At 33.6% G+C, this 57671-nt stretch carries 44 protein-coding genes and 1 riboswitch (1 of these 45 running past the window's edge); of the genes, 28 read left to right on the top strand and 16 right to left on the bottom strand.

The genetic code is table 11. The features are described 5' to 3' along the window. Positions 1-522: the 5' portion of a zinc dependent phospholipase C family protein gene (locus tag IWX83_RS07265; RefSeq protein ID WP_073351267.1), read on the bottom strand. Its footprint begins 477 nt before the window's first position; the window shows 522 of its 999 coding nt (coding positions 1-522); its start codon is at positions 520-522; its stop codon lies off the left edge, out of view. Positions 523-620: 98 nt separating this feature from the next. Between IWX83_RS07265 and IWX83_RS07260 the strand changes: the two genes are divergently transcribed. Then, positions 621-1370: a YoaK family protein gene (locus tag IWX83_RS07260; RefSeq protein ID WP_196828703.1), complete on the top strand. Its 750-nt coding sequence runs from the start codon at positions 621-623 to the stop codon at positions 1368-1370. On the opposite strand, the gene IWX83_RS07255 is transcribed toward IWX83_RS07260, so the two are convergent. The 15 genes from IWX83_RS07255 to IWX83_RS07185 all read right to left on the bottom strand — a co-directional run bounded on the left by IWX83_RS07255 (position 1354) and on the right by IWX83_RS07185 (position 17217). After that, on the bottom strand, positions 1354-2331 hold the full coding sequence (locus IWX83_RS07255) for a YeiH family protein (protein ID WP_196828700.1): 978 nt from the start codon (positions 2329-2331) through the stop codon (positions 1354-1356). The two genes, IWX83_RS07260 and IWX83_RS07255, sit on opposite strands and share 17 nt — an antisense overlap. Positions 2332-2406: 75 nt before the next feature. Beyond that, positions 2407-3303 (bottom strand): LysR family transcriptional regulator, encoded by an 897-nt coding sequence (locus tag IWX83_RS07250; RefSeq protein WP_196828698.1) that lies wholly within the window; start codon positions 3301-3303, stop codon positions 2407-2409. A 19-nt stretch (positions 3304-3322) separates the two neighbouring features. Beyond that, on the bottom strand, positions 3323-5350 hold the full coding sequence (locus IWX83_RS07245) for a hypothetical protein (RefSeq protein ID WP_196828696.1): 2028 nt from the start codon (positions 5348-5350) through the stop codon (positions 3323-3325). Between the two features lie 72 nt (positions 5351-5422). Then, on the bottom strand, positions 5423-6169 hold the full coding sequence (gene fabG / locus IWX83_RS07240; protein WP_196828684.1) for a 3-oxoacyl-[acyl-carrier-protein] reductase: 747 nt from the start codon (positions 6167-6169) through the stop codon (positions 5423-5425). Positions 6170-6355: 186 nt separating this feature from the next. After that, on the bottom strand, positions 6356-7678 hold the full coding sequence (locus IWX83_RS07235; protein ID WP_196828682.1) for a Na+/H+ antiporter NhaC family protein: 1323 nt from the start codon (positions 7676-7678) through the stop codon (positions 6356-6358). Between the two features lie 54 nt (positions 7679-7732). Then, positions 7733-7829, bottom strand: a riboswitch (SAM-I-IV-variant riboswitch). Between the two features lie 124 nt (positions 7830-7953). Beyond that, entirely contained in the window at positions 7954-8376 is a 423-nt protein-coding gene (locus tag IWX83_RS07230) for a hypothetical protein (protein ID WP_066077472.1), read from the bottom strand. A gap of 219 nt (positions 8377-8595) precedes the next feature. Then, a complete protein-coding gene (gene sucD / locus IWX83_RS07225; protein WP_035672307.1) occupies positions 8596-9468 on the bottom strand; it encodes a succinate--CoA ligase subunit alpha in 873 nt (290 codons plus the stop codon). A gap of 94 nt (positions 9469-9562) precedes the next feature. Next, positions 9563-9925 (bottom strand): hypothetical protein, encoded by a 363-nt coding sequence (locus tag IWX83_RS07220; RefSeq protein ID WP_073351280.1) that lies wholly within the window; start codon positions 9923-9925, stop codon positions 9563-9565. 1 nt (position 9926) lies between these two features. Further along, the gene (locus tag IWX83_RS07215; RefSeq protein ID WP_196828680.1) at positions 9927-10856 is read right to left on the bottom strand and encodes a UDP-3-O-(3-hydroxymyristoyl)glucosamine N-acyltransferase; all 930 of its coding nucleotides are present in this window, start codon (positions 10854-10856) and stop codon (positions 9927-9929) included. Between the two features lie 69 nt (positions 10857-10925). Beyond that, positions 10926-11492, bottom strand: coding sequence for an elongation factor P (efp, locus tag IWX83_RS07210; RefSeq protein ID WP_113665730.1), 567 nt, complete (start codon positions 11490-11492; stop codon positions 10926-10928). Positions 11493-11662: 170 nt separating this feature from the next. Continuing rightward, a complete protein-coding gene (gene lpxA, locus IWX83_RS07205; RefSeq protein WP_073351284.1) occupies positions 11663-12448 on the bottom strand; it encodes an acyl-ACP--UDP-N-acetylglucosamine O-acyltransferase in 786 nt (261 codons plus the stop codon). A 68-nt stretch (positions 12449-12516) separates the two neighbouring features. Next, positions 12517-13905: a bifunctional UDP-3-O-[3-hydroxymyristoyl] N-acetylglucosamine deacetylase/3-hydroxyacyl-ACP dehydratase gene (locus IWX83_RS07200; RefSeq protein WP_073351340.1), complete on the bottom strand. Its 1389-nt coding sequence runs from the start codon at positions 13903-13905 to the stop codon at positions 12517-12519. Further along, positions 13898-14941, bottom strand: coding sequence for a UDP-3-O-(3-hydroxymyristoyl)glucosamine N-acyltransferase (lpxD, locus tag IWX83_RS07195; RefSeq protein WP_196828679.1), 1044 nt, complete (start codon positions 14939-14941; stop codon positions 13898-13900). The genes IWX83_RS07200 and lpxD overlap by 8 nt, the downstream gene beginning before the upstream one ends. A gap of 131 nt (positions 14942-15072) precedes the next feature. Continuing rightward, a complete protein-coding gene (locus tag IWX83_RS07190) occupies positions 15073-16302 on the bottom strand; it encodes an HD domain-containing protein (protein ID WP_196828677.1) in 1230 nt (409 codons plus the stop codon). 120 nt (positions 16303-16422) lie between these two features. Further along, the gene (locus IWX83_RS07185; RefSeq protein WP_196828675.1) at positions 16423-17217 is read right to left on the bottom strand and encodes a DUF1080 domain-containing protein; all 795 of its coding nucleotides are present in this window, start codon (positions 17215-17217) and stop codon (positions 16423-16425) included. Between the two features lie 241 nt (positions 17218-17458). Here IWX83_RS07185 and IWX83_RS07180 point away from each other — a divergent pair, with 241 nt between their 5' ends. The 27 genes from IWX83_RS07180 to IWX83_RS17425 all read left to right on the top strand — a co-directional run bounded on the left by IWX83_RS07180 (position 17459) and on the right by IWX83_RS17425 (position 57340). Continuing rightward, entirely contained in the window at positions 17459-17956 is a 498-nt protein-coding gene (locus IWX83_RS07180; RefSeq protein ID WP_196828673.1) for a GbsR/MarR family transcriptional regulator, read from the top strand. Positions 17957-17978: 22 nt separating this feature from the next. Continuing rightward, a complete protein-coding gene (locus IWX83_RS07175) occupies positions 17979-19085 on the top strand; it encodes an efflux RND transporter periplasmic adaptor subunit (protein ID WP_196828671.1) in 1107 nt (368 codons plus the stop codon). 33 nt (positions 19086-19118) lie between these two features. Beyond that, the gene (locus IWX83_RS07170) at positions 19119-22289 is read left to right on the top strand and encodes an efflux RND transporter permease subunit (protein ID WP_196828669.1); all 3171 of its coding nucleotides are present in this window, start codon (positions 19119-19121) and stop codon (positions 22287-22289) included. Beyond that, a complete protein-coding gene (locus IWX83_RS07165; RefSeq protein WP_196828667.1) occupies positions 22279-23679 on the top strand; it encodes an efflux transporter outer membrane subunit in 1401 nt (466 codons plus the stop codon). The genes IWX83_RS07170 and IWX83_RS07165 overlap by 11 nt, the downstream gene beginning before the upstream one ends. Before the next feature lie 623 nt (positions 23680-24302). Continuing rightward, complete coding sequence (locus IWX83_RS07160; RefSeq protein WP_196828665.1) at positions 24303-25031, top strand: TIGR00730 family Rossman fold protein; 729 nt, start codon at positions 24303-24305, stop codon at positions 25029-25031. 396 nt (positions 25032-25427) lie between these two features. Then, positions 25428-28175, top strand: coding sequence for an aminopeptidase (locus tag IWX83_RS07155; protein WP_196828799.1), 2748 nt, complete (start codon positions 25428-25430; stop codon positions 28173-28175). 186 nt (positions 28176-28361) lie between these two features. Next, entirely contained in the window at positions 28362-30770 is a 2409-nt protein-coding gene (locus tag IWX83_RS07150; RefSeq protein ID WP_196828663.1) for a thiamine pyrophosphate-dependent enzyme, read from the top strand. Between the two features lie 163 nt (positions 30771-30933). Further along, positions 30934-31227, top strand: a complete 294-nt coding sequence (locus tag IWX83_RS07145; RefSeq protein WP_196828661.1) for a putative quinol monooxygenase — start codon at positions 30934-30936, stop codon at positions 31225-31227. Positions 31228-31399: 172 nt separating this feature from the next. Beyond that, positions 31400-32077 carry a peptidoglycan DD-metalloendopeptidase family protein gene (locus IWX83_RS07140; protein ID WP_196828659.1) on the top strand — a complete coding sequence of 226 codons (678 nt, stop codon included), beginning with the start codon at positions 31400-31402 and terminating at the stop codon, positions 32075-32077. A 3-nt stretch (positions 32078-32080) separates the two neighbouring features. After that, positions 32081-32557 (top strand): hypothetical protein, encoded by a 477-nt coding sequence (locus IWX83_RS07135; RefSeq protein WP_066077449.1) that lies wholly within the window; start codon positions 32081-32083, stop codon positions 32555-32557. A gap of 850 nt (positions 32558-33407) precedes the next feature. Further along, complete coding sequence (locus tag IWX83_RS07130) at positions 33408-33962, top strand: AraC family transcriptional regulator (protein WP_084129470.1); 555 nt, start codon at positions 33408-33410, stop codon at positions 33960-33962. A gap of 15 nt (positions 33963-33977) precedes the next feature. Then, positions 33978-37220, top strand: coding sequence for a PAS domain-containing hybrid sensor histidine kinase/response regulator (locus IWX83_RS07125; protein WP_231379853.1), 3243 nt, complete (start codon positions 33978-33980; stop codon positions 37218-37220). Then, positions 37217-37651 (top strand): response regulator, encoded by a 435-nt coding sequence (locus IWX83_RS07120; protein ID WP_196828655.1) that lies wholly within the window; start codon positions 37217-37219, stop codon positions 37649-37651. The genes IWX83_RS07125 and IWX83_RS07120 overlap by 4 nt, the downstream gene beginning before the upstream one ends. 93 nt (positions 37652-37744) lie before the next feature. Continuing rightward, complete coding sequence (locus tag IWX83_RS07115) at positions 37745-38569, top strand: protein-glutamate O-methyltransferase CheR (protein WP_196828653.1); 825 nt, start codon at positions 37745-37747, stop codon at positions 38567-38569. A gap of 2 nt (positions 38570-38571) precedes the next feature. Next, positions 38572-39144 carry a chemotaxis protein CheB gene (locus IWX83_RS07110; protein WP_196828651.1) on the top strand — a complete coding sequence of 191 codons (573 nt, stop codon included), beginning with the start codon at positions 38572-38574 and terminating at the stop codon, positions 39142-39144. Between the two features lie 26 nt (positions 39145-39170). Beyond that, complete coding sequence (locus IWX83_RS07105; protein ID WP_196828649.1) at positions 39171-42695, top strand: response regulator; 3525 nt, start codon at positions 39171-39173, stop codon at positions 42693-42695. 113 nt (positions 42696-42808) lie between these two features. Continuing rightward, the gene (locus tag IWX83_RS07100) at positions 42809-45256 is read left to right on the top strand and encodes a response regulator (RefSeq protein WP_196828647.1); all 2448 of its coding nucleotides are present in this window, start codon (positions 42809-42811) and stop codon (positions 45254-45256) included. A gap of 205 nt (positions 45257-45461) precedes the next feature. Beyond that, positions 45462-49640 (top strand): CheR family methyltransferase, encoded by a 4179-nt coding sequence (locus tag IWX83_RS07095; RefSeq protein ID WP_196828645.1) that lies wholly within the window; start codon positions 45462-45464, stop codon positions 49638-49640. A 277-nt stretch (positions 49641-49917) separates the two neighbouring features. Further along, positions 49918-50112, top strand: a complete 195-nt coding sequence (locus IWX83_RS07090; RefSeq protein WP_196828643.1) for a hypothetical protein — start codon at positions 49918-49920, stop codon at positions 50110-50112. A 740-nt stretch (positions 50113-50852) separates the two neighbouring features. Further along, the gene (locus IWX83_RS07085) at positions 50853-51206 is read left to right on the top strand and encodes a DUF892 family protein (RefSeq protein ID WP_196828641.1); all 354 of its coding nucleotides are present in this window, start codon (positions 50853-50855) and stop codon (positions 51204-51206) included. Positions 51207-51225: 19 nt separating this feature from the next. Beyond that, positions 51226-52608: an NAD-dependent succinate-semialdehyde dehydrogenase gene (locus IWX83_RS07080; RefSeq protein WP_073355673.1), complete on the top strand. Its 1383-nt coding sequence runs from the start codon at positions 51226-51228 to the stop codon at positions 52606-52608. Positions 52609-53063: 455 nt separating this feature from the next. After that, the gene (locus tag IWX83_RS07075; RefSeq protein ID WP_196828639.1) at positions 53064-54152 is read left to right on the top strand and encodes an alkene reductase; all 1089 of its coding nucleotides are present in this window, start codon (positions 53064-53066) and stop codon (positions 54150-54152) included. Positions 54153-54215: 63 nt separating this feature from the next. After that, positions 54216-54449 carry a hypothetical protein gene (locus IWX83_RS17175; protein ID WP_231379851.1) on the top strand — a complete coding sequence of 78 codons (234 nt, stop codon included), beginning with the start codon at positions 54216-54218 and terminating at the stop codon, positions 54447-54449. 3 nt (positions 54450-54452) lie between these two features. Then, entirely contained in the window at positions 54453-54647 is a 195-nt protein-coding gene (locus IWX83_RS17170; protein WP_370568395.1) for a hypothetical protein, read from the top strand. 366 nt (positions 54648-55013) lie between these two features. Beyond that, positions 55014-55487 (top strand): Dps family protein, encoded by a 474-nt coding sequence (locus IWX83_RS07065; protein WP_073355678.1) that lies wholly within the window; start codon positions 55014-55016, stop codon positions 55485-55487. 26 nt (positions 55488-55513) lie between these two features. Beyond that, positions 55514-55636, top strand: coding sequence for a hypothetical protein (locus IWX83_RS17385; RefSeq protein WP_255546324.1), 123 nt, complete (start codon positions 55514-55516; stop codon positions 55634-55636). A gap of 318 nt (positions 55637-55954) precedes the next feature. Next, complete coding sequence (locus tag IWX83_RS17425) at positions 55955-57340, top strand: OmpA family protein (RefSeq protein WP_196828637.1); 1386 nt, start codon at positions 55955-55957, stop codon at positions 57338-57340. Positions 57341-57671 lie beyond the last annotated feature (331 nt).

The following is a 57671-nucleotide window of genomic DNA, read 5'->3' as shown; positions in this document are numbered from 1 at the left end:
TAAAGAATGAATTCCTTTTTGGTTGGTATTTTGTCCATCATGATTGTCTGAAGTATGCAATGGCATGTGTGCATCTGCAATATAGTGACCTAAATCACCCGCGATGAAAAGGATTTCATTTTTTCTTTTATCTTTAAAAGCTTTAGTTAATTTGGCCATCATATCTTGAATGTGCCAAGGTAAGATTCCATTTTTAGTCAAAAACTTTTCATCATATTTAGACTTTGCTTCTTCCATAGTTTTAGGAAAAGTCTCTACTGCACCAAAATTCTCCATATCAAAATAATGACGTGGCGGCTCCATTTTGTCGTTTAAGACGTTCCTTCTTAAATCTGGAACAGTAGATGCTTGTGTGATGTAATCAATGTGATTGTAAAAAAAAGTTTGCAATGGTTTTGGCAATGCCATTACAGCTGCTCTGTTAATTCGTTCATGACCGATAACTCCCCATGACAAAAGAAGAAAGGCAACGCCAAGTGCAGATAAAGCAATAAACGTAGGTCTAATTTTAAAATTTTTCATTAAATTTATTTTTTTTGAAAGACAAATGTATTTCTTTAATTCGTTATTAGAAAAAAAAGGATTTAAGATTGTGTTAATTAAAAAAGAAAACTACAACTATGTTTCGACATCAAGGAAAAAATAGAACTTTTGTTCACAATCTTCGTTTGGCTACTCTATTATCATTTGTAGCTGGAATTGTAAATATTACGGGAGTTTTATCCATTCAAACTTTAACTACTAATGTTACGGGACATTTCGCCTATTTTGCCGAAGAGATTATGAAACGGGATTACGTAGCCGCAATTACTTTTTTCGTATTCACTATTTTCTTTTTATTAGGTGCCTTTACCTCTAATTTTTTAGCAGAACTAATTTCAAAAAAACATCCAAATCTATCTCATGTACTGCCCATTTCTATAGAAATGATTGTTTTGATTGCGGTTGGTATTTTTGGAACCCAAACATCCCTATCGAGTTTGGAAGGAAAATGGATAGCTTTTTCGATGCTTTTCGCCATGGGAATACAAAACTCTTTAGTGACAAAAATTTCACAATCTATAGTTCGAACTACCCATCTAACCGGGCTTTTTACAGACTTAGGAATTGAACTGTCTCAATTGTTTTTTTATAAAAAACCAGAGGAAAAGAAAAAATTAAAAATAAGTATCTATCTTCGGCTATCCATCATCATTTTCTTTTTTATTGGCTGTTTTTCAGGTGGTTTTCTCTATAATACACTGAAAATGAAAACACTTTTTATTGCTGCTACTTTTTTATTAATTGCTCTTATGTATGATTATATCCGACTGCAATTTCATGTGATCAAAAGAAAAACATTTCATCATAAAACTATTTTAGATAAATAATTGCAACTAATGTAGCGATGGCAATGCATATCCATAGCAAAACCCCTTGTGCTAACGTTTTTAGTCCTACCGCTTTTAAGATAGCTCCATTTAATCCGGCTCCAATTAGAAATAACGTCATTGTTAAACCAATTTTAGCAATTGAAACAAAATAGGGCGTAATAATCTGCATTTGTGGCAAATAAGTAGTAGAAAGCATAGCCAAAATAAATAATCCTATAAAGTAAGGAATTTTAATTTTCTTTGTATTATTTTTAAAAATAAAGGAAGTGATCAACGCTACGGGAACAATCCATAGCGCCCGTGCTAATTTTACTGTTGTGGCTATCTGCAAGGCTTCTGCACCATATTTACTCGCTGCTCCTACCACAGAACTGGTGTCATGTATGGCAATTGCACACCACAAGCCGAACTCTTGTTGAGATAAACCCAACCACTGCCCTACTGCTGGAAAAACAAAAAGTGCTACTGAATTCAGAATAAATATGACTCCCAAAGCGACAGACGTTTCTTTTTCATTGGATTTGATTACGGGAGCGATTGCTGCAATTGCACTACCGCCACAAATTGCAGTACCACATGAAATTAAATGAGATGTTTTCTTCTCGATTTTGAGACATTTTCCTAAAAAGGTTCCTAAAACCAAAGTTGTGAAAATAGAAATCACGGTAAACAAAAAACCTTCTTTTCCTGCCGAAACAGCACTGTGAATATTCATACCAAATCCCAAACCCACTACTGAAAATTGCAACAAATAATTAGTCGCTTTATGATTTAAATTTAAAAATGGATGTCCAAAAAGATTGGCGACTACTAATCCTAATACTAAGGCTATAGGCGGAGAGACAAAAATTGTTGTACAAAATAATAGCAACACAACAAAAATGAGTTGCTGCAATTTGGCATTTACTTTAAAAAAAATAAAAGGTTGTTTTTGAATTTCTTTATGATGCGTTTCCATTGTAAAGTAATTGAATTATTACGGTACAAAGGTGCTTAGATAAAACAATTTATCCCAATCGTAAATTGTAATCTACTATAACTTTAAATTATAATGATTTGAAATGTTTTGTATAAACAAATCCGAAAGCGAATCTGTTTTTCCTTGCAAGGTGATGATATAAAAGAAACGTTCAATTATCAGTTCTTTAATATTTAATATTGCCAATTCATTACTTTGAAGTTCTTTTTTTATCGCATGAATCGATATAAAAGCTACACAATCAGAATTTATTAAATAAGATTTTATACTTTCAGTACTGCCTAATTGCATTTCAATTTGCAATTCGGATATTTTAATTTCAAATGGTTTCAACGCATGTTCAATAACTTCAAGTGTTCCTGAACCTCGTTCTCGCATTAAAAAACGCATCCTTTTTAAATCTTTTTGCGTCACTTCATTACGTTTGCTCAAAGGATTGGAACTGTTACAAACTAAAACCAATTCATCTTTTAAAAACGCGGCATATTTAATAGACTTATTTTTAGATTGTCCTTCTACAATTCCAATTTCAATTTCTTGTTTCAATAGAGCGTTTTCAATTTGTTCTGTATTTCCGTTCAGTAAACTCACTTTTATATCTTGTAACTTTTGATGAAAACGAGCTAATAGTGGTGGGATTATATACTGAGAGATTGTTGTACTGGCGCCTATTCGCAACAATCCCGAACGTTGATTAATCAGTGTACTCATGTCAAAATCTATTTCGCGGTACACTTCAAAAATACTTTTGGTATGTTGTAACAATACTTCCCCAGCAGTTGTTAAGGAGATTTTTGATCCACTTCGATCAAAAAGTTTAATCTTATAGTGTTCTTCTAACTCTTGAATGTGCTTTGAAATAGCTGGTTGCGAAATAAACAATTCCGCTGCTGCTTTTGTAAAACTCAAACGATTGGCAACCGTATAAAAAACTTTTAGTCTAAAATCCATGTTATTTTCTCGTATTTACTTAAAGCAATCCATTGTATTTTCGAACAAACCACTCTGTAGCAAGTAAAATGGAGATCAATATTAATAACCAAACCCAGTCAATCAAAGGTGTCTTGGTTACACTATTTTTCTGTATTGCTTTGTAATCCTCGTTTTCCAAAAGTGTTTTTATTAAACCATTTATTTGGTCTGGAAAATATACCTTGCCCTCCGTTTGCGATGCTAATTGCGTCAATTTGGCTACATCAGGATTGATAAATTGCTTTTCGATATCAAAATCAAGAATTTCAAAACTGCTGGAGTAAGTCGTTCCAGAATTTAATTCTTTTACTGAAAAGGAATAAGAACCCGATTTTAATCTATCCAGATTCACTTTATAGGAGTTGTTTCCTTTCAATAAATCGTAGTTCGTCGTTTGTTTCGTTTTAGTATTAGTAACAGCAATTGTCAATCTCGCTTTTTCGTCAAATTCATAGTTTTTATTAAAATATTGAGCTGTAATTTCGATTGCTTCGCCTGAGTTGTAAAAACTTTCATGTTCCACTACCAATGATTTTTTGGAGTTATTAGAAGCTAAAAATTGAACAACCTTATCTATGAAAAGATCGTATTTCTCAAATGATTGTGTATCTACATGTGTTTGTAAACGCCATTTCCAACTATTTTCACCCAAAAGATAAGCAACTCGTTTGCCTTGATTTTCTGCAAAAGCGAGCAAAGGCGCGTTCGTCTCGATTGTTCTAATTTTAGATGAAAGTAAAACTGAGATTGCTCCCTTTGTAGTAACGGTACCAAAAGCATTTTGTAAAGGCGTGAAATTTTCAAACCCAATATTCTCCACTGCAAACAAGTTAAATTGCTTATTAAAAACGGATAAATAATCCTCTTTTTGTCCGCTCATTTTAAAGTCTAAATTATCCTGTTGCTGATTTAAAAAATTAAAATCTGTATTGTTACCAGTAATAATAAACGTATTGATTCCAGCCATTTTACTATTCTCAAAAATAGTTTTGAATTCAGCAGTAGGTTGGTAAAAAATAAGAATAGTATAATCTTGTACTGATTTGATATCATTAGGCTTAACAATTTTCACTTTGCGTTGTACATTAGATTCAATTGCTCTTTTTAATGCTCCTAAATCAGGATGGCTGATTGCCGAAACGAGTGCAATAGAAGTCTTTTGATCCAGTACTTCAACGGCAAAATTCTTCGTATTATTATACTTGTTCTTTTCCTGTTCTTTGGATGAAATAGTAGCTTTAAAAAGCTGTAATCCTATTTTATCAGCGGGCAAGAGCAGGCTAACTGTTTCCGTTTTTTTAGAAGCTGAAAAAGCAATCGGTTGTTTGCTATAGACTGCTTTTCCTTGCGAAATAATAAAATCAGCCGTTATGCTTTTAGTTCCAGAATAGTGTAAAAAAGCTTCTACAGGAAACTTGTTCTTATGAAAAGCATATTTATTCACGTTCAATTGATTGATTTTGAAATCTAAAAAAGTAGTCGTATCTCCTACTACAAGGGGATATACTTTATTTGTAGCATCAAAACTATACACATAATCATTACCTGAAGTTTGGTTTCCATCGGTAATCAAAACCGTTGGATAACTAGTATTTTTATAGATACTTTTTAAATTTTTGGAGACAGCATCTATATTGGTTTGCGTTCCTTTAAAGTCAAGTGTGGTTGCAGGTTCAAAATCATCTGAAAATCGATACAATTGCACGTCAAATTTTTCTTGTAACGCCGAGTTTGCTTCTAATTTTTTATACAATTCCACTGCTTTTTCATTCGCATTTAAAAACGAAACTGAGCCGGAGTTATCCACTACAATGGGTAGAGGCGTTTTTACGGTTTCAAGGGTGTTTTTAGTTAATGTTGGATTAATCAATAACAGTAAAATTCCAAAAATGGATAAAAAACGTAAAAAAGCCAAAAACCAACCGACTTTCGATTTGTTTTTGGCTTTGTAGATATATTGAAAATAGGATAAACCACCTGCTATTAATAAAGAAAAAAGTAATAATAGTATGGTGGTTGTGGTCATATTTTGGTCGTATTCAAAAATCAATTTAGGTTCTCAGAATGGTATCCTGAAAACTAAATACCAATTCTTATTTTAAGTAAGCATTCCGCCACAAACGTTCATAACTTGTCCTGTTACATAGGCACTCATATCAGAGGCAAAGAAAAGACACGCATTAGCAACATCTTCCGTTGTTCCACCGCGTTTCAAAGGGATTCCATCTCTCCATCCTTTGACCACATCTTCATTTAATTTAGCCGTCATTTCCGTTTCTATAAATCCTGGAGCAATTGCATTGCAACGAATATTACGAGAACCTAATTCTAATGCTACTGATTTTGTAAATCCAATAACGCCTGCTTTTGATGCCGCATAATTAGTTTGTCCTGCATTTCCTTTCACTCCTACCACAGAACTCATATTGATAATAGAACCAGACCGTTGTTTTAGGAATGTACGTTGAATGGCTTTAGTCATATTAAAAACCGACTTCAAATTCACATCAATTACTTGATCAAAATCAGCTTCTGACATACGCATCAATAGGTTGTCTTTAGTAATTCCAGCGTTATTTATTAAAATATCAACTGTTCCAAATTCAGCTATAACGGCGTCAACAAGCGTTTGCGCTTCGTTAAAATCCGCCGCATTTGATTGGTAGCCTTTTGCTTTGATCCCAAGAGCATTCAATTCATTCTCTAAAGCCATCGCTGATTCTACTGATGAACTATAAGTAAATGCAACATTTGCACCTTGTTTTGCAAAAACTTCTGCAATTCCCTTTCCAATTCCGCGACTTGCTCCTGTGATAATGGCAACTTTTCCTTCTAGTAATTTCATAATCAAAAATTAATTTATTTTTTATTTTGAGCTATTCCTGCTATTCATTGCAATCTTTTCTATTTTTAAAGAAAAAATAGAAAAGGATTTCCATTGCTATCAGGGCTAAAAACGACTTGCCAAATATATACTTTTTCCTTTCTTAAAAAAAATTTCGCTTTCAATAACAATCATAAAATTTCCTTTTTAGATGTGAAAAAATCGTTTGACCAGTTTATCCCAAAAGGAACTATAAATAGCGACTAACGTAAAGACGAGTAAAAATAAATGATACCAAGCATTACTAATCAAATCAAAAAAATCTAATTTTCCATTTGCAAAACTTAATATTAGTAATACTTGCGCACCATAAGGTAAAATCCCTTGTACAATGCACGAAAAAATATCTAAAATTGCTGCTGTTTTTTTTGAACTTAAATCATACTCATCATTAATTTCTTTTGCAATAGGACCTGTAATTACAATGGAAACGGTGTTATTGGCGATAGCCAAATTAGCAAAGCCTACCAAAGCTCCAATTCCAGCTTGTGCTGATTTTTTATTTTTAATTCGTTTTTTGATTTGGACCAACAGATAAGTAATTCCGCCTGCTTTGTCAACTAGAGCAGCAAGTCCGCCAGTAAGCATCGAAAGCAAAAAGATGTCGGTCATACTCGTAAAACCTTCATAGATCTTTTGAGTGAATTCCATTATTGTAAAAGAACCTCCAACATACCCAATAATGCCCGCTAATAACGTTCCTATAATTAATGTAGAAAAAACATTAACACCTACAACCGCTAAAACAATGACCAATAAATAAGGTACAATTGCAATCCATGAAAAATCATTTTTTGCAATAGCTACAGTAACAATATCAGAGTTTAACCCCAAGTAAAAGAAAACTAGAATAGTAAATAGTGCTGCTGGAAAGGCAATAAACAAATTCACCTTGAATTTATCTTTTAATTCACATCCTAAGGACTGAGTAGCTGCAATAGTAGTGTCAGAGATCATGGATAAATTATCCCCAAGCATCGAACCGCCTAATAAAGCACCCGATATCAATGGTAGAGAAGCGCCACTTTTATCAGCAAGTGAAACCGCTATTGGTCCAATAGCTACAATAGCGCCAACTGAAGTTCCTGTTGCTGTTGATAAAAACGCAGCAATCAAGAAAATTCCTAGTGGAAAATAAGCCACGTCAATCGTGTTGATTCCAAGATTCACTACCGCATCAACGCCGCCCATAGCTTTACTCACCACTGCAAAAGCACCCGCAAGTAAATAAATCAAGCACATGGTCATAATTTTGCTTTCGCCACAACCTGCTATCAAGGTCTCCACTTTGTCTTCAGTTGATGATTTGTATAATAAAAAAGCGGCTATTATACCAATGAGAACTGCTACTGGGGACGGAAAAGCATAAAAATCATTCAAGACAATTCCTGCTCCTAAAAATGTAAAAATAAATACAAACAACGGAATCAACGCAAAGGGATTTCCGGTTTCTTTTGAAAATAGAGTCATAAAAATAATTTAAAATTAAAAGTTATGACGAAAAATAAAGCTACTAATGGGAATGTAAACAACATTTTTTCCAAAGGATTTGGCTTATCGTTTTAGCACCTTGCTTGTTGCTGCAGGTTGCTATCCTATTACAGGATTCGTGATAACGGGTGCAAAAGTAATTAATAATTCATGAAATGTTTTGAATTTCATCCAAAAATATTTTAAAACAAAAAAAGCGCCACATTAATATGTAACGCTTCCATATAAAATACTTAAAAACAGTTGTTCACTTTTTAAAAAGCTACATTCCATTTAGGCAATCTTCCGTTTTCGTCTAAGAAGTTTTGTAAAACTTGTCCTTCTACAAAAGTTGGAATTACTTTGGTCTTGTCATTAAATGTTTCGTACCAAACCACTTCTAGCGTGCTTATATCTTCAATTTTCATTTGCGCTGGCCAAGAATACTTTCTTCCTGTTTTTGCAAATTGGTGTCCTTCTACAATTTTTTCTTGAAGACCACCATTTTTAATTTTCAAAGTTCCGTTATTTTGAACGGTACCAGTAGAACCAACCATTATTAACTCTTTTTCATCCCCTACTGAGTATACTAAAAATACTCCAGATCCTTCTGAAGCATTGCATACTTCTGCAAGACTATCTTCTGCAGTAAATGAAAACTGATTGGTAACTTTGAATTTTTTTAATTCTTTGTACATATTATTTTATTTTTATTTGAAATGACTTCGACAAAAAAATACCCCACAAAATCGTGAGGCCCATTAGAAACCATTCGTTTGTATTTACTTTTATTAGTATTGAATCTGAAAAAAACAAATCCATTTAATAAAGTGCAAAGATATTTCTTTAATTGAATTTATAATAAAAAAGCCCCACAAATTGCGAGGCTTTTTAGAATATTTAATTGGAGTATTAGATTAACCTAAAACTTCTTTTACTTTTTTACCAATTTCTGCTGGTGAATCCACTACGTGAATTCCACATTCTCTCATGATTTGTTTCTTAGCTTCTGCAGTGTCATCTGAACCACCAACAATTGCACCTGCATGTCCCATTGTACGTCCTGGAGGAGCGGTAACTCCTGCAATGAATCCTACAACTGGTTTACGGTTACCATCAGCTTTGATCCAATGAGCAGCATCAGCTTCTAATTGTCCACCAATTTCACCTATCATTACGATACATTCTGTTTCTGGATCGTTCATCAATAATTCAACTGCTTCTTTTGTAGTTGTTCCAATAATTGGGTCTCCACCAATACCAATTGCAGTAGTGATTCCTAATCCTTGTTTTACTACTTGGTCAGCCGCTTCGTACGTTAATGTTCCCGATTTAGAAACAATACCTACAGTTCCTTTTTTGAAAACAAAACCTGGCATGATACCAACTTTAGCTTCACCCGGAGTGATTATTCCAGGGCAGTTTGGACCTATTAATCTTGCGTTTCTTTCTTTAACATAACTATTTGCTTTTATCATGTCAGCAACAGGAATTCCTTCAGTAATTGCAATAATTACTTTTATACCTGCATCTGCAGCTTCCATTATTGCATCAGCAGCAAAAGCTGGCGGTACAAAAATGATAGTTGTATCAGCTCCTGCTTGTTCTACAGCATCTTTTACAGTATTAAAAACGGGTCTATCTAAGTGAGTAGTCCCACCTTTTCCTGGAGTTACACCACCAACAACGTTAGTACCGTACTCAATCATTTGAGAAGCATGGAAAGTTCCTTCGCTTCCTGTAAAACCTTGAACAATTATTTTGGAATCTTTATTAACTAAAACACTCATGATATATTTTTTATGTAGTTTTTAAAATGGTTATGCAAAAGTATAAAATAGTAAGCACTAATCCATATTCAGTATTCAGTTTTTTGACACTAAATTAGGATAATTGGCTCATTTGATAGCCTCGAAATAATTTATTGTCTTTTATTTGCCAAATAACTATAAAATGTGCCAATAACATTTCTTCTCTTGGGTTCTCAATCGTTTTCACAAAATGAGAATAACGTACCGAAATCAAATCATTTTCACCAATAAGATGGCTTATACGAACCTTAGAACGGACATAAGCTTTACTTAAATCATTGGACAAATTTAATAACGAATCATAATTAAGTTCCACAAATCCTGTACTACTATTCCATTCCACGATTACCTCTGGATGCAAAAAATCTTTGATAACTTCACGATCAATTAAAGCATCCGATTTATAAAATTTCTGAACAATTTCTTTAGCAGACATATTATTTTAGTTTATTTAGAATTTCGGGTATCTTTTTGATATTAGCCAGTTGTTTCAATTTTTCTCTTGATTCTTCAATTGGAGTACCAAAATAAGACTTTCCGCCTTCAACGGATTTTGTCACTCCAGTTTGACCCAAAATAATTGCCTTAGCTCCTATAGTAATACCGCTAGTGGTTCCTACTTGTCCCCAAATCGTTACTTCATCTTCAATAATCACACAACCTGCTATTCCAGTTTGAGAGGCGATTAAACATTTTTTTCCAATAACAGTATCATGACCCACATGTACTTGATTGTCAATTTTTGTGCCTTCGCCAATTGTTGTGTCACCAGTTACACCTTTGTCAATAGTACAAAGTGCTCCAATACCCACATTATCTTTGATTACCACGCGACCACCGGAAAGTAATTGATCATAACCTTCAGGCCGCTTTTTATAGTAAAAAGCATCTGCGCCTAGAATCGTTCCTGCATGAATCATTACATTATCGCCAATTACGGTATAATCATAAATAGAAACATTAGAATGAATTAAGCAATTCTTGCCAATAACAACATGATTTCCAATAAATGTATTTGGCTGTATCACAGTTCCTTCACCTACTGAAGATGAAGTTGCTATTGAAACATTTGAAAATTGAAAAGGCCTGAAATAATTCGTCAATTTATTAAAATCTCTAAAAGGATCTTCTGATACCAGTAACGCTTTTCCTTCGGGACACGCGACATTTTTGTTAATCAAAACTATGGACGCAGCAGAATTTAATGCCTTGTCATAATATTTTGGATGATCCACAAAAACAATATCGCCAAATTCGACAACATGAATTTCATTCATTCCTAAAACAGGAAAATTGGCATTACCTACATATTCGCAGCCAATGATACTTGCAATTTCTTCTAAGGTATACGCTTTTTGGAATTTCATTTATTTAGTATTCAGTGTTCAGTAATCAGTGTCCAGTATATGTGATTACTGAACACTGACCACTGCAAACTATTCTTTTACTCGTTCCATGTAAGAACCGGATGCAGTATCAATTTTAATTTTATCTCCTTCATTGATAAACAAAGGAACATTTACAGTTGCACCCGTTTCAACAGTCGCTGATTTAGTTGCATTTGTAGCTGTATTTCCTTTAATTCCTGGTTCAGCATAAGTCACTTCAAGAATAACAGATGCAGGCATATCCACAGAAAGTGGTAAGTCAGTCTCTGTATTGATACTTACCATTACGTTTTCTCCTTCTTTTAGCAAATCTGGTGAGTCTAAAATATTTTTGTTCAATGTAATTTGTTCGAAAGTCTCTGTGTTCATAAAATGAAAATCATCCCCTTCTGGATACAAAAATTGAAATTTGTGATTTTCTACTCTAACTTCTTCTATTTTATGTCCAGCAGAAAAGGTATTGTCTAATACTTTCCCATTAGTTAAACTTCTCAGTTTGGTTCTAACGAAAGCGGGTCCTTTTCCAGGTTTAACATGAAGAAATTCAATAATTTTGTAAATGTCATTGTTGTATTTGATACACAATCCGTTTTTAATATCTGATGTAGATGCCATTGTTATTTATGATTTATTTTTCCCATCCATACCCTCCCCGAGGGGGAGGGAGCTAAGACTAGAAATTTGTTAATTATTTATTTTCTGCTATTTAATTTTGTACTATCATTTTTTTTATCAAAATAATTCCATTTCGACTCTCTTTCCTTCGGGGAGAGCTGGGGAGGGGATTAATAATTTCCAGAATATCCTTTCATTACTCCTCTTGATGAATTTCTGATAAAATCAATAATTTCATCTCGTTCAGGTGTTGCTTCCATTTCAGCTTCAATAATCCCCAAAGCTTGCGTAACGTTGTAATTTTTTTGATATAAAATTCTGTAAATATCTTGAATTTCTCTGATTTTTTCAGATGTAAAGCCTCTCCTTCTCAATCCAACCGAATTAATTCCAACATAGGACAATGGTTCTTTTGCTGCTTTTGTGTACGGTGGAACATCTTTTCTTAGCAAAGACCCTCCTGAAATCATCGCATGGTCTCCCACACTGATAAATTGATGAACTGCTGATAAACCTCCAACAATAGCATAATTACCAATAGTTACGTGTCCTCCTAGAAGAACCCCATTAACAATAATAGCATTATTTCCTACGTGACAATCATGAGCAATGTGCGCTGTAGCCATAATTAAACAGTTGTCGCCAATTACAGTTTGTCCTGATGCAATTGTCCCTCTATTGATAGTAACGCACTCTCTGATTGTACAATTGTCCCCAATAATCACAAGCGAATCTTCTCCTCCAAACTTTAAATCTTGCGGAACAGCGGAGATAACTGCTCCTGGGAATATATTACAATTTTTTCCAATTCTTGCACCTTCCATAATCGTAACATTGGATCCTATCCAAGTACCGTCTCCAATGACAACGTTGTTATGAATAGTTGTAAAGGGTTCTATTACGACATTTTTGGCGATTTTAGCACCGGGATGAACATAGGCTAAGGGTTGATTCATTTTATTTTGTTTAACCGTTTAACTGTTTAAGCGATTGATCGAATAATCGATAATCAAATCAACAAAAATTATTGTTTTTTAGCAATCTGAGCCATTAATTCCGCTTCAGCAACTAGTTTTCCGTTTGCATAAGCATTTGCTTGCATGTGACAAATCCCTCTTCTGATAGGCGTTATCAAATCACATTTAAAAATTAAGGTGTCACCGGGTAATACTTTATGTTTGAATTTGACATTGTCAATTTTCATAAAATAAGTCAAATAATTTTCAGGATCCGGAACTGTGCTTAAAACTAAAATTCCTCCTGTTTGTGCCATGGCCTCTACTATTAAAACGCCTGGCATAACTGGTGCTTCTGGAAAATGACCTACAAAGAAATTTTCATTCATGGTAACATTTTTCATCCCTACAACATGGCTCTCAGACATTTCAATGATTCTATCAATCAATAAAAAGGGTGGTCTGTGAGGCAATACCGCCATAATTTTATGAATATCCATTAATGGCTCTAGATTCAAGTCATAAACGGGAACATAATTTCTCTGTTCTATTTTTATAATTTTTGCCATTTTTTTGGCAAATTGTGTATTTACAAAATGTCCTGGTTTATTAGCAATAACTTTTCCTTGTATTTTAGTACCTATTAAAGCTAAATCACCCACTACATCAAGCAGTTTGTGTCTTGCTGCTTCATTTGGATAATGCAAAGTAAGATTGTCTAAAATTCCATTAGGTTTTACGTTAATAGTTTCTTTTCCAAACGCAACTTTCAAGTTTTCCATTGTTGCCTCCGAAATTTCTTTATCAACATAGACTATTGCATTGTTCAAATCGCCTCCTTTTATCAATCCGTTTTCTAAAAGGGATTCTAATTCATGCAAAAAACTAAAAGTTCTGGATTCTGCTATTTCAGTTTTGAAATCAGCAATACTTTTCATGTTTGCATTTTGGGTACCTAAAATTTTAGTTCCAAAATCAACCATGGCAGTTACACAATAATGATCACTTGGCATCACTAAAATTTCACTTCCTGAAGCTTCGTCAGTGAATGAAATAACCTCTTTCACTACGTAAACTTTTCTTTTGGCATTTTGTTCTTCAAATCCTGCTTTTTCAAGTGCTTCAACAAAATATTTAGAAGAACCATCCATTATAGGCAGTTCCGAAGCGTTCAATTCGATAATTATGTTGTCTAAATCACAACCAATCAGTGCTGCTAAAACATGTTCTGGAGTTTGAATTTTAACACCCAGTTTTTCTAAATTAGTCCCTCTTTGGGTGTTTACTACATAATTTGCATCTGCTTCGATAATAGGATGTCCTTCCAGATCTACTCGAACAAAAGTAAAACCATTATTCACCGGAGCAGGTTTAAAAGTCATTTTAACTTCTTTACCGGTATGTAGTCCAACTCCAGTTAGCGAGATCTCTGTCGTGATGGTCTTCTGTTTAACCATTGTTTCCATTTTTTTGGTTTAATATTTGTTTCTTTAATTCTTTTATTTCGGCAACAATTTTAGGTAAATTCTTAAAATGAACATACGATTTGCTAAAATCGTTGTATCCAAATGCCGGACTTCCTTGCAAAATTTCGTTGTCTTTTATATTTCTTCCGACGCCAGCTTGCGCCTGAATTCGGACATTATTCCCAATGGTCAGATGACCTGAAATTCCTACTTGACCACCGATTAATCCATTTTTTCCAATTTTAGTAGAACCTGCAACGCCTGTTTGAGCAGCAATCACTGTATTCTCCCCTATTTCAACATTATGGGCTATCTGAATTTGATTATCAAGTTTTACTCCATTTCTAATAATAGTAGAACCCATCGTGGCTCTATCAATAGTAGTACAAGAGCCTATATCAACGTTATCTTCAATGATTACATTACCAATTTGAGGAATCTTTGTATAAGTTCCGTCTGGATTAGGCGCAAAGCCAAAACCGTCCGAACCAATGATAGCTCCTGAATGAATCGTGCAATTGTTACCAATTACAGTTTCCGAATATATTTTTGCACCAGCGAATAAAACTACATTATTACCAACTATAACATTGTCTCCCAGAAAACAATTCGGATAAATTTTTACATTTTCACCTAAAACAACATTTTGTCCTACATAACTAAAACTGCCTAAATATAGATTATCGCCATATTTTGCACTTTGCGAAAGAAAGGAAGGTTGCTCAATTCCACTTTTATTAAGCTTAACTTGATTGTAAAATTCCAACAGTTTAGAAAACGCTCCGTATGCATCTGCCACTTTTATCAATGTAGTGGTTACAGGCGACTCTGGCACAAAAGAATCATTCACGATGGTTACTGATGCTTTTGTGGAATATATATAATTGAGGTATTTAGGGTTTGACAAAAAAGTCAACGAACCTTCAACACCCTCCTCAATTTTTGACAATCTAAAAACTTCCACCATCGGATTACCAACAACTTCTCCTTCTAAAATCCCTGCTATTTGTTCTGCTGTAAATTTCATCTTATCTGATTGTATTTCTTATAGGAATAAGATGGATCTCACTATGTAATGTCCTGATGGTATTAAAAAAAAATGTGTTAGCTCGTTTCATTGCGACAAAAATATAAAAAAATAGATTTTAAATGGCGTTTTTATAACAGTTGTTTTGGGAAACAGATATAATACTTGGTCACTAATTTAGATAATGATTTTAAATTCAGCTGATCAGATGATTCAATTACGTCCTCAATTGTGCTATCTTTTTTCAAAATTCGTATTGGTTCCGCTTCTTTGCTATAGGCTTGGTTTTTTATTTTGCCTTTAAAAATAAAATAATTGGTTTCCAATAATGAAATATTATTTTCCACTGAAAAACGTTCTTTCAATGGGTGTAATTCTTCAATCGCTACTTTTTCACTAGTTAGCTTTATTTTTAATAAATCTCGGTTTACTATCATTTTACTCAAAGAGGACAATATAAAATCATCGTGCTTTTGCCAAGATTTTAATGCTCCAATGATATCAAAATCATCTAATTGAGCAAATAAATCTAAAGTTTCAGCATCAAAATTTTCAATAGTGACTTTATTTTGCATAAAAAAGAGCAGCGGTTCACTGCAAGGTAATTGCACTCCTTTTAACGTTAATTCTTTGGCACGTTTTAAGATTTTCATCAAAATTAACTCTGCTACTAAACTCGTTTTGTGTAAATACGCTTGCCAATACATTAATCTTCTGGACATTAAGAATTTCTCAACAGAATAAATTCCTTTTTCTTCAATCACCAAATAATCGTCCACAACATTCATCATTTGGATCAATCGCTCTGAGTTGACATTTCCTTCTGCCACTCCTGAATAGAAACTGTCGCGTTTCAAATAATCCATGCGATCCATATCCAACTGACTCGAAATCAACTGCAACATGAATTTTCTGTTGTATTCGCCTTTAAAAACCTGAATAGCTAGACTTAATTGACCATTGAATTCCACATTCAATTGGTTCATGAATAATAGTGATATTTCTTCATGATGTACATCTTCAACAATGCTTTTTTCCATCGCGTGCGAAAAAGGGCCATGCCCTATATCGTGCAATAAAATCGCAATGTACAATGCATTTTCTTCTTCGGGAGAAATTGCAACTCCTTTGAAACGCAATACATCGACTGCTTTTTGCATCAAATGCATACAACCTAAAGCATGATGAAAACGGGTATGATTGGCACCAGGATATACTAAATACGATAATCCCATTTGGGAAATTCGACGCAAACGTTGAAAATAGGGATGCTGAACTAAATCGTAGATTAAGGCATTTGGAATGGTAATAAACCCATAAATAGGATCATTGAATATTTTCAGCTTATTGATTTGACTCACTATAACTTTATTTTAAGGTCAACAAATATAAGTAATTTAGATTTCAAAACAGAAATGTTCCTTGTTCTTGATTTACAGCAAAAAAAACGGAGCGTTTGTAGCGCTCCGTTGGTTTACTTTTTAAAGTTTTCTAATCCAAATATTTCTGAATTGATTTTTAGAATCATGATCTTGAAGTGAGATAACATCGTCGCCATGAGACGACGGATAATTGTGTAAACCGATGTATAGTGTCAAACCGTTTATGGTCGTGTTGTTTTGTACTAAAACACCATTTAAAAATACGGTGATTCTAGCTGGAGAATCAATTTTTCCATCCGCTTTGAATCGCGGGGCTGTATAAATTACATCATAAGCATTCCATTCTAATGGTGTTTTTACGGCATTTACTAATGGTGGATGATCTTTATAAATACTTCCCGCTTGTCCGTTGCTGTAGGTTCTATTATTGTAGGAATCCAATATTTGTAATTCATATCTGTTTTGGAAAAACACACCACTGTTTCCTCTTGCCTGTCCGCCATCTAAAACTACATCCGGTGCGCTCCATTCCAGGTGCAACTGGCAATCACCAAAAGCCATTTTAGTTTGAATAGCTCCTGAACCCGGAACAACCTCCATATAATCTTTGTCAACAATTTTCCACGGTGCAGGTTTACTGGCATCTTTTTGACTTGCCCATTGATCCAGGTTTTTACCGTCAAATAAAATAATTGCATCCGAAGGTGCATTTCCAAGCATTTTACCTGGAGTAATCACTTTTACTTCTGGTTCCCAAATTTCAGTCATTTCGGGTTTCATTTGCATTGGCGAAACCTCCGGAGGGGTGTTCACATATTTATGTTGTGCCATAGCGGCCGTTGCAGAAAATAACGCAATCAGTAGCAAAGAGTTCTTAAAGGTTTTAGATTTCATAGTTAAATTCATTTGGTTTAATAAAGTATATATATTTGGCAATTGTTCTCTTTTCAATATTAAGCAATTTTTTTTCACGAACTACTTTTTAAATTAAATATAACTAATTGAGGGTTAAACTTTAGATTTTTATTCGAAAGAAAATAAATGCTATAGAAATCGTTTTCTTAAAAATTAACATAATTTTAAGTTCGTTTAGTTCGGTAAATTACGAACTAACTTTACTTTTGCAAAAAAAATCATGGCAACAATCCAAAAAGAAAGAGAAGAACTCATCGAAATGTTCGGAATTCATTTTGAGTTATTATACAATTTACCGCCATTAGGTTCCAGAATTCTTGGTTTATTAATAGTAGATGGTTGTAAGACCGGATTAACATTTGAAGAGGTAGTCGAAAAAATGGGTGCCAGTAAAAGCTCAATTTCTACGAACTTGAATCTACTTCTAAAGATGGATAAAATAAATTACTACACTGTATGTGGTGATCGTAAAAAATATTTTAAACCGTCTCCATTCAGTGAAAGACTTTCTAATTATATCAAAATCCTTGATTTTGAAAAAAAAATAATAGACAAATTAATCACGTACCGTGAGCAAACTATTTCTTGTAAAGAAGAACAATGCAATATGGAAAATGTAAAAGCCTACAAAGCCCATGTTTGCGAAGTAGAGGAGCTTTTGATCAAAACGATAGATAAATTCAAAGAAATAGAAATCAATAATAGCAAAAATAATTAATCAATTTTAGTAAATAGTCCGAATGAAAAAGAAATATTTTATAAGTGCAATCGTGTTATCAATAAGTTTGCTCTCCTGCAAAAAAGAAACCGCTCCAACGGCTCCTCCAGTTATGTCCTACAAAGTAGTCGAAATAGGAACTTCAAATACTACTTTATTAGCGGAATATCCTGCCAGTTTAGAAGGAGTTACAGACATCGATATTCGTGCAAAAGTAGATGGATATATTGAAAAAATATATGTAAAAGAAGGCCAAGAAGTAAAAAAAGGGCAATTACTTTTTAAATTAGAGACACAAACAGCAACCCAAGAGGCTGCTGCGGCAAAAGCAAAAGTTGCTGCGGCTCAAGTGGAGGTAAATCGTCTAATCCCTTTGGTAGAGCGCAACATTATTAGTGATGTGCAATTAGAAACTGCAAAAGCAAACTTAGCTAGCGCCAAAAGTACTTTTCAAAGTATCATTGCCAGAATTAATTATGCTACTATAAAAAGTCCTGTTAACGGAATTGTAGGGACATTGCCATTACGCCTTGGAAGTTATGTAAGCAGCCAGACTGTTGAACCCTTAACGCGAGTTTCTGATGTGAGTACCATCTATGCTTATTTTTCAGTAAATGAAAAAGAACAATTGGATATCATGATGAATGCGGAAGGAAAGTCATTTCAAGAAAAAATAAACAAAATGGAGGCGGTGAATTTAGTTTTGAGCAATGGTATGCCTTACGAACAAAAGGGTAAAATTGAAACTTTTAGCGGTCAAGCCAATGTACAAACAGGATCATTTAATGTAAGAGCACGTTTTGCAAACGGGAACAAATTGTTGCGTTCAGGAGAAAGTGGAACAATACAGATTCCTACTGATTTAGAAGATGTTATTATTATCCCTCAAAACGCCACATTAGAATTACAAGACAAGCGAATTGCACTTGTTGTGGATAAAAATAACAAAGTGCAAGCAGTTCCAATTGTAGTTCGACCAGTTCCTGGAGGCAAATTTTTTGTAGTGGATAGCGGATTAAATATAAACGATAAAATACTTGTTGAAGGAGTTGGGATTGTAACTGAAGGAACCCTCATTACCCCTGAAGTTGTTGATTTTAAAACTATAATCAACCCTACAACAAAATAATTCACACACTAACTATTGAATAAATAATAAAATATGTTTTCAAAATTCATTGACAGACCGGTATTGTCAACGGTGATTTCTATTATCATCGTAATTTTGGGAGTTTTAGGGTTAATCTCACTTCCAGTTTCACAATATCCAGAAATAGCACCGCCTACGGTAACTGTATCAGCAAATTATCAAGGTGCCAGTGCCGAAGTGGTAATGAGCTCGGTGGTAATTCCATTAGAAGAACAAATAAACGGTGTTGAAGACATGACTTATATGACTTCTACATCAAATAATGATGGTTCGGCAGCCATAAATATTTACTTTAAATTAGGTACAAATCCAGATTTGGCAGCAGTAAATGTGCAAAATCGGGTTTCTCGCGCTACACCTTTGTTACCGCAAGAAGTTACAAGAGCCGGTGTCACGACTTCAAAGAGACAAAGTGATAATATTTTGATTTTATCATTGTACAGTGACAATCCCGATTACGATGATACTTTTCTTCAGAATTATGCTAACATCAATATTTTACCAAAAATAAAACGTGTAGCCGGAGTTGGTGAAGCAATGATTTTTGGACAAAAAGACTACTCCATGCGTATTTGGCTTAAGCCAGATGTGATGGGAGCTTATGGACTTGTACCTTCAGACATTACCGCTTTATTGGCGGAGCAAAATATTGAAGCTGCTCCTGGTCAGTTAGGTGAAAGTGGGGACCAATCTTTTCAATATGCTTTAAAATACAAAGGGCGTTTACAAAATGTAAAAGAGTTCGAAGAAATTATTATTCGTTCAACCGAAAACGGAGAAATCCTTAAGTTAGGCGATGTTGCCAAAATTGAGTTGGGAGCTGTCAATTATGTTAGTAATGCCTACACCAATGGAAACAAATCTATTGCCATTGCAATTGCTCAAACAGCAGGATCTAATGCACAAGAAGTAATTGAGGGTTCGTTAAAAGTACTAGATGATGCGGAAGTAAATTTCCCAAAAGGGGTAAAATATGCCACATTAATTAATGCAAACGACTTCCTAGATGAATCTATTACAAAAGTGATTCATACCTTAATAGAAGCCTTCATATTAGTATTTATTGTAGTTTTCATCTTCTTACAAGACTGGAGATCAACTTTGATTCCGGCTATTTCAGTTCCTGTTGCAATTGTGGGAACGTTCTTTTTCCTAAGTTTATTTGGCTTTACCATAAATTTACTAACGCTTTTTGCTTTAGTCCTCGCAGTGGGAATTGTGGTCGATGATGCCATTGTCGTCGTTGAGGCCGTCCATGCCAAAATGGAAGCTGGAGAACATGATCCCAAAAAAGCGGCTCACAGTGCCATGCAAGATATCAGTAGTGCGATTGTTTCCATTACGCTTGTTATGTCAGCGGTATTTATTCCAGTTTCATTTATCAGTGGATCAGCGGGCGTTTTTTACAAGCAGTTTGGAATAACTTTAGCTGTTGCGATAGTATTATCAGCTATTAATGCCTTGACACTTTCCCCGGCTTTATGTGCCATTTTCTTAAAAGAACACGATAAAAGTGCTAAGAAAAAAGGTTTTGCAGCGCGCTTTTTTACTGCATTTAATGTTGGATTTGAAACCACAACTGCTAAATATAAAAGATCTGTTGAGTTTTTTATAAAACGAAAATGGTTGGCCTTTCTAGGAATTGCAGTCTTTGCAGGGATATTTATCTTGTTATTAAATATTACTCCAAAAGCTTTTGTACCAGGTGAAGATACGGGAGCGATACTGTCCGATGTTTCTCTTCCTCCAGGTACTTCATTGGAAAGAACGGAAGAGGTTTTATTACAAATCGAAAATAAGGTAAAAGACATTCCTGAAATAAAAGAAGTGCTTCGTATATCAGGTCGAAGTTTACTAAGTGGTACCGGAAGTAACTACGGAATGGTAATCGTAAAATTGAAAACTTGGGCGGAACGTAAAGAAACGAATCAAGAAATAAATGCAGTTGTACAGGAATTATTTAAACGAACTGCTTCAGTAAAAGATGCAAAAGTACTTTATTTTGCTCGTCCTACACTTGTTGGTTTTGGTTTTACCAATGGCTTTGAATTTCAATTACAAGACCAAAAAGGAGGAACAATTTCGGAACTAAGTGAAGTAAACAATAAATTTTTGGCAGCTTTAAACAGCCGTCCTGAAATCAAATATGCGACTACTTCTTTTTCTCCAAATTATCCGCAATACCGAATTGATTTGAATGTGGCTTCCATAAAAAAATCAGGTTTAACAGTTACTGATGTTTTAGGAACGATGCAAGGATATTACGGTGGTGTTTATGCTTCTAATTTCAACAAATTTGGTAAACAGTTTCGTGTGGTTTACCAGTCTGAACCAGAATTTAGAAGTAATCCCGAATCATTAAATAAAGTGCTGGTCAGAAATAATAACGGTCAAATGGCTCCTATTTCACAATTTGTGACATTGGTAAAAGTATTTGGTCCTCAAGCAATAGAGCGATTCAATTTGTTTACTTCTGTAAAAATTACTGGTGCTCCTAACGAAGGTTTCAGTTCTGGCGATGCTATTAAAGCAGTTGAAGAAGTGGCAAGTCAAAGTTTACCTGTTGGTTATGGCTATGAGTTTTCAGGAATGACTCGTGAGGAAATTAGTGCCGGTGGTCAAACATTGTATATTTTCCTTTTGTGTTTGGTATTTGTCTATTTCTTGTTAGCTGCTCAATACGAGAGTTATATGTTGCCTTTTGCCGTATTAATTTCATTACCAATTGGTTTAGCGGGAGCGTACTTATTTGCTTATTTATTTGATGTAAGTGATAATATTTACTTACAAATAACACTAATTATGCTTATTGGATTGCTGGCTAAGAACGCCATTTTGATCATCGAGTTTTCTGTAGATTCTAGAAAAAAAGGAATGAGTATTACACAAGCTGCTATTAACGGCGCAGTTGCGCGTTTGCGTCCTATTTTGATGACATCATTTGCATTTATTTTTGGATTATTGCCTTTAATGTTAGCTAAAGGAGCTGGAGCTGTTGGGAACAACGCTATTGGAACTGGAGCAATTGGGGGAATGTTAATAGGAACTATTTTTGGAATTTTTGTGATACCTATATTATTTATTGTTTTCCAAACCTTACAGGAAAAAATTTCTACAAAACCTCTTCCTGTAGAAAATCAGGATTCAAATGTCACACTTTTAAACAAAGAAAATGAAAAATAAGTTAACCAAAATAGCTGTACTTGTTGTAAGCGCAACGGTAATGCAATCGTGCTTTGTGGCCAAAGAATACAAAAGACCGGAATTAAAAACGGAAAATTTATACCGAAACGAAATCGTTTCAACCGATACTGTTTCACTTGCCAATGTTGCTTGGAAAAACGTTTTTACGGATCCGCTTTTACAGGGATATATCAAGAAAGGCTTAGAAAATAATTTGGATATTAAAATTGCAATGCAAAATATTGTGGCGGCAGAGGCGACCATGAAACAAGGAAAAGCGGGGTACTTCCCTACTCTTTCTGCCGGTGCCGATTGGACGCATCAGGAACTTTCTAGGAATAGTCAGTTTGGCGCCTTATTACAAGACAGAAGTACCAATCAATATCAATTGACTGGAAGCCTATCTTGGGAAGCTGATATTTGGGGGAAAATAAGAAGCAACAAGCGAGCCGCTAATGCTGCTTACCTTCAAACTACAGCTGCAAACCAAGCAGTAAAAACCCAATTGATAGCTACTATTGCTGCGACCTATTATCAATTGCTTTCGGTTGATGCACAGATAAAATTAGCAGAGAAAACCTTGGTAAACAGAAACCAAAGTGTCGAAACTATTATTGCATTAAAAAAAGCGGGAAATGTAACCGAAGTTGGCGTTAAGCAAACCGAAGCTCAGAAATATGCCACTGAAATTATCATTGCCGATTTAAAGAACAGCATTATCATTCTTGAAAATACCTTAAGTATTCTTATGGGCGAAGGTTCTGCAAAAATTGAAAGAAGCACTTTTGAAAATCAATTGATGCAACCCAATATTACGCTTGGTGTACCTGCAACTTTACTTAGAAACAGGCCAGATGTGATTGCAGCAGAATACAACTTAATTTCTAATTTTGAACAAACTAATGTAGCCAAAAGTAATTTTTATCCAACATTAAAACTTACAGCATCAGGGGGACTTCAAAGTATTGATCTGAAAGAATGGTTTAGTGCTAATTCCATCTTTGCCAACATAATTACTGGTTTAACACAGCCTATTTTCAATCAGCGCCAAATTAAAACGAGATTCGAAATTGCAAAAGCCAATCAAGAAAAAGCTTATCTACAGTTTGAGCAGTCACTTTTAACCGCTGGAAAAGAAGTTTCAGATGCTTTGGCTCAATACAATAATGAGACCTATAAACTTACCGTAAGAGAAAAGCAAGTGGACGCGTTAAATAAAGCCACCGATTATTCAGATGAATTATTGACGTACGGTTTAGCCAATTATTTAGAAGTTTTGACCGTAAAAGACAATGCCTTGAATGCCGAACTAAGTTTAATAGACAATAAATTCCAACAATATAAAGCGATAATTCAATTGTACAGAGCCCTTGGTGGTGGCTGGCAGTAATGAGATTGCTTGACTAATTATTATTGATTCCTGTTTGTTTCAAAACCACTGCTTTTTGTACCGGCAGTGGTTTTGTCGTTTATAGCCTTGATGTTCCAAATTTACTTTAGATTAAATAAAATCTAAAATTTTATCTCAGAACTGCAATCGTGTCAAAATTGAATAGAATTACAAACAAGTAGATTTGTATGAGACAATCTTTTCTTTACTAAACTAGTTATAGATTAAGTTCATAAATAAACAAGCGCTAGCAACATATAAGCAATAACTTCTAAACCACTGCCTATAGTTAAATAAAAAATTGATAGTTCTTATGTTGAAAAAAACAAAATATTCTCTGATTCTATCTATTTATAAAAAAAATATAGGAAGACGCTCTTGTATTGAAAACAAGAAATCCGCAAAAAAATATAAAAAATAAAAAAAGCGATACTGTGCCATTCTTGAAAAAAGAATTACTTTAGTCGATTGGAGTGCTCTACAAAATAGAAGTGGAATTCCTTTTTATTATTCCTTATACGCTTGCAGAGGCAGTAAAACAAAAAGAGTGAAAAGAAATCGGTGTATTTGGTAAAAGGCAGGATGGCTCAAAAAAAATTAGATATTAAATTATATTTTAGAAGATGAGATTAGAAGATTTTGATAATGACGAGGATAAAGTAATCCAAGACCGATTGAAAAAAAAGACTTGGAATGAGATTAGAACCAATGATAGTTGGGCCATTTTTAAAATCATGGCCGAGTTCGTGAACGGTTATGAAAGTATGGGGCGAATAGGCCCATGTGTGAGCATTTTTGGATCGGCTAGAACAAAACCGGAGGATTCATATTATTTACTGGCAGAGAAAATTGCCTATAAAATAAGCAAAGCAGGTTACGGTGTAATTACTGGCGGTGGACCAGGCATCATGGAAGCAGGTAATAAAGGCGCACATCTTGGTGGTGGAACATCAGTGGGACTTAATATTGAACTCCCGTTTGAACAACATTTTAACCCCTACATTGACAATGACAAAAACTTAAACTTTGATTATTTCTTTGTTAGAAAGGTGATGTTTGTCAAATATTCTCAAGGTTTTGTCGTAATGCCAGGAGGTTTTGGTACTATGGACGAATTGTTTGAAGCAATGACTTTAATTCAAACAAAAAAAATAGCAAAATTCCCCATAATATTAGTAGGTAGCAGTTTTTGGTCAGGATTGATTGATTGGATAAAAACAGTCTTAGTTGAGAAAGAAAAAACCGTTCATATTGAAGATTTGGAACTTTTTAAAATTGTTGATACCGAGGATGAAGTGGTTGATGTGCTGAACAAATTCTATAAAAAATACGATTTGTCTCCAAATTTTTAAAGACAAGCAGTTTAATCCAATTTTCAAAGGCTTTTTTATGCGATTTTACTACATATAATTCCCTACGTAAAAGGTTGATTTTATGTGCTAATTTGTTATTATTCTGATGTAATATCTACTATTTTTGGACTAGAAAAACAGAAATTTATTAGACATGACTTTAAATTGTAGGATTTAGAAAAAATTTACCCCAAATTAGCCAATTATCATTATAATTGTTTGAAATTTATATTGAAAAATTTGCTAATTTGCGGTAAATAAATCGTTGGATAAACAGACAACTACTTTCATTTCTTTACATTTTAAAACAGATACTTGAAATCAATTTATAAAATTTTCCTTTTTATTCTTGTTTTATTGACTTCCATAAAACAGCAAGCACAACACCATTCTAAGATGACTGTTGATCTCAATACGGAAAATAAAACCTTGCTCATCAAGCAAGAAATCACCTTCTTCAATGAGTCAAACGATACTTTGAAATCAATTGTTTTAAATGATTGGAATAACGCCTATTCTAATAAAAATACACCATTAGCCAAGCGATTTTCAGATGAATTTTATAGAGGTTTTCACTTAGCAAAAGAGGAAGAACGAGGTAGCACCAGCAATCTTATTTTTACTGCTACCAATCAACAATTTTTATCTTGGAATAGAACAGAGGAAAACCCTGATTATGTAGTTCTACAATTACAAGAGCCATTACTTCCCCATCAAAAAATCACGTTTCATCTCTCCTATCTCTCTAAAATTCCTAGTGATAAATTTACAAAATATGGCTACAATAATAATGGAATTTTACACCTGAAAAACTGGTACTTAACTCCTGCACGTTATGAAAATAATGCTTTTGTAACCAACAGTAACAACAATTTAGATGATATTGCCAATGCCATTTCTGACTTTGAAATCGAGCTAACAACGCCTGCAGCTTTAGAAGTAACATCGGATTTAAACGTTTCAAAGGCTATTGTCGATAAAGATCTTAAAAACTACACATTTTCAGGACGAAACAGAACGGATTTTAGTATGATTTTAGAGCCTAAATCTAGTTTTGAGAGTTATAAAAACGCTTCCGTTGAGGTTCTTACTGATTTAATAAATAATAAATTAGATGGCATTCAAAAAGCAATTGTAATTGACCGAATCGTTACTTATGTAAATAATTTGATAGGGAAATACCCTAATGATAAAATTCTGGTGACCCAGACAAATTATGATAGAAATCCATTTTACGGACTAAATCAATTACCCTCGTTTTTAAGTCCGTTTCCAGATGAATTTATTTTCGAAATCAAATTTTTGAAAACTTATCTAAATGAATATTTAAAAACTAGTTTGCATTTAGATCCTAGAAAAGACAATTGGATTTATGACGGAATTCAAGTTTATACCATGATGAAATACATGGATGAACATCATCCCAATACAAAAATGATGGGAAGTGCATCCAACATTCGATTATTAAAAAGTTTTAATCTCACTAATATAGATTTCAACGGACAATACAGCTATTTCTACATGTTAATGGCACGTAAAAATTTAGACCAACCTGTAAGCTCACCAAAAAACACTTTAATTAAGTTTAACGAGCAAATTGCAAGTAAATACCGCGCTGGATTAAGTATTCGATTTTTGGATGATTATCTTCAAAATAACACTGTACCCAATAGCATTAAACAATTTTACGTTTTAAATAAGGCCCAACAAGTAGCGCGATGTGATTTTGAACATGTATTAAAATCAAATACTACTAAAGATATTAGTTGGTTTTTTAATACCATCATTGATTCAAGAGACATTATCGATTTTAAATTCTCAACCGTTGTAAAAACAAAAGACAGCATTACATTTTCAGTTAAAAATCGAACAGGAGCACCAATCCCAATTCCTATTTATGGAACAAAAAAAGGAGAAATCGTGTTCAAGCAATGGCTGGATATTGAAGAATGTGATAGCACCTTCACTATTGCCCGAAACAGCATTGATAAAATTATTTTAAATTTAAAAAATGAAGTTCCCGAATATAATTTAAGAAACAATTGGAAAAAAATTGAAGGTTTTTTTCCTAATAATCGGCCTTTAAAATTTGTTTTTATGAAAGATTTAGAGGATCCTTATTACAATCAAGTCCTCTATGTTCCTTCGATTTATTATAATCTGTATGATGGAGTAACTCCTGGAATTAGGTTGCACAACAAGACTATCTTGGAAAAACCATTTATCTTTGATGTAAATCCTTCCTACTCAACAAAATCTAAAAATTTATCAGGTTCAGCCGTATTTGTAGTCAATCAAAATTTCAGGAACAGTACTCTTTATAATGCCAGGTATTCTATAAGTGGTTCCTATTTTCATTATGCAGAAGATGCTGCCTATTTAAGATTGAATCCGTCGTTGCAATTGCGCATTCGAGAACCCAATTTTAGAGACAATAGAAAACAATTATTTTCTTTCCGACAAGTAATTGTAAACAAGGAAAAAAGTGCTTTAGTGATTGATAATTCTCCTGAAAATTATTCCGTTTTTGATGCAAGGTATATCAATACAAAAACAGAAGCTACGAATCATTTCAATATTATGACGGATTTACAAATTTCGGGAAAATTCGGAAAAATAACCGGTGAAATAGAATATCGAAAACTATTTGAGAACAACCGTCAAATTAATTTGCGTTTTTATGCAGGAACCTTTTTGTACAACAAAACCCAATCGGATTTCTTTAGCTTCGCATTGGATAGACCAACAGATTATCTTTTTGATTACAACTATTTTGGAAGATCCGAAAGCACAGGCCTTTTTAGTCAACAATATATAGTAGCAGAAGGCGGATTTAAATCTAAAATTGCCACCCCTTTTGCCAATCGCTGGATTACGAGCTTAAATGCAAGTTACAGTATTTGGAATTGGATAGAAGCCTATGGCGACATTGGTTTAATCAAAAATGCAGACACAAAAGGAAGGTTTGTTTACGATAGCGGCATCCGTCTCAATTTAGTTACAGACTACTTTGAATTGTATTTTCCAATCTATTCTAATAATGGATGGGAATTAGCACAAGATAATTACAACGAAAAAATACGTTTTATTGTTACATTTTCTCCTAAAACATTAATCAATCTTTTTAATCGAAAATGGTTCTAATCGAATATAATTATCATTATTAATTAAACTATTAGTAATAAAAGGCTATTTAAATTACACATAATAAAAAAATAAAGTTCTTTTTACTAGAATAAATTGCAATAATTAAATTCTATTTTTTTCAATGTGCTATGAAAATAGGTTGTTTTTAAGTAAATTTGCTTCATAAAGTTATACTTTTCAATTATGATAAAAGAAAAAACCAATACTGCATTGACATTTGAAGATTTCAAAATCGAAGTTTTAAAGGACTACACCACAGCCATAATAAGCAGAGAATGCAGCCTTTTAGGACGCAAGGAAGTATTGACTGGAAAAGCTAAGTTTGGTATCTTTGGAGATGGAAAAGAAGTGCCACAATTAGCCATGGCTAAAGCATTTCAAAATGGAGATTTCCGCTCTGGCTACTATCGCGATCAAACTTTTATGATGGCGATTGACGAATTAACAATACAACAATTTTTTGCAGGTTTGTATGGACATACTGATATTGAACAAGAGCCTATGTCAGCAGGAAGACAAATGGGAGGCCACTTTGCTACCCATAGTTTAAATGAAGATGGTTCTTGGAAAGACTTAACAAAACAAAAAAATTCAAGTGCTGATATTTCTCCTACAGCTGGGCAAATGCCCAGGTTATTAGGACTGGCTCAAGCATCAAAAATATACAGACAGGTAGCTGGAATTCCAAATGCTGCTAATTTTTCTAACGAAGGAAATGAGATAGCGTGGGGAACCATTGGAAATGCAAGTACGTCCGAAGGGTTGTTCTTTGAAACTATTAATGCCGCAGGGGTTTTACAAGTTCCTATGGTTATGAGTGTTTGGGATGATGAATACGGAATTTCTGTACATGCAAAACACCAAACGACAAAAGAAAACATATCCGAAATTTTAAAAGGATACCAAAAGGAACACGACACTAATGGATATGAAATCCTGAGAGTCAAAGGTTGGGATTATGCTGACTTAATTGCCACGTATGAGAAAGCTGCCGATATAGCTCGAAAAAATCACGTTCCTGTTTTGATCCATGTTAATGAATTGACGCAACCACAGGGACATTCTAGTTCTGGTTCTCATGAACGTTACAAAGATGCTGATCGCTTGGCTTGGGAAAGAGACTTTGATTGTGTTCGTCAAATGAAATTATGGATGATTGCTATAAATATAGCTTCTCCAGAAGAAATTGAAGCAATTGATGCACAAGCAAAAAAAGAGGTTTTAGAAGGTAAAAAAGCCGCTTGGAATGCATTTATAGAACCTATTGCTGAAGAGCAAAAAGAGTTGGTTTCATTATTACAGACAATAGCGGAAACCAGCAAAAACAAAGATGCCATCTTGAAATTCTCTTCTGATCTAAGTAGCATTAAATCTCCTATAAAAAAGGAAATTCTAGTAACCGCACGTAAAGTATTGCGTTTAGTACTTAATGAAAATGGCAAAGAAGTACTTTCAGAATGGATTATAGCCTATACCGCAAAAACACAAAAGAATTTTAGCAGTAACTTATTCTCAGAAACAGATTTAAATGTATTTTCTGTCGACAAAGTCCTGCCAGTTTACGCTGAAGATGCTAAGGAAGATACCGATGGACGCATGATTTTACGCGATAATTTTGACGCTATATTTACCAAATATCCAGAGGCTTTAATCTTTGGGGAAGATGCAGGAACTATTGGTGATGTAAATCAAGGGCTGGAAGGAATGCAGGAAAAATATGGTGAATTGCGTGTTGCTGATGTTGGAATTCGAGAAGCTACCATCTTGGGTCAAGGAATAGGAATGGCACTTAGGGGCTTACGTCCTATAGCCGAAATTCAATATTTAGATTATTTATTATATGCAATCCAAATCATGAGTGATGATTTGGCAACCTTACGATACAGAACGGTTGGGAAACAAAAAGCACCCTTAATTATACGTACTCGCGGTCATCGTTTAGAAGGTATTTGGCACTCAGGCTCTCCTATGGGTATGATTATCAACGCCATCAGAGGAATCCATGTTTTGGTTCCTAGAAACATGACACAAGCAGCTGGTTTTTATAACAGTTTGCTAGAATGCGACGAACCTGCTCTGGTTATTGAATGTTTGAATGGCTATCGATTGAAAGAAAAAATGCCGTTAAATTATGGCGAATTCAAAACTCCCATTGGTGTGGTGGAAACTTTAAAAGAAGGTTCAGATATCACACTGGTTTCTTATGGCTCTACCCTACGATTAGTGCAACAAGCGGCAAAAGAATTGCTTGAGGTAGGTATTGATTGCGAAATTATTGATTTACAGTCTTTACTTCCTTTTGATACAAAGCAAGACGTAGTAAAAAGTATTGCCAAAACAAATCGCTTGCTGGTAATCGACGAAGATGTTCCTGGTGGAGCATCAGCTTACATTTTGCAACAAATTATTGAACATCAAGATGGGTACAACTATTTAGACAGTAAACCTCAAACGCTCACAGCTAAAGCACACCGCCCAGCTTATGGCACAGATGGAGATTATTTCTCTAAACCCTCTTCAGAAGATATTTTTGAAAAAGTGTATCATATGATGAATGAAGTGAATCCTTCTAAATATCCAAGTTTGTATTAAAACTTAAGTATTATCTATACTAATCCTAATCGGTAACGGTTAGGATTTTTTTTTCAATATAATTTAAAAACAACGTTCTACTACATTACGGCGGTGAACAAAAGTTAAACTATATAAATCTAAAAACTAAAATCACTACTTTTAATTTCTAAAAATTACGATTATGGAAAAATATGCTTTATTAGCACGATTAGAAGCTAAGCTTGGAAAAGAAGAAGAAGTTGCCGCATTTTTAAAAAGCGCATTACCGTTGGCATTAGATGAACCAGATACCGTAAACTGGTATGGATGGCAAATAGGCGCCTCCACGTTTGGAATTTTTGATACTTTTGAAACTGAGGAAGGTCGAAAAGCGCATCTTGCCGGAAGAATTGCAGCAGCTCTGATGGCAAATGCCGGAGCTTTACTGTCTAAAGATCCTGTTATTGAATTTGTTGAATTATTAGCAGTAAAATAAAAGTGCTCTAAGGTCAAACTGCAATACAAAGAATGAATATACTTTGCTCAACCTCGCTTTTTTTTGGGAAAATGTAAATGTGTTAATGTAAATTAAAAGTTATAATGCCAGCGTAAAATTTTTAAGTTGGCATTTTTTAATTAAATTTAGTGTTTTATAAAATTTACACTAGATGAAACAATTAGAAACCCTCTTACAAGCCATTGAAAACGTTAAAGTAATAGATGCAAAAATTGACTATAAACAGTATATTCCCTTGGATTTATCAATTGCAAATGAAGCTTTTAAATCACTTAACATTGATAATGCACTAGATTTTGAAGATTATATCGAAAATTACTTAGCTGAAAATAATGCAAAAGTAGCTTATGGAGGGTACAATGAAATTAGAAGCCTGTATAAAAGAAGTGAAATTTTTAATGATACAAACACGGAAGAGCGCAACATCCATATTGGTTTAGATTTATGGATTAAAGCAGGAACTCCCGTTTTGGCAGCCGTTAATGGTTTTGTTCATAGCTTTAATTATAATACGGGCGTAGGTGATTATGGTCCAACCATAATTTTAGAACATAAAATAGAAGAACAAAAATTTTATACTTTGTATGGTCATTTATCTTTAGAAAGTATCAGTGACATTACAATTGGAGATTTTTATGAAAAAGGACAACAATTAGCCACTTTGGGCGATGCTTCCGTGAATGGTGATTATGCTCCACATTTGCATTTTCAAATTATAAAAGAAATCACAAGTAGTTTTGGAGATTATCCTGGTGTTTGCAGTAAAAAGAATCTGACTCACTATTTAGAAAACTGTCCCGATCCCAATATCTTATTAAAAATTAAATAAATCATGAAAAAATTAATTCTAGTCTTAAGTATCCTTTTACTCATTGGATGTAAATCAAAAAAAGTGGTTGCCATACCTGAGCCTGAAGTAGTAAAAACCGTAAAGTTGAGTTTGTCAGAAGTTAGTGGAAGCCAAAAAAGTAAAGCTTATGAATTGGGAAAAAGAGTATTGATGACTTGCAATACATCTAAATTCAAACCATTTACACTTAGTGAAGCTACTCCATCGGTCATTAAAAACACGACCGAGGCAAGATTAACAAAAACATGTACTCGCTTTCGTCAATATTACGGTACTTTTATTGATCTCGAATTAATTGAAGCTTTTAAAAATAACTTTGATCAATCTGTCGTTTTTCGCTATAAAGCGTCGTATTCAAAAAAAGTTGCTAACAAGGAGCTTCGGGTTACCATGGACGCAGAAAATAAAGTATCCTCCATAAAGTCGCTGGATTGGGTAAATGCGTTTCCTATGAATTAATAGGAAAAGCAATTTTCTCTTTTGTATCCAATTTTACCGTTTAAAAGTAGGTATTTGTAAATGCTATTGTTTGGAAAACTGTGGCTATTTACCTCGGATTTTGATTGTCTGTATAGCTACAGTCTATAATCTGCAGCATAATTTATTTATTTTCTGACCTTCGATTAATTCATTTTAATCCATCACCAAATTTTTTAAACTTTCAATCCAAAGAAGTGCAATGCTAATTTAATACTTGCCGTTTCTTTGGATTATGCCTTTGGAAAATTAGTCAATATTCGCATCTAATTGTAATGGTCAAAAACTGTCTACTAAAAATAAATTTAATTAAAGGTTAAATAGTGATTCTCATTTTTAGAATACAATTGGCCTCACAAAAACAAAGTGATAATTTAACAAGTATTTTATATAATTATATAACAAAAATAAATTTTGAGACTCTAAATTTAGAAATTAAATAAAACACCTCTAAATCAAGTAATAACAAAACGATGTCCTTAAGAATTAAATCAGTAGCTAAAGTCGAACTAATTTTAACGCCAGTAAAAAACAGCTTCAAGTATTGAACCCAAGACTATATTGCAAAAAGCAAGTAATTGTGTTCACTAAATTGAAATGACTGATACATTAGTTGCCTTATAAAAAAAGGCAGTAAAGACCAACCGTTTATCTGACTAATTTTATATCAAAGCGGGTCTTCCTTTGGTTATTTGTGCGAATTTAAGGAGTTATTCTTGATTGCGAATTATGTTATAACCTATTTGTAAAATTTTATAATGTATCTTTATTCCGAAAAGTTACATTTGTGCAAACTGTAAATTGAAAATATTTGAAACTATACATAAAATACATGGTAAGCAACCGCTGCAAAATGGCGGTAAAAGAAGAATTAAAAAAGCTTAAACTTCACTACATGGTTGTTGATTTAGGAGAAGTAGAAATTATGGAAAATATTTCTATGGATCAAAGACAACTATTGAAAGCGGCACTTTTAGATTCAGGGCTTGAATTGATGGATGATAAAAAATCCATGTTGATAGAGAAAATAAAGAATGTAATTATCGAGATGGTTCATCACTCTACTGAACCCATAAAAGTCAATTTTTCGGACTACTTAAGTCAAAAATTGAGTCACGACTATACTTACCTATCCAACTTGTTTTCAGAGGTTCAGGGAACTACAATAGAACAATTTATAATTTCCCATAAAACGGAACGTATAAAAGAGTTGATTATCTATGGTGAATTAAATATCACTGAAATTGCATGGAAAATGAATTATAGCAGTGTAGCTCATTTATCTAGTCAGTTTAAAAAAGTAACTGGCCTATCCCCTTCTCATTTTAAACAGTTAAAAGATAAAAGACGGAATCCAATTGAGGAAATTGGAAATGTAAATGACTAAATGAAAAGTATCAGTATGCTCAATTCCCCCGATTCAATTGAAACCAGTGTAGGTGCCTTTGTTACTATTAGTGCCGAAGGAAAAATCACTGATATTAATGAAGCGTCAATAAAAAACATAGGAATTGCAAGAGATGTAGTGATAGGAACTAATTTCTCTGATCATTTTACAGAGAAGCAGGAAGTAAAGAACAGATGGCAACACGTTTTTGAAAAAGGGTTTATTGACGACTATTCGTTAACGGTAAAGCACCAAAACGGCGAATTAACGGATGTGGTCTACAATGCATCCATATATGAAGATTCTGAAGGAGTTATCCATGGTTTTTTTACCGAAGCAACAAACAGTACCGCTCAAAAATTAGCAGCACAATATTCAAAAAGTTTAATTGAAGCCAGTCTTGACCCTCTAATTACGATAAATAGAGAAGGAAAGATCACGGATATGAATGAAGCATTAGTTCATATTACTGGTGTTAGTCGAAACGAACTTACTGGTGCTAATTTCTTCGATTATTTCACAGACAAGCACAAAGCACAAATAGTATATCAACAAGTTTTTCAAAACAATGCCATAGAAGATTACCCTTTAACGCTTCGGCATAAGGACGGCAAATTAACTGACGTACTTTTCAATGGCTCTGTTTATAAAGACAATCTTGGCAAGGTCCAAGGTGTTGTTATCGTGGCGCGAAATACAGGCGGACAAAAATGGGCTTTGGATTTACAAAATGCTAATAAAGAACTGGCGTATCAAAATGATGAAAAGGAAAAGAGAGCGGCAGAGTTAGTTATAGCAAATCAAGAATTGGCATTTCAAAATGAGGAGAAAGAGAAAAGGGCTAACGAATTAATTATTGCCAATAAAGAACTTCTTTTTCAAAACCAAGAAAAGGAAAAAAGAGCCTCAGAACTAGTGATAGCTAACAAAGAACTAGCATTTCAAAATGATGAAAAAGAGAAACGTGCTGCTGAATTAGTGATAGCTAATAAAGAACTGGCGTTTCAAAATAACGAAAAGGAGAAAAGAGCTGACGAATTAATCATTGCTAATGAAGAACTTATTTTTCAAAATTTAGAAAAGGAAAAAAGAGCTGCTGAATTAGTGATTGCCAACAAAGAATTGGCGTTTCAAAATGATGAAAAAGAGAAAAGAGCCAACGAATTAATTATTGCCAATAAAGAACTTATTTTTCAAAACCAAGAAAAAGAAAAAAGGGAAATTGTTAATAAAGAGCTTAAAGAACTTAACTACACTACAAAATTAGATTCTCAATATACACTTAGTTTAATTGAAGCCAGTCGGGATCCTTTGGTTACCATAAATACAAAAGGTAAGATTATGGACATGAATGAGGCCTTAGTAAACAGTACTGGGAAAACGCGCGAAGAACTCACAGGTTCTGATTTTTTCGATTATTTTACAGAACAACAAAAAGCGCGTGAAGTATACCAGGAAGTATTTGAAAAAGGCTGTGTTGCTGATTCACCACTTACACTGCGTCATAAGGACGGCAAATTGACTGATGTCTTGTTTAACGGTTCCGTTTATAAAAACGAAGTAGGAAATGTACAAGGCGTCGTGATTGTTGCCAGAGATATTACAGATCAAAAAAGAATTGCTACCGAATTGATTGAAGCTAGAGTTTTTGCAGAACTTGCCACAGAAATTGCAGAAGAAGCTAAAAGACGTGCAGAAAGGGCCACTATTATAGCTGAAAATGCGGTAAAAGCAAAACAACAATTTTTGTCGAATATGAGTCATGAAATTCGTACCCCGATGAATGCGATTATTGGTTTTACCAAAGTGGTACTGAAAACAGATCTGACGCTGAAACAAAAAGAATATTTAGATGCTATCAAAATGAGTGGAGATGCATTAATCGTACTCATAAACGACATATTAGACTTAGCAAAAGTTGATTCCGGTAAAATGACATTTGAAAAAACCCCTTTCAAATTGAATTCTTCGGTAGCTGCCATGCTGCATCTGTTTGAACCTAAAATTCAAGAAAAAAATTTAAAATTAATTAAAGAATACGATCCTAAAATTCCGCAAGTTCTAATTGGTGACCCAGTTCGTTTGCATCAAATAATTTTAAATTTAGTTAGTAACGCAGTCAAGTTTACATCCAAAGGAAAAATTACCGTAAGCGTCAATTTAATACATGAAGATGTTGATACAGTAATTATTGAATTTGCTGTCACGGATACCGGTATCGGAATACCAGAAGACAGAATCGGAAAAATATTTGAAAATTTCCAACAAGCATCCAGCCGAACTTCAAGGTTGTATGGAGGAACAGGATTAGGTTTAGCCATTGTCAAACAACTCATAGAAACACAAGGAGGAACTATTCGTGTCCGGAGTGTGGTAGGTAAAGGTTCTACATTTAGTTTTACATTAAGTTTTCAAAAGACAAATTCTGATGCTGAAATGGGAAATGAGTTTATTGAATTGGATACCGAAATAAAAAACATAAAAATTTTAGTTGTTGAAGATATTCCATTGAATCAATTGCTAATGAAAACACTTCTTGATGATTTTGGATTTGAGCGTGACATTGCCGAAAACGGTAAAATAGCAATCGAAAAATTAAAAGATAAGGAATATGATGTCATTTTAATGGACTTGCAAATGCCAGAAATGAACGGATTTGAAACAACAGAATACATTCGAAATATACTGAAATCAAAAATACCAATTATTGCTTTAACAGCAGATGTGACTACAGTAGATTTAGCTAAATGTAAAGCAGTGGGAATGAATGACTATCTTGCAAAACCCGTGGATGACCGCCTGCTATACAGTAAGATAATTGGACTCTTAAAAAAAAACATTCCTAGTGCCATAAATATTGAACGTGTGAAAGAAGAAGAAGTTATAGTAAAAAAAGTAAAGTGCATTAATCTGACGTATTTGAAACAAAGAACAAAATCAAATCCCGTTTTAATGGAAGAAATGATCAAACTCTATTTAACCCAAACACCAGCTATAATAAAAACAATCAAAGAAAGTTTAGCTAACAAAAATTGGAATTTAGTAAGCGCTGCGGCACATAAAATGATTCCGTCCTTTGCAATAGTGGGAATAAGTCCTGTTTTTGAAAACATAGCAAAAAAAATTCAGGAGATAACAACAGCACCAGAAAACATAGAAGAAATTAAAGCTTTAGTTCAACAACTTGAAGAAGTTTGTGAGCAAGCGTGTAGTGAATTAGAAGAAGAATTAAACATAATTAAAAATACCATAAAATGAACGACAACAAGAAAGTAAAAATATTTCTAGTAGATGATGATGTCCTATTTTTAAAATCTTTAGAAATTGAATTTTTAGAAAATGCTGATTTTATAGTAGAAACGTATCCTACAGGAGAACTTTGCATTGCAAACTTATCACACAATCCGGATGTAGTAATATTAGATTATCAGCTAGATGGTATTGTAGAAAATGCGATGAACGGTCTTGAAACTTTAGATAAAGTTAAAACTTATAATCCAGAAATCCCTGTGGTTATGCTTTCATCCCAAGATAAAATTGAAGTGGCTATTAACTGCATGCACCACAAGGCATTTGATTATGTAGTGAAAAGTGAAACTGCTTTTGTTCGCTTGCAAAAAATAATCACTGCTATTTTTAAATACCAAAAAATGGAAAAAGAATTAAATTGGTATATGGATCGAATGTAAAGTAATTACACAAGTACTACTTCCCAACTCATTTCTAATTAGATTAATCACACTTAAATTTGGTTCTATTAAAACCAATATTATTTAAGAAAAATGCAGTATAAAGACACATCAGATCTGGAGATTTCATTGCTATTAGAAGCAATCTATCGGAAATATGGGTACGATTTCAGAGAGTATTCGCAAGCGCATATTAGGCGTCGAATACTGAATAGAATGGCACTTTCTGGCTTTGAAGATATAGCTCAAATGCAATCTATGGTTTTAAATAATGTACCATTCGCTTCAGAACTCTTACAAGATTTATCAATAACGGTAACCGAAATGTTTCGCGATCCTGCATTTTATAGATCATTACGAGAAAAAGTGATTCCTATTTTAAAAACCTATCCTTTTATAAAAATATGGCATGCTGGATGTGCTACAGGAGAGGAAGCGTATTCGATGGCAATTCTATTGCAAGAAGAAGGTTTGTATGATAGAACGACAATATATGCTACTGATTTTAATCAGCTGGCGTTGAATCGTGCTAAAGAAGGTATTTTTTCGAATAAATTAATTAAAGAATACACTTCTAATTATCAATTATCAGGAGGAAAAGAATCTTTTTCAAGTTATTATACTTCACATTACGATAATGTTATTATGAATCAATCTTTAAAAAAAAACATTGTTTGGGCCAATCATAATTTAGTAACTGATAGTGTTTTTGCCGAAGTACATTTAATATTATGCCGGAATGTCTTAATTTATTTTGATCAAAATTTACAAAATAAAGTTCAAACTCTTTTTTACAATAGCCTGATAAATGGAGGTATTTTATCGCTGGGATCTAAAGAAAGTATTCGGTTTACCGATTATTTTGAACATTATAGTGAATTAGACCTTAAACAACGAATATTTAAAAAGAAATACTAAAAATGCAGTACGAAGCAATTGTTATAGGAGTTTCTTCTGGTGGTATGAATGCTTTGAAAATTATATTCGCAGCTATGCCGGCACATTTTAGTATACCCATGATTATTGTGCAACATCTAGGTGATCAATCTGACGGTCAATGGATTACTCTTTTTAATGATAAAAGTCAGCTTGAAATCAAGGAAGCAGATGAAAAAGAAAAAATTGAAAAAGGCACCATTTATATTGCTCCTCCTAATTATCATTTGTTGATAGAAAAAGACAAAACCTTTTCCCTCACTATAGATGAACGCGTAAATTATGCAAGACCATCTATTGATGTGTTATTTGAGTCGGCCGCTGAAGCCTATAGAAACAAATTAATTGGAATAGTACTCACTGGCGCTAATAATGACGGTACAAAAGGCATCAAGCGAATACAAGAATGTGGTGGTCTAACTATAATTCAGGACCCAATAACTGCAGAATCAGCCTATATGCCAAAGGCGGCAATTGCAACTATTGAACCCAATTTTATAGGGTCATTAGACGATATCGCCGAATTTTTAATAAAAATAGAACAACAAAAGAGATAATCAAAATCAATTTTACAACGAACAAAATGAAAATGACCCTTGGTAAAAAAATAGCGACAGGATTTATTGCTTGTGCAATAGTACTTTTAGGAGTGGCAATTTTCTCCTATAAAAATAGCGAAAAATTCATCGCCTCTAATACCTTGGTCAATCATTCCAATTCTGTTTTGTATGAATTCGAGCAAATTTTGATGTTAACTGTTGATGCAGAAGCAGGAATTCGAGGCTATGTAATTACTGGAAATGATGATTTTTTAATCCCTTTTACCTCTGCCAATGTCAATATAAGTGCTCAACTCAATAAAGTAAAAGAATTAACAAAAGACAATCCCAACCAGCAGAAGAATATTGAAGAGTTAAAGAAGCAAACTAAAATGCGTTTTGATAATTTTAGGAAATGCATCGCTCTTCGTAAAAAAGATTATACACTAGCCCAAGAATTTGTTGCTTCTGGGGAAGGAAAACAGATCCAAGATGAAATCAGAAATTTAGTTGATCAGGCTCAGGAAACTGAAAATCTCTTACTTACAGAAAGGATTCAAGCCAGTGAACAAGATGCTAGTAGATTTAACATTGTATTTGCTATTTTATTGTTAATCATTACTTTAATTCTTGTAGTAGTTTATAATATAGTGACTACCAATTTAAAAGCACTAAAAAAATCCGAATTAGAAACGGCTAGCAAAAACTGGTTGCTTACAGGAAACGCGATGCTCAATGAAAAATTAATAGGTGACCAAAGTATGATCGAATTGGCAAACAATACTATTAGCTTTTTATGTTCCTATCTCCAAGCCAACATAGGCGCCGTTTATTTATTAGATGAAAAAGAAAATACTCTTTTACTGAGTGGAAAATTTGCTTTTACACCTGCAAATGAAGCTAAAGAAAACTTTAAGTTGAACGAAGGATTGATTGGACAAGCTGCTTGGGAACAAAAACAACTTTTGTTTACAGCCATTACTGATGATCAAATTCGCATTACTTCTACCGTGCTAAATGCCAAACCAACAAATGTTCTGATTACTCCTTTTTTATTAGATGGAAAAACAAAAGGAGTGATAGAGATTGGAAAGCTTACTGATTTTACCGAAACTGAAAAGGAATTTATTGCTGTTTCTATGAGTAGTGTAGCAATAAGTGTGAATACGATTCAACAAGCCGAAGAAAAGGAAAAAAGAGCTGCGGAGTTGGCTGTAGCCAATACAGAACTTGCTTATCAAAATCAAGAAAAAGAAAAACGAGCCGCAGAGCTGGGAATTGCTAATAAAGAATTAGCATACCAAAATGAAGAAAAAGAAAAACGAGCAGTCGAGTTGTATTTTGCTAATAAAGAACTTTCTAATCAAGCTGAAGAACTTCAAATACAACAAGAAGAACTTAGACAATTAAATGAGGAATTAGAGCAGCAAGCACAAAATCTTAAGCAACAACAAGAGGAATTGCAAATGACTAATGAAGAACTGGAAGAGCAAACGCAATCATTAGAAGAGCGAAACAAGGAAGTAGAGGCTTCTAAAGATAATATTGAGAAGAAGACAAAACAACTTGAAATTAGCAGTAAGTATAAGTCGGAATTCCTTGCTAACATGTCGCATGAACTAAGAACACCACTTAATAGTTTGCTTATTTTGTCCAAAGATTTATCAGAAAACAGAAAGAAAAACTTAGATGAAGTTCAGGTTGAAAGTGCTGAAATTATTTATAAAAGTGGTCATGATCTTCTTGTATTAATAAATGAAGTACTAGACCTCTCTAAAATTGAAGCAGGAAAAATGTCTATTAATGTTGAAAAAGTATTCTTGAAAAATTTCACAGACGAACTACTGCTCAATTTTAATCATCAAGCAGAACAAAAAGGATTGCTACTCACCTGCCAATTAGCTACTAATTTACCTGAATTCATTCACACCGATTTACAGCGTTTGAATCAAATATTGAAAAACTTGCTGTCTAATGCTATTAAATTCACAGAAAAAGGAAGTGTAAACATACATATTGACCCAGGCACTGAGACTACATTAGTCCTATCGGTTTCTGACACGGGTATTGGAATATCAGAAGACAAACAAGCTGCAATATTTGAAGCTTTTCAACAAGCCGAAGGCGGTACTTCAAGAAAATATGGCGGTACAGGATTAGGACTTTCAATTTCTCGCGAACTTGCAAAACTATTAGAAAGCGAGATTAGAGTAACGAGCAAACCGGAAGAAGGATCTACATTCTCACTCCACATCCCGCTAGAAATTCATCCTGAACAAGAGCCTACTTCTTCAACAGCAACACAATCTTTACGCTATATTCCACGTACTGAAAATAACGTAAACTTTCTCAATTATAAAACAATTGACGATGATAGAGACACCATAAACGCTACTGATAAAATTGTACTCATTATTGAAGACGATCGAAATTTTGCAGGAATCCTTTTAAAACAGGCCAACAAAAAAGGATTCAAATGCTTATCCGCAGCCAGCGGTGAAGATGGTTTGATACTTGCTTCAAAATACTTACCACAAGCTATCATCCTTGATATGGGCTTACCAGGAATCAATGGGAAACAAGTTTTGCAGGAATTAAAAGCAAATCCTATGGTACGGCATATTCCAGTTCATATTATTTCGGCAAACGATCGTTCCCTTGAACCAATAAGAGAAGGTGCCGTAGAATATTTAATGAAGCCCATCTCTAAAGAAGGTTTAGAAGAAGCTTTCAACCGAATTGAAAATTTTGTCAATAGAAAAATAAAGAACCTTTTGATTATAGAAGACAGCGAGAATTCTAGAAAAGCAATGAAAATACTCATTGGAAATGGTGATGTAAAATGTTTTGAAGCAGAAACAGGTAAGGAAGCCTTGGAAATTTATCAGGAAAATCAAATCGATTGTGTAATACTGGACATTGGTTTGCCAGACATGAGCGGATTTGATCTTATTCAAAAACTGGAGGTTATTAAAGGGCACAGCATGCCTCCTATTATTGTCTATACAGGAAAAGAACTTACCAAAGAAGAAAATAATCTACTTCATAAATATGCAGAGAGCATTATTATAAAAGGAATAAAATCCGAAGAACGATTACTGGACGAAACGGCTCTTTTTCTGCACCGTACTATTAGTAATTTGCCCAAATCAAAGCAAATAATGATTAATAGTTTGCATGATAAAGACACCATATTTCAATCAAAGAAAATACTTTTAGTAGATGATGATATGAGAAATGTTTTTGCATTATCTAAAATATTACAAGAACGAGGAATCGAAGTCATCAAGTCAGAAAACGGCAAAAACGCTCTAGAGATGCTAGCTACACATCCTAACATTGATTTAGTTTTGATGGATATTATGATGCCAGAAATGGATGGTTATGAAGCAATGAAACGAATACGATCTCAAATGAAGTTCAAAAAATTGCCTTTAATTGCACTTACCGCAAAAGCCATGAAAGATGATAAACAAAAATGCATTGATGCTGGAGCCAACGATTATATTACAAAGCCAATTGATATAGAACGCCTCTTATCTTTGATGCGCGTATGGTTAAGTAAATAATATAATGCTATAGAGCAGGATCTGCATCGAAAGATAATAAGCTTATTTTTTTGTTAGAACTTCAAAATTCGTTTTAGAGTATTTAACATTCAAACATTTATTTTACAATAAAAATGAAAATAAACAGCCCAGTCAAAATTTTAATGGTAGATGATTTACCTGAAAACTTATTTGCTTTAGAAGTAATTCTGTCTAATGAAAATTATTTATGTGTCAAAGCAAATTCAGGGAATGAAGCCTTAAAAATTCTGCTGCACCAGCAAGATTTTGCCATCATTTTAATAGATGTTCAAATGCCAATGATGGACGGGTTTGAAACAGTAGATTTAATTCGCCAAATCGAAAAGCTAAAACATGTTCCCATTATTTTTTTAACAGCCAGTATCGATAATTCTTCACAAATCTTTAAGGGTTATCAAGCAGGTGCCGTAGATTATATGATTAAACCACTTTCGCCAGAAATATTAAAAGCAAAAGTGGCTATTTTTGTGGATTTACATGAAAAGAATCAGGAATTATTAGTTCAGGCAGAACAACTGAAAAAACTAAATACCGACCTTACTGCTGAAAAACTACTGTCAGAATATTCCCTTAGTTTAATAGAGGCAAGTCATGATCCTCTATTTGCTATTAGTCCAGAAGGAAAAATAACGGATATGAACAATGCCTCCGTAAAAGCAACGGGTGTATCTCGCAAAAAATTAATAGGCACTGATTTTTTTGATTATTTCACAGAACCGCAAAAAGCGCGAGAAGTGTATCAAAAAGTGTTTGAAAAAGGACTCATAACAGATTATCCGTTGATCCTCCGCCATAAGAAAGGAACGATGATTGACGCGCTATTCAATGGATCAGTGTATCAGGATGACAAAGGGGAAGTACTAGGAGTAGTAGTTGTAGGCCGTGATGTTACGGATCAAAAAAGAATCGCAACGGAGCTAGTTGAAGCCAGAGTTTTTGCCGAATTAGCTACAGAAATTGCAGAAGAAGCAAAAATAAAAGCAGAAAGTGCTACTCTTATTGCTGAAAATGCAGTGAAAGCAAAACAGCAATTCTTGTCTAATATGAGCCACGAAATTCGGACTCCTATGAACGCAATTATAGGATTTACAAAAGTGGTCTTAAAAACAGATTTAAATGGTAAACAAAAAGAATATTTAGACGCAATTAAAATAAGTGGAGATACATTAATTGTACTTATCAACGATATTCTGGATTTAGCAAAAGTAGATGCAGGTAAGATGACGTTCGAAAAAACACCTTTCAAAATGAAATCTTCTATTTCAGCCATTCTTCATTTATTTGAGACTAAAATTGTGGAAAAAAACATAAAATTAGTTAAGGAATATGACAATAAAATTCCCGCTGTTTTAATAGGAGACCCTGTTCGTTTGCACCAAATTATTTTAAATCTTGTTAGTAATGCTGTTAAATTTACTAAAAAAGGAAAAATTACAGTAAGTATAGATTTATTATATGAAGATGAAGCTAAAATAATTCTAAAATTTGCGATAGCAGATACAGGAATTGGAATTTCCGAAGAAAAAATAGGATCTATATTTGAAAATTTTCAGCAGGCAACCAGCGGAACTTCAAGATTATATGGTGGCACTGGACTTGGTCTAGCAATTGTGAAGCAATTAATAGAGCCACAAGGCGGTAGCATTCGTGTAACAAGTACGTTAAATGCGGGTTCAATATTTAGTTTCACATTACCTTTCCAAAAGACAAATGCCGATGCAGAACTTGAAAACGAACTAAATGAAATCCATTCAGAGATGAAAAATATAAGAGTATTAGTGGTCGAAGATATTGCACTGAATCAATTGCTAATGAAAACACTTTTAGATGATTTTGGATTTATCAGCGACATTGCTGAAAATGGTAAAGTAGCTATTGAAAAGCTACAAAAACAAGAGTATGATGTTGTACTTATGGATCTGCAGATGCCAGAAATGAATGGTTTTGAAGCTACGCAATACATTAGAAATACGCTAAATTCTACTGTACCCATAATTGCATTAACCGCTGATGTTACTACTGTTGATGTAGAAAAATGCGCAGCGTCGGGAATGAATGATTACCTAGCTAAGCCTGTCGATGAAAAACTTTTATATAGTAAAATAGTAACTATTGTAACAACAGCCCAACCTGATAAATTTATAAAAAAATGCAAGGAAAATAAGAATTTTGAGGTAAAAAGAAAATACACTGACCTGAACTATTTAAAACAGCGGACCAAATCAAATCCAAAACTAATGATGGAAATGATTTCATTATATTTAGCTCAAACTCCACCGTTACTGCATACAATGGTACAAAGTTTAGAGCAGGAAAATTGGACTTTATTAGATGCTGCCGCCCACAAAATGCTACCCTCTTTTTCAATAATGGGAATCAGTCCAGATTTTGAAACGGTAGCAAAAAAAATTCAGAACTTTGCAAAAGACCAAGAAAAAAATGAGGAAATACAAAGTTTGGTACTGCAACTGGAAACCGTTTGTTTACAGGCATGTGCTGAGTTAGAGGAAGAACTTCTGCTACTCAAAAATAACATCTAAAATCTATTTATTCTTATCCACATTCAATATTTATTGGTCTACAGGTTTATAAATCATAATTATTTTATCCTTTTACAAAACATATTTCCTTATATTTAATGAATATTTTTTAAGCTTTTTAATGTGTGAGGTATCCTGAATTACTGGATAAAAAAAATTTATAGCCAATCTCATAACTATAAAATAACAATACATATTTAATATTATGAAATTAGCTCAGAAAGTCACTTCAAATAAATTAAGCCCGGAAAAAGAAGTAAAAAAAAATTCTTTTCCCGTGGTAGCCATCGGTGCATCAGCTGGAGGACTGGAAGCGTTTAGTATTTTACTTAAAAATCTATCGGTAAATACTGGCATGGCCTATATCTATGTTCAACACCTAAGTCCTGACCATAAAAGTTTACTGACTGTAATTCTTTCTAAGATTACGAAAATGAAAGTCCAGGAAATTGATAACATGGAAAAGATGGAACCAAACAATGTATATGTAATTCCACCCAATAAAGTAATCGAAGTAGTTAATGGGCATATTCAGTTGCACCCACGCATAAAAAAAAGCAGCCCTACGCTCTCAATAGACTTTCTTTTTTCCTCACTTGCTGAAACCCATAAAGCAAATGTCATTGGAATCATACTTTCAGGTTATGCCAGTGATGGTATGATGGGCCTCAAAGCCATTAAAGATGCTGGAGGCATCACTTTTGCGCAAGATGAAACGGCTCAAGCTAATAGTATGCCAAACGCAGCAATTTCTACGGGAGTGGTAGACTATATTTTACCACCTCTAGAAATTGCCCGTAAAATAGTTCAACTTAGTAAAAAAGGAATACCTACAACAGAGAGTCAGGACAAAGAAAGCAAAGCAGAGGAAGGGTCTCTTAATAATAACAATTACGATATAAATTCAATTTTTGAACTTTTACTCAAAGAAACGGGAGTGGATTTTAGTCATTATAAAATGCCCACCATTAAGAGAAGAATAAACTATAAAATGACTCAATATGGAATAAAGTCGATAGAAGAATATGTAAAACTTTTACTTCAAAAAAATAATGAAATTGAAATTCTCTACACGGATTTATTAATAAATGTAACTAGTTTTTTCAGGGAAAAAGGAACTTTCCAATTTTTAAAAACTAATTTATTAACAAAACTTTTAAAGAATAAAACTGCTGATGATACGCTACGAATATGGGTTCCAGCATGTTCTACAGGTCAGGAAGCCTATTCTTTTGCCATGATTATAGCCGATTTGCAGGAAGAAAAAACAAATACAATTGCTGTTCAAATTTTTGCCACTGATTTAAGCGAAGAGGCTATAAGAAAAGCCCGTGTTGGTGACTATTCTCAAAGTGATGTCGAATCCATACCTAAAAAATATTTAAATCGATTTTTCACAAAAACAGGTGAAAATTACCGCATTGTTAAAGAGCTAAGGGAAATGTGCATATTTGCGCCACACAATATTCTACGCGATCCTCCTTTTTCGCGAATGGATCTAGTAAGTTGTTGTAATCTTCTAATTTATTTTGATTCTGCCGCGCAAAAGAAAGTTTTTGCATCCTTACATTTTGCTTTGAATGATATTGGATATTTGATACTTGGCAAAGCCGAAAGCATTGGGACAACATCACAACTTTTCACATTAGTTAACAATAAATTTAAAATCTATTCTCGAAAAAATAATTTGGGAGTTCGAAAGATACTTGAATTAACACCACGTTTTACACGCACTACTATGTCTAATAAAAAAGTAAACACTACCTCTAAAAACATAAGTGTCAATCAAGAAAGTATAGAAAATGCTATTGACGCTGAACTTCTTTCTAATTACATGCCAGCCTGCGCTGTGGTGAACAAAGACATGGAAATACTCCAGTTTAGAGGACCGGTCTCCTCCTACTTAGAGCATTCATCCGGTAAAGCCAGTCTAAATATTTTTAAAATGGCCAAGCCAGAATTTGCTTTTGAACTCCGGAACGCGATTAATAGAGTTATAGAAACAAAAAAAACAGTATCTAAATCAGGCATAGAAATCAAAATTGAATCCGTTTTAAGGTTGATGTCTTTTGAGGTGCGCCCACTTAAAATTGAGTGGGACGAACCCTTACTTCTGATTGTTTTTAAACCGCAGGAACTAGTAGAAAAAATTAATGAATCTGACGTTGATGGAACAAGCAATGCTAAACTCAAAGATTTAAAAATAAAAAAACTGACGGAGGAACTCATTGCTACTCGCGCTGAAATGATTACTATTGTTAAAGCCCAAGAAAATATTTATGAGGAATTACAAGCTGCAAATGAGGAAATCGTTTCGTCAAATGAAGAATTCCAGACTTTAAATGAAGAATTGGAAACCTCAAAGGAAGAAATTGAAGCCACTAACGAAGAACTCATTTTTACCAATCAGGAATTACAAATGCGCCATGATTTATTAATAGAATCACATGCCTATTCTGAGGCTATTATTGCCACCATACATGAACCTATGCTTGTTTTAAATAAGGATTTTCATGTAATATCCGCTAATAAATCTTTTTACAAAAAATTTCTAGCAGATAAAAAGGAAACCGAAGGAAAACTATTATTTGATTTAGGTGATAAACAATGGAACATTGCAAAACTTCGTGAAGTACTAAATGATATCCTTTCTAAAAATAATAGTTTCGAAAATTTTGAAGTAACCCACACCTTTTCTAGCATTGGAGAACGAATAATGTTACTTAATGCGCATTTGATTGTTCAAAAAACAAACAGCAAACCACTCATTCTTTTGGCTATTGAAGACATAACGGATCGGTCTCGATATTATCTCAAAGAAAAATATTCACTTAGTCTTATAGAAGCAAGTCTTGATCCTCTGACAACAATAAACAATGAAGGAAAGATTACTGATATGAACAGGGCAACTGTAAATATAACGGGATTGTCACGAGAGAAATTAAAAGGAACTGATTTCTTTGGCTATTTTACAGAGCCTGAAAAAGCTCAAGCTATTTATAAAGAAGTCTTCGCTAAAGGTTTTATCACTAATTCTCCAATTAAACTTCGTCACAAGAGCGGAAAACTTACTGATGTGTTATTAAACGGCTCCGTTTATAAAGATGACCAAGGTACTGTATTAGGAGTGGTTATTGTGGCAAGAGATGTAACGGATCAAAAAAGAATTGAAGCTGAATTAATAGAATCAAAAGTATTTGCAGAGTTGGCAACTTTAACCGCAGAAGAAGCAAAAATTAAAGCCGAAGAAGCGACAAGAGCTGCAGAGGACGCTGTAAAAGCGAAGCAACAATTCTTATCCAATATGAGCCATGAAATTCGGACTCCGATGAATGCAATTATAGGATTTACCAGCGTGCTTTTAAAAACTGAATTAACCACTAAGCAAATAGAATACTTAAACGCCATACAATTAAGTGGTGATACTTTGATCGCATTAATAAACGATATTCTTGATTTAGCAAAAGTAGATGCTGGAAAAATGGTTTTCGCAAAAAAATCATTCGAAATGGACGTTTCAATAGCCTCAATGCTCCAATTATTTGAAACAAAAATTCAAGAAAAAAATTTAAAACTGGTCACTCACTATGACAAAAAAATACCCAAACTCGTTTTGGGAGACTCCATCCGATTGCACCAGATTATTTTAAATCTCGTTAGCAACGCTGTTAAATTTACTTCTAAAGGCACTATTAAAGTCAGCACTAACTTATTGTTTGAAGATGCTGATAAAGTAATAGTTGAATTTGTAATTGCTGATAGTGGCATCGGTATTCCTGAGGATAATATAGATTTAATATTTGAAAATTTTCAACAAGTTAGTAATGGATCTTCCAGCAATTATGGAGGTACGGGTTTAGGATTAGCCATTGCGAAACAATTAGTAACATCACAAGGAGGCAGCATTCGTGTCAAAAGTAAAATAAATGAAGGCTCCACATTTAGTTTTACGCTATCTTTTCAAAAGACAAAAGGCAATACCGAGAAACAAACTAATTTAATTGAATCCAATACTTTATTAAAAAACGTAAAAGTTTTGGTGGTTGAAGATATGCCACTCAATCAATTATTGATGAAAACAATTTTGGATGATTTTGGTTGTGATCGTGAAATTGCTGACAATGGAAAAATTGCTATCGAAAAACTGGAAAAAAAATCATACGATATTATTTTAATGGATCTTCAAATGCCAGTAATGAACGGTTTTGAAGCTACAAAACACATTCGGGAAATCATGAAATTAGACACCCCAATTATTGCGCTTACGGCTGATGTTACGACAGTAGATTTGGAAAAATGCAAAGGTGCGGGAATGAATGATTATATCGCCAAGCCCATTGATGAAAAATTATTGTATTCTAAAATTGTCGAACTGATACAATAAATTCTATATATTTTACTCAATAAATTTAGAATATTAAAGTGAAATTTTTAATAAAAATGTTAATTAGATTCCTAAATAATCCTCTTTTATGCTGAAGTGTGAATGATATAACTTTTATTAACAATTGTATAACACTTGCAAGAGCCAATCAAAATATATTTGTAATATAATTGGTGTACGGTGAAAAGTCATGCTAGTTAATTTAAAGGTTCGCTTATAAATCAATCGGTTTTTAAACAAACTTTTAAAGAAAGTATTAATCTTAAAATTAAAAATCATGAATCTTAAAAGAATCTTTGGGGCGTTATTAACAGCTCTTGGAATAGGTGGTCTTATCTACACAGCAGTTATCTTTGCTGGAACTTCAGGTGGAACGACAGATGTTAAATCGTTAATCATATATGGAATATTAGGAATTATTTTCTTTGTATCTGGAATTAGCTTAGTTCGTACAACAAAAGACGAGTCATAATTGTATTCTTTTACAAAATATAGGATTTAGAGTAAAATCTAGTGTCGGACTGCAATTAAATTGTACTATATTTTGAGTGAAACTCATAAAATGAATCTTTTAGATTAGTATTTTTCAAGTTATACCCAGTAAAATATTTCATTGTAAGAAACAGGATTAAAGACAGAATGAAATAGAATCTTTTTCGTTGGAAAAAGGGTTAAAGAATGGGTGTAATTTGCATTCAAAACTAATTTCAAGACAATAAGCACATCCTCTCTGGTTTATAATCAGAGAGGATTTTATTTTCATATCAATCCTATTTTATTTATTATTTCAGTACATCCTTTTATTATCAATAAATAACGTAACCTCCTATTTTTAGTAGTACACTCCATTTTACTGAGGTCTTAAGAAATACCCTATTTATCTGTAAAATCCAACTTAATTAGTACCAGACAAAGAAAAGGATTTATATTTTATGAAAAATATTGTTTACTTAAGGTCTACAGAATTGTAAAAATGTAAAGCTCTTACCAAAGAAACAATAGGCCAAATTACCATTACAACTTTAAAAAATCATACCGGATTTAAAGATCATTTTCCTCTAGAAAATGAAGTAAAGCACCACTACTACATTAGTTTATTATGTTGCTACCTGTGAATATTGCAATTCCTTTCTAATATTGTGTAATGATTTTGGGATTGTAAAAACGAACTTTACATTATTCAATTGAATTGCTGTCTAAAACCATTAGCACATGAAAAATAGTGTCAATAAAGCCGATAAAAAAATAGTTTTGCAAAAAGAGAAAGGAATTTTAAACGAATCCGCTCTGGAAACTAAAAAAGAATATCGCAATATTTTTGTAGAGGAATTAAAAGAAATTTACTTTTCAGAAAAAGCACAAATAATCTCCATTCCGATATTGATAAAAAATGCGGCTACCGAAGAATTAGCTACTGCACTCCAAGTCCACCTACAATTTACAGAGGAACATATTAAGCGTCTTGAAGATTTTTTTAATTCAATCGGTGAAGCAAACATTATTTTGAAATATGAAGCAATGTATGGCTTATCCTCATCCCAAAAACCACAAAATAAAATCAATTAATAATTCTAAATAAATAAAAATGGCTATTCAAACTGTTAATCCTTATACCAATAAAGTCGAGCGTACTTTTGATGAGATGACTGAAAAAACTGTTGATTTGTTGATTACTCAATCCGCAAAAGCATTCACTTCTTGGAAAGAAACGAGCTACGAGGAACGTGCTCAAATATTGCATAAAGTAGCTGCTTTAATGCGAGAGAAAAAAGAACATTTAGCTTCACTAATAACTTCCGAAATGGGTAAATTAATTGCTCAATCTGAAGGTGAAATTTTGTTAAGTGCTGCTATTTTTGATTATTATGCTACTAATGCAAAGACCTTTTTGGCTGACAAGCCCCTAGAACCTGAAAATGGAAGCGCTTACATTAAATCCAGTCCGATAGGCGTGATATTAGGTGTCGAACCATGGAATTTCCCTTTCTATCAAGTAGCAAGATTTGCCGCTCCTAACCTTATGGTAGGAAACACTGTCCTAGTAAAACATGCCTCCATGGTACCACAATGCGCAGTTGCAATTGAAGAATTATTTAATGAAGCTGGTGCACCTAATGGAATTTATACTAATTTGTTTATTTCTGGAAAAAGAGCATCAGCTTTGGTTTCTGATAAAAGAATTAAAGGAGTTTCACTAACAGGAAGTGAAGCAGCTGGCGCCAGTATTGCGGCTGAAGCTGGACGCTATTTAAAAAAATCAGTTTTGGAATTGGGTGGTAGTGATGCTTTCATAATTCTGGAAGATGCTGATATTGACAAAACAGTGGAATGGGCAGTGGTAGGTAGAATTAACAACAACGGTCAAAGTTGTGTGGCTTCCAAAAGATTCATTGCCGTAGAAGCTATAGCTGATGAATTTATTGAAAAATTTAAAGAAAAGCTATCAAACTTAGTTGTTGGGGATCCAATGGATTCGAAAACTGAATTAGGACCCATGAGTAGCGAAGAAGCCGCAGTCACTATCATTGACCAAATAAGAAGATCCGTTGACGCAGGAGCAACTATTTTGTTAGGAGGAACGCGTGCTGATATGCCGGGAGCCTTTGTGCAACCAACCATTTTAACCGATTTAAAACCAGAAATACCTGCTTATTACGAAGAACTATTTGGCCCTGTTGCCTCCTTTTACAGAGTGAAAGATGAAGAAACTGCCATTATTTTAGCAAATGATTCTGATTTTGGACTTGGTTGTTCCATTTTTACCAAAGACATTAAACGAGGAGAAAAAATAGCTAATCAAATTGATGCTGGAATGGTATTTATCAATCATCCCACTTGGACGCAGGCTGATTTACCATTTGGAGGTACAAAAGGCTCTGGTTACGGAAGAGAATTGTCTGAATTAGGAATACAGGAATTTGTCAATAAAAAACTCATCCGTGTTAGTGGACTTTCAGATCCTTTGTAGCTTTCATTCAAATAAGTAGAATCATTAAATTTTGTTAGGTAGCATCTTTTCTGGTTTGCCAGATTGGCGCAACGGCATCTAGAACATAGGGGTTTTCCAATCTTCCGCCTATGACCAACGAATTGGTACACGAGCTGGATAACCGTTAATCAGAATATTCAACGCATGTTATCTAACTTAATTTTTTGAAAAACAGAAATAAATAATCAGTGTTCGTGCTAAATAAAACTAGACTATCATACTTTAATACTTAAGAAATCTCGTTTCAAATATTTCTCCTTACCAGAGGTTTTCTGAGCAAAATTTCATCGTTAGGAAATAGGGTAGCGAGTTTTCTGAAGGTATTAAAATCAAAATCAGCTTTATAAAAGAGCATTATATTAAATTTTGTTAGTTTTAAAAAACAGATCATTTAATACAATTATCTTTATATCAGCAATCTAACAACAAAAAACATGAAAACTTACGAATTATTCACACCAAAAAAAGTGGGTTCTATTGATTTAAAAAACAGAATCGTAATGGCACCAATGACACGAAGCAGAGCGATAGGAAATGTTCCCAATGAATTAATGGCCACCTATTACAATCAGCGCTCCACTGCAGGGCTCATCATAACTGAAGGGACATCCCCTTCACAAAATGGATTAGGATATGCTAGAATACCAGGTATTTTTAACGCTGAACAAGTAGAAGGCTGGAAAGCAACAACAGGCGCTGTTCATAAAAATGGAGGGAAAATAGTCGTCCAATTAATGCATTCGGGAAGAATAAGCCATCCGCTTAATATGACTAAAAGTGCTCAAATACTTGCTCCATCGCAGGTAAAAGCTGCGGGGCAAATGTGGACTGATGCGAGTGGATTGCAAGACTTTGTTGTTCCCAATGAAATGACATTACAAGATATAATACATGCCAAAACCGAATACATCAGTGCAGCTAAAAATGCTTTATTTGCTGGCTTTGATGGTGTCGAGTTGCATGCTGCCAATGGGTATTTACTTGAAGAGTTTCTATCGCCCATAAGTAATATCAGAACAGATGAATATGGCGGAAGTATAGAAAACCGTTGTAAATTCGTATTAGAAGTTACGGCAGCAGTTGCTAAGGCTATTGGAAAAGAAAAAACAGGAATACGATTGTCGCCTTATGGTGTAGCTAGCGACATGCCACATTATCCAGAAATTGAAGCTACTTATGACTACTTATCTAAAGAATTGAATAAATTAGATATTGCTTATATTCATCTTGTCGATCATTCTGCCATGGGTGCTCCTGCCGTACCATTAGAAATTAAAAAATTAATTCGTCATAATTTTAAAAACATCTTGATTAGCTGTGGAGGTTATGATAAAGAAAGTGCAGAATCAGCCTTAGAAAGCGGACTTACGGATCTGGTTGCTTTTGGAAGACCTTTTATCAATAATCCAGATTTAGTAGAAAGATTTCAGAACAATTGGCCTTTATCCCAAGATCTTGATATGGATTTGTTTTACACCGCTGATGAAAAAGGATATACTGATTATCCAGCTTATAAAATTTGATTTTAGGATTTATATGACCAAAAGACCGTCTTTTTCTAGCGACTTTCTTTAAAAGAAATCTTGATGAGAAATAGATCTCAGGTACTCTTTTTGTTAGGTGATGAAAAAGATAATTTACTACAAAAAATTTTAGAAAAAATCCCAAAAGGACATCTTCATGAACCGAACCCTTTTCACATAGATGTTAATTTTTTACAATGTAATCGACATGGGCAAACAATTCGAAGTTTAGCACAACGCTATAACCATGATCGACTTTCTGGCATTAGTTATATTTCAATTTTACCTGTAGATTAAGGCATTGAGCATACAGCAGGAAGTTCGTTTGCTTCCAATCCCATTTATTTTGACCCTGAAAACATCATAATTTTAACTATCGAAGGAGGCTGTAACGCTGTCGCCTCTACCATGGACGGATTAGCCATGCTATCTAGAAAATATGCTCATAAAATTCATTTTATGAGCAAAATCAACCATAATGAGCTCCTGACATAACAGGTCAAGCAGATCATTTACGAGTTACTAATCAAGCAGACATCATAAAACAAAAAATACCCAAAAACAATAGTGGTTTTACTGCGATATAAGTAACGGACTATAAAATAACTGTTTACAATTTATGAGTACTCCATTGAACGTCGCTAAAATGTTACAAATCACTGAAATTCAATATTTTGAAATTAATAAAGTGTGAAATATGTAACATATTATTGTAATTTTATAATACTTTTTGACGCGAATACACTCATCTTTGTATAGTAGTTTTAATCCTAAAGAAGAACTTATTTTAAACCTTCTAACAGGAAATAAAAGCTAATTATTTTAAAAATCACACTTAATAGTAAACAAAATCTTAAAAATATGAAACTTCAAATTGGAATTACAGAAGCACATTTAAAAAACAGCATTTCGATCCTATCCTCCATTTTAGCAAATGAAATGACTTTATACATTAAACTAAGAAAATTTCATTGGAACGTATCCGGTCAAAGTTTCATGGAACTTCATAAGTTATTTGAAGGTCACTATACACAACTCGAAGTATCAATCGACGAAACTGCCGAGCGAATAAGCAAACTAGGTGGAAAGACTATTGGAACAATGAAAGAGTTTTCGGAATTAACGATAATCAAGGAATCTCCAAATCAATATCCTGCGCAAAAAGAAATGCTTAAAGAATTATTAGAAGATCATGAAACACTGATTGTTCAATTGCGAAAAGATGTCGATGCAAGTGCAGATGATAATAAAGATGCAGGAACAGCTGATTTCCTTACAGGTTTGATGCAAGATCATGAAACCATGGCATGGACATTACGTAGGTATTTAGAATAATTTAGTAACGATAAAGTACGAATAAAATGGAAAGTAGAGAATCAGAAGTTTATTTAGTTTCAAGAAGTAATTGCAGAGTAGGCACAATTACCGCTAAAAGAGATGTTGAAGAAATTAAAAAAACTAAAGAAACGGACTCTAAACAGTAGCATTTTATAAGTAGTAAAAATACTAAGCACTTATTTTTATTTTAGTATTTCACAAAACAACTACATCGTTTATTTAAACAAGTAGAACCATTTAAAAACTTTTTTCAAAACTGCCTCTATGAGCAGTTCAATGGAAATCATGTTTTTAAATGGTTTATTTTTTTTAAAATAATGGTAAAGAGCAAGCACAGCCAGGCATCTAAAACCCAAAGTAAGCCTGCATAAATGTGGGAAATATACAAATTTTTACAATAGTTCTATAACAAATAACATCCCAATCTTGATGACCTTTGTAGGGAATAATTTAACATAAATAAAATGAAAAAAATCCTATTAGTATGTACCTGCTTAGCATTTACATTTATCGCAAAAGCGCAAACTGAGGACAAGAAATGGAACATTGGTCTTCATAGTGGTGTGACACAGTATCAAGGTGATTTAGGAAATAATTTTTATAAAACTGATAAAGCATTTTACGGTTTTGGAGGTATTTCAGTTTCTCGATACTTAGGTCGTTATTTTGATTTGAACTTTTTAGCTTCAAAAGGAACAATTGGATACAACGATGGAACAGTAAGAAGTTTCAAAAGTGACTTCAACTCTGTAGCATTAAATTTAAGATTTAATATGACAGGTCCAGAATCTGTAGTTAGACCTTATGCTTTTGCAGGAGTTGGTGCTATTTTATTTGACAATGACGTAAACTTTGATCAAGATAGAATTGATTATGCATTACCGACTGCTGGTGGTGGATTAAATTTTAGATTGAGCGATGTAATTACACTTAATTTACAAGAAACGTTCAGTTTTTCTAACAAAGACAGAAGAGACGGTGTTAATGATAATGGTAAAAAAGATGCTTATCTTTCTCACATGGCTGGTTTGACTTTCAATTTGGGAGAGAAAAAAGATGCTGACAATGATGGTGTTGCTGATCGTAAAGATATGTGTCCTGATACTCCAGCAGGTGTTGTTGTTGATGAAAATGGTTGTCCATTAGACAGAGATAAAGATGGCGTAGCTGATTATTTAGACACTTGTCCTGATGTTGCAGGAACTGCATTATTAAATGGTTGTCCTGATTCAGATAATGATGGAGTAGCTGACATTAATGATAAATGTCCTGATACTAAACCAGGAACAAAAGTTGACGCAACAGGTTGTCCTATGGACAATGACAAAGATGGAATACCAAATGACTTAGATCGTTGTCCTGATACAGCTGGTCCTGCAAGTTTAAATGGTTGTCCTGATACTGATGGAGACGGTGTAGCTGATATGGATGACCGTTGTCCTACTGTTAAAGGTACCATGGAAAACAAAGGATGTCCAGAAATTACAAAACAAGATGTTGAAAGAATTACGTACTTAGGAAGTAAAATATTCTTTGAAAACAATAGCGACAAATTAAAAGTTGGTTCATTAGTACAATTAGATGAATTAGTAGGTCTAATTAATAAATACGATGCTTCAAACTTAGTTATCGAAGGACATGCAGATAGTAATGGTGGTGATGCTTTTAATTTAGAATTATCTCAAAGACGTACTGAATCTGTTAAAAATTATTTGATGGAGAAAGGAATTGCTGGATCAAGAGTAACAGCAGTTGGATACGGAGAAAGCAAACCTATCGCAACAAATGCAACGGCTATTGGACGTGCAAAAAACAGAAGAGTAGAGTTGAAAATGACTTACGAAAAATAAGAAGATAAGGTTGGGTTTAGGTTTGGTTAGTTGAGGGCTGTTGGAAACAACAGCCCTCTTTTTTTGTTTTATTTTTAGATCCTTTGAAATATAATTCGAAAATAAAAAAGCATTTTGCACTCTATTCCTACAGTTGAAAGCAATACTTAGGCTTTAAAATTCAGCTCCGACCACCTTGTTTTTCGCCTATTTCTAATAAATTTTAGATTTTATTGACTTTTGGTTTTTAATAAACCTATGCTGCGACCTATTCACGATGCAACTTTTTCAAAAACTTAAGATAGTTTTTAAGTTTTAATTTTCTGTTGCGCGGCTGAAATCGGAAATAACT

Origin of the sequence: Flavobacterium sp. CG_9.1, from assembly GCF_015751645.1 — a bacterium.
GTDB classification, from domain to species: domain Bacteria; phylum Bacteroidota; class Bacteroidia; order Flavobacteriales; family Flavobacteriaceae; genus Flavobacterium; species Flavobacterium xanthum.
Note: the sequence above shows the minus strand (reverse complement) of the source record. Positions and strands in the feature narration are given on the sequence as shown.

Coding starts and splice junctions, on each gene's coding strand:
- IWX83_RS07260 (WP_196828703.1), top strand. CDS start 621: ATGTTTCGACATCAAGGAAAAAATAGAACTTTTGTTCACAATCTTCGT.
- IWX83_RS07255 (WP_196828700.1), bottom strand. CDS start 2,331: ATGGAAACGCATCATAAAGAAATTCAAAAACAACCTTTTATTTTTTTT.
- IWX83_RS07250 (WP_196828698.1), bottom strand. CDS start 3,303: ATGGATTTTAGACTAAAAGTTTTTTATACGGTTGCCAATCGTTTGAGT.
- IWX83_RS07245 (WP_196828696.1), bottom strand. CDS start 5,350: ATGACCACAACCACCATACTATTATTACTTTTTTCTTTATTAATAGCA.
- fabG (WP_196828684.1), bottom strand. CDS start 6,169: ATGAAATTACTAGAAGGAAAAGTTGCCATTATCACAGGAGCAAGTCGC.
- IWX83_RS07235 (WP_196828682.1), bottom strand. CDS start 7,678: ATGACTCTATTTTCAAAAGAAACCGGAAATCCCTTTGCGTTGATTCCG.
- IWX83_RS07230 (WP_066077472.1), bottom strand. CDS start 8,376: ATGTACAAAGAATTAAAAAAATTCAAAGTTACCAATCAGTTTTCATTT.
- sucD (WP_035672307.1), bottom strand. CDS start 9,468: ATGAGTGTTTTAGTTAATAAAGATTCCAAAATAATTGTTCAAGGTTTT.
- IWX83_RS07220 (WP_073351280.1), bottom strand. CDS start 9,925: ATGTCTGCTAAAGAAATTGTTCAGAAATTTTATAAATCGGATGCTTTA.
- IWX83_RS07215 (WP_196828680.1), bottom strand. CDS start 10,856: ATGAAATTCCAAAAAGCGTATACCTTAGAAGAAATTGCAAGTATCATT.
- efp (WP_113665730.1), bottom strand. CDS start 11,492: ATGGCATCTACATCAGATATTAAAAACGGATTGTGTATCAAATACAAC.
- lpxA (WP_073351284.1), bottom strand. CDS start 12,448: ATGAATCAACCCTTAGCCTATGTTCATCCCGGTGCTAAAATCGCCAAA.
- IWX83_RS07200 (WP_073351340.1), bottom strand. CDS start 13,905: ATGGTTAAACAGAAGACCATCACGACAGAGATCTCGCTAACTGGAGTT.
- lpxD (WP_196828679.1), bottom strand. CDS start 14,941: ATGAAATTTACAGCAGAACAAATAGCAGGGATTTTAGAAGGAGAAGTT.
- IWX83_RS07185 (WP_196828675.1), bottom strand. CDS start 17,217: ATGAAATCTAAAACCTTTAAGAACTCTTTGCTACTGATTGCGTTATTT.
- IWX83_RS07180 (WP_196828673.1), top strand. CDS start 17,459: ATGGCAACAATCCAAAAAGAAAGAGAAGAACTCATCGAAATGTTCGGA.
- IWX83_RS07175 (WP_196828671.1), top strand. CDS start 17,979: ATGAAAAAGAAATATTTTATAAGTGCAATCGTGTTATCAATAAGTTTG.
- IWX83_RS07170 (WP_196828669.1), top strand. CDS start 19,119: ATGTTTTCAAAATTCATTGACAGACCGGTATTGTCAACGGTGATTTCT.
- IWX83_RS07165 (WP_196828667.1), top strand. CDS start 22,279: ATGAAAAATAAGTTAACCAAAATAGCTGTACTTGTTGTAAGCGCAACG.
- IWX83_RS07160 (WP_196828665.1), top strand. CDS start 24,303: ATGAGATTAGAAGATTTTGATAATGACGAGGATAAAGTAATCCAAGAC.
- IWX83_RS07155 (WP_196828799.1), top strand. CDS start 25,428: ATGACTGTTGATCTCAATACGGAAAATAAAACCTTGCTCATCAAGCAA.
- IWX83_RS07150 (WP_196828663.1), top strand. CDS start 28,362: ATGATAAAAGAAAAAACCAATACTGCATTGACATTTGAAGATTTCAAA.
- IWX83_RS07145 (WP_196828661.1), top strand. CDS start 30,934: ATGGAAAAATATGCTTTATTAGCACGATTAGAAGCTAAGCTTGGAAAA.
- IWX83_RS07140 (WP_196828659.1), top strand. CDS start 31,400: ATGAAACAATTAGAAACCCTCTTACAAGCCATTGAAAACGTTAAAGTA.
- IWX83_RS07135 (WP_066077449.1), top strand. CDS start 32,081: ATGAAAAAATTAATTCTAGTCTTAAGTATCCTTTTACTCATTGGATGT.
- IWX83_RS07130 (WP_084129470.1), top strand. CDS start 33,408: ATGGTAAGCAACCGCTGCAAAATGGCGGTAAAAGAAGAATTAAAAAAG.
- IWX83_RS07125 (WP_231379853.1), top strand. CDS start 33,978: ATGCTCAATTCCCCCGATTCAATTGAAACCAGTGTAGGTGCCTTTGTT.
- IWX83_RS07120 (WP_196828655.1), top strand. CDS start 37,217: ATGAACGACAACAAGAAAGTAAAAATATTTCTAGTAGATGATGATGTC.
- IWX83_RS07115 (WP_196828653.1), top strand. CDS start 37,745: ATGCAGTATAAAGACACATCAGATCTGGAGATTTCATTGCTATTAGAA.
- IWX83_RS07110 (WP_196828651.1), top strand. CDS start 38,572: ATGCAGTACGAAGCAATTGTTATAGGAGTTTCTTCTGGTGGTATGAAT.
- IWX83_RS07105 (WP_196828649.1), top strand. CDS start 39,171: ATGAAAATGACCCTTGGTAAAAAAATAGCGACAGGATTTATTGCTTGT.
- IWX83_RS07100 (WP_196828647.1), top strand. CDS start 42,809: ATGAAAATAAACAGCCCAGTCAAAATTTTAATGGTAGATGATTTACCT.
- IWX83_RS07095 (WP_196828645.1), top strand. CDS start 45,462: ATGAAATTAGCTCAGAAAGTCACTTCAAATAAATTAAGCCCGGAAAAA.
- IWX83_RS07090 (WP_196828643.1), top strand. CDS start 49,918: ATGAATCTTAAAAGAATCTTTGGGGCGTTATTAACAGCTCTTGGAATA.
- IWX83_RS07085 (WP_196828641.1), top strand. CDS start 50,853: ATGAAAAATAGTGTCAATAAAGCCGATAAAAAAATAGTTTTGCAAAAA.
- IWX83_RS07080 (WP_073355673.1), top strand. CDS start 51,226: ATGGCTATTCAAACTGTTAATCCTTATACCAATAAAGTCGAGCGTACT.
- IWX83_RS07075 (WP_196828639.1), top strand. CDS start 53,064: ATGAAAACTTACGAATTATTCACACCAAAAAAAGTGGGTTCTATTGAT.
- IWX83_RS17175 (WP_231379851.1), top strand. CDS start 54,216: ATGAGAAATAGATCTCAGGTACTCTTTTTGTTAGGTGATGAAAAAGAT.
- IWX83_RS07065 (WP_073355678.1), top strand. CDS start 55,014: ATGAAACTTCAAATTGGAATTACAGAAGCACATTTAAAAAACAGCATT.
- IWX83_RS17385 (WP_255546324.1), top strand. CDS start 55,514: ATGGAAAGTAGAGAATCAGAAGTTTATTTAGTTTCAAGAAGTAATTGC.
- IWX83_RS17425 (WP_196828637.1), top strand. CDS start 55,955: ATGAAAAAAATCCTATTAGTATGTACCTGCTTAGCATTTACATTTATC.